Source organism: Blautia glucerasea, assembly GCF_020537505.1.
GTDB lineage: Bacteria > Bacillota > Clostridia > Lachnospirales > Lachnospiraceae > Blautia_A.
Genome location: NZ_JAJBMO010000017.1, coordinates 1 through 57,671, shown reverse-complemented (window position 1 = coordinate 57,671; position 57,671 = coordinate 1). Strand labels below are relative to the sequence as shown.

Sequence of the window (57,671 nt, the reverse complement as noted above, 5' to 3'; positions counted from 1 at the left end):
TGTCCCAGATTTCTTTCAGTGCCCACCACTCGGACTCAATGTAGTTATCCTCGTAGGTTACGTATGGATGCTCCATATCAGCCCAGAAACCAACTGTTGAGGAGAAATCCTCCCACATTCCTTTGTATTTCCAGACGCTCTCCTTACACTGCTGGATAAATGGCTCCATACCGTATTCCTCGATCTGCTCTTTTCCGTCCAGACCAAGCTTCTTCTCTACCTCAAGCTCTACCGGAAGACCATGGGTATCCCATCCGGCTTTACGAGGTACCATGTAGCCTTTCATTGCGCGGTATCTCGGAATCATATCCTTGATAACACGGGTAAGTACATGGCCGATGTGTGGCTTGCCGTTTGCAGTTGGCGGTCCGTCGTAGAATGTGTAAGTCGGACCTTCTTTACGATTTTCCATACTTTTTTCAAAAATATGGTTTTCTTTCCAGAATTCTTCTACTTTTTTCTCGCGATCTACGAAATTGAGATTCGTGTCTACTTTCTGGTACAAAGTTTTTTCCTCCTTAAATTAATTGTTGCTGTCTGCACTGGCGGACAACTTGTTAGATGAAAGCCGATGCTGTATTGGACTTCCAGAGTACGCAGTCAAAACGCCAGAGGAGTTTCCTTATATAAGAAAAGCCTCCATCCCTGCAAAAGGACGAAGGCTGTCAGCACTCGTTATACCACCTGTTACAATGTACAGGCCCGCTGCCGCGACCGATACATGCTCCCTATAACGGGGGAATTCCGTTATCTCTTACTTGAAAGCTCCGAATATATGCTATGTTCATTCCTGCATCGGTAAAACACAAATATATTTTTAGCGGAATTCAGAGATAAAACTCCGGAGTGATCTTCGGCTGAGTCTACTTGCGGCGGGCTTGCACCGTCCCCGTCTCGCTGAAAAGATCCCTGGCTCTCGCCCCTCGTGACCTTAAACGTTCAAAATCAGCTTACTGTCTCCATCGCAGTCTTTACCTATGATGTTTTCTTGTCTATTATAAGGGGCATAATTTCTATATGTCAAGTGTTTTTCCGCTGAAAAAATGGAGAGAACAGGGGAAAATATTGCTGGATTTGTCTATTTTACGGGGTGATGGGAACAATTCACACTCTTTTAATAGTTTTAGGGAGGGAAAAGTGGTATAATCAAGTAATATCTTAGGGCATAACACAAAATATTGCGTAGCAACACGCAGAGTTTATGGTCTATATGCACTCATATTGAAGTGTTGCGCTACGAAAACAATACTTTATGAGGAATTCACAGTTCCACATGCGATTTTAAACAGTTTTACTAGCATTTATTTAAGAAAGGATTTTATATGAGCAGAAAAAAACTTCATATGAAAATAAAGCGGATTTTCTGCGGAGTTCTGGCAGCGGGAATGCTTCTGGGGCAGACTGGTGCAGTCTGGGCAGAGGCCACCGATACTCCTGCAAATGATACAGCAGCCAGTTCCCCTACTCCTACTCCGGATCCGCATACCGAATATTACGCACAGGAAGCTGACACGGATTCCATCCAGGGCTGGCCGGTGGGTCCTAAGATCGAGGCACAGGCTGCAGTTCTTATGGATTTAAATACAGAAGCGGTCCTGTATTCCAAGAATGCCGACACCCAGCTTTACCCAGCCAGCATTACCAAACTTCTCACTTGTCTTCTCGGCTGTGAGAATCTGGATATAAACGCACAGCTCACCCTTTCCCAGCAGGCAGCTTACGGAATTGAAGCTGGAAGCTCCACCATTTACGGTGACGCCGGGGAGGTTTTCACTGTGGAGCAGTGTCTGATGGCACTAATGCTGGAATCTGCCAACGAAATGGCACTTGGCATTGGCGAAGAGGTTTCCGGTTCTGTAAAGAAATTTGTAGAGCTGATGAACACCAGAGCCGCACAGCTTGGATGTAAAAATACCCATTTTAATAATCCAAACGGTCTTCCTGATCCGACTCACGTTACCACGGCAAGCGATATGGCAAAGATTGCCAAGGCAGCATGGCAGAATCCTCTTTGCAGGAAATTTTTCACCACAGACCTGTATAATATTCCGCCGACTAATATTTTCAACGAAACCCGTTACCTCCTGAACCATCACAAGATGATGGCAGGCAGGGATTACGCCTACGATGGTGTCCTTGGTGGAAAAACAGGCTACACAGATGCCGCCGGTGCTACCTTGATCACCTACGCCAAACGTGGGAATATGACGCTGGTTGCCGTTGTCCTGAATTCCGTAAACGGTGCATGGGCAGATACCAAGAGCCTTCTAGATTACGGTTTTGACAATTTCGAAGTCCAGAAGGTCAAAGTCAGCAAGAATCCTGTTCCGAAGAAAAATCTTCCAAGCGAACAGTACCTGCTGAACAATTGCGGAAATACCTATCCATTCTACTATACCAAGAATGTATATGTAACTGTCCCCACTGGCACTGACCTTAGCACTCTTACTAAAAAACAGGCAATCCTTTCCAATGCGGTTGGACCATTAAGATTAAAGAGCAAATATTACTTTAACGGGCAGATGGTTGGATGGGGAATGCAGTATGAGCGGTCGATTCTGACGAATCTGCTGACAATACCAGCTTTATAAAAATATGTAACCAATTTTAAATCCATTTTCCTGCATCCGTGACAAACAGGGAGTGCAAAAGGACTATCGTTTGAAGCAGCTTTTGAAAATTTTTCTCTTAATTTTCAAAACTGATACAACGGTAGTCCTTTTAATTTAAGCACCAATATGTTTCCTCTATTTATCCTGAAGTTTCACCACCAGAATTCCGTCAATCATTTTAATCGAATTATCATCCGGATAACATGACATTTCTTTTATTTCTTTGCTTTTCTTTAATTTTTTCACCTGTTCAGCAGACGCTTCTGTGTAATTATAACTAAGTAAATGATTAAAAAATTCTTTTCTTGAATAGCGGTTAATAAAAGTAGCGGCATTTCCCCTTTCGGGTTGATAGTATGAGTATACCCTTTTTCTATTATGGCGCAACACATCTCTAAAAGTAAAAAGCCATAAAGCCTGTAAACCATAGCTCTATGACTCTTCCTTTTTCATCCTTTTCTTTGCCCTGTGGGCATCACGTTTCTGGCGGATCTCGTCGGCTTCTTCGTCGGTTACGTTAGTCAGTTTCTTGATTACATAGTACATGTTGTCTTCTGTCCGGCGGATCCGGATCTTGCCAAGGACAAAGCCATGTTCCTGGCAAAGGGACACGCTGTAGTAAACCTTGGAATTATTCATAAACCAGCGGATCTTGCGCTTAGCCGGGTTATGGCACAATGGGCATTTTGTGCTGGTTACTTCACGGTCCTTCATGGCTTTTTCCCGGGAATAAAATTCACGGGACACATATTTATCGTAAGCCGGGTAGGATACGTGGATCTCTTCCCGCTTACTCTTAGGGTTCTGGTATACATCCAGGGATGAGTTAGGAAAAATATACTCGTCTTCTATTTTCTGGAGAATACATGCGGTGTAATAAGCATCTCCCAGAGCACGGTGAAAGTCCATTTTCTTCTCTACGCCCATTTTATCTGTGGCAAATTCCAGGGAACGGCGCTCGTCGTTTTCCTCGTAGCGGATGGCAAATAATTTCTGCACATCATAATAGGTTACCGGACCTTCGATCCTGGAAAGCTCGCCATAGTATTTCATATTCCGTTGCAGTTCCATCACATCCTGATTTCCCCAGGTGAAGAAAATATATTCTTCTCCACACCAATCCAGAAACTCTGTAACTGCCTGTGGAAAAGGGGTTCCGTTCTGCAGATCTTTATAATTCATATGAATTACTTCATGGATACTGTCATGGATCCAGTTATACACCTGGGGCTTGACCAGACGCTGAAAGCTGTCCACAATTTCTTTCTTTTCATTCAGTTTTACGGCGCCGATTTCTATGATCTCAAAAGGCAGACGGCTGTTGGACCACCTTTTTCCCCCTGGGCTCTGGTTCCATTCCAAGTCAAATACAATGTAATTCATGGGTAAATTCCTTCTCTTAAAACATTGTTACTGTTCACAACGCTTGCAACAACATTTTGTTTTTTACAGTCAGCAATAATTCCAGACAAGTATAACAGACAGGTGAAATGATGTAAAGACATAAGAAAAAACCTGCCGGTGGGTAGCCGGCAGGAAATGAGGGGGTATGAAACAAAATCTATGTAAATTAGAAAATCGTCTTTAAATGAAACACAATCTATATGAAAGAAGCTGTTCACAGTATTCAGTAATTATTTACGCCAGCCGCCGCTTCTATTTCACGGCTGGCGCACATATTTTATGTCAGTCTATATCAGTCCAAAAATCTATTTTACCAAAATCAACCTTCAATAGAAATAAACTTCTTCTCTTCTGGCACTTTCTTTTTCGCTTCCTTCGGGAAGGTAACAACCAGAACACCGTTATCATATTTCGCATGAATGTCCTCATGCTCCAACTCTTTTCCTACATAGAAGCTTCTGGAGCACTGTCCGGTGTAACGTTCTCTGTGGACATATTTACCATGATTGTCCTTCTCATCTTTATTCTCAGTTCTGGAAGCCTGGATGTTCAGGTAACCATCCTTCAGCTGAATCTTCACATCTTCTTTATGAAATCCCGGAAGGTCCATGCTCAGCTCGTAGCTGCCATCCACATCCTTAATATCTGTCTTCATCAGTTCTGTGGTTCTGTAACCTCTGTTCGTCTCTCTTTCTACAGGTAATCTCATCCAATCATCAAATAAATCTTCTCCAAAAATACTAGGCATTAACATAATCCATTCCTCCTTATATTGTGAACACTTACGTGTTTAATTAACATTCTCAATGAAACTGGAAGATTTCTTTTTCTCTCTTCCTTTGTTCTGTATGTAATATAACACGTATTGTTAGCACTGTCAAGAGGTGAGTGCTAATTCTTTTGTGAAGAATTTGTGTCCTTAAATTATGCCTTTTTCAGATAATTCAATTTGGATATTCCCCAACTGTACATTATTTCTCAATGCGCCGGTTTCCAGCTTACCGCCTGCTGCCTTGCATCCACAAATCTCTTATAGATACCTTCCTGCTTCATTAGCTGCTCATGTGTTCCCTGCTGCACAATCCTTCCTTTGTCAACAACCACAATCTGATCCGCATGTCTGACTGTTTTTAATCTGTGGGCAATCATAATAATCGTTTTTTCCTTTGTAAGTACATCTACTGCATCCTTCATGGTTGCTCTGGCTATCGAAATACGCTGTTTCTCGCCACCGGAAAGTGTAGCTCTTCTCTCTCCGATCACTGTATTGTATCCATCATGAAGTTTGCTGATGAAATCGTGACAGCACGCTTTCTTTGCCACTTCCACCACTTCCTCATGGCTTGCATCCTGACGTCCGAATTTAATATTATTCTCAATAGTATCTGCAAACAAATACACAGACTGAAATACAAATGAAAAATCACGCATCAGACTGTTCATGCTGTAGTCTTTTACATTCACGCCTCCAAGCGTCACTTCCTCGGAATCCACATCCCAGAATCTGGCAATCAGATTGCAAAGTGTTGATTTTTCTCCACCAGATGGTCCAACGATTCCAAGTGATGAAATAATACAGATGACAAAATCAGAAACCGCAAGTGTTCCATTCGCCACATAATGCGCCCCAAACGGCAATACCGTAAGAAGTGTATAAGGTGTGACCACCATCATCAGTCTATGAAAGATCGAGCACCGTTTCATCCAGGAAATAAAGGAATCCGCATATGCCATAGCCGCCTTTGTAAATTTGGCATATTTCGTCATTCCCATTCTATTGTCTGATGTGTTTATTGTAACATCGGGTAATTAAAATTGGAGACAAAAAATACCAGGATAGTGCCCTTTCAGAGCTCACCTGGCATTTTATTTCCACAAAAGCTTTATATTCTCAACTCAGGAAGTTCTCAATGATCACATTTTCTGCCTCAGCCTCGGTCATGCCAAGAGTTCTCAGCTTCAAAAGCTGCTCATCGTTGATTCGACCGATTGCTGCCTCGTGAATGATCGCAGCATCCACATGTTTCGCCTGAATCTCTGGGATGGAGCCTACTTCGGCATGGTCCATAATAATGGAATCACACTGGATATGGGCATGGCATTTATTCTTTCCAACTGCCTTGGGATGGAAAACCTGGGAGGAATTTCCTTTTCCAACGGAACGGGAAATAATCTGTGCAGAAGAACCCGCTCCATTCATACAGACTTCAATATCAGACTCTGCTTTCTGCTCTCCGTCAGTCATCAGACGCTCCAGAACAAACAGCTTGGAATCTGCATCCATTGACACATTTGTAGTACGGATGGTGGAGTCAACCCCCTTGATCTGAACGGTATCCAAGGTGAACACAGAGTTCTCACCAAGTTCAATATTAGTCACCGGATTCAGCACTCTGCTGCCGGTTCCTTCGCCCTCACCATAATGCTTTTCCTCGTAATGTACATTGGCATTCTTGCCCACATGGAAGGTGTGGATGCCATCGTGACGGCTGTCATTGCAGCCGCTGTTGTGGATTCCGCAGCCTGCCACAATGTCTACATCTGCACCATCTGCCACATAAAAATCATTGTAAACCAGGTCTGTCATTCCGGACACACTGACTACCACCGGGATAAAAACCTTCTCCCCTTTCGTCTCGCCATCAATGAAAATATCGATTCCCGGCTTGTCCTCTTTTTTCTTTATTTTGATGTGCTCGCTATCACCGTGGCAAATGGAAATACCGTTTTGACGGAGATTAAAAGCACCCTTCTGCGCGAATCCTTCGCTGATCTTATCCAGCACGCCCTGGGTTGTTTCTTCTACTTTAACCATCAACATTTTCCTCCTTCATTCAGACATTTCTGACATTTTTCCTGCTGGAATAAGGTTGGGAAAACGTCTTCTTTGGTACCATATTTCTTCACTTCACCGTCTTCGATCACCATGATCTTGTCCGCCATATTGATGATTTTTTCCTGATGGGAAATCAGGATCAGGCATTCCTTTTTCTCACGATGAATCTCCTCAAAGCGTTTGATCAGCATGGAAAAGCTCCACAAATCGATTCCTGCTTCAGGTTCATCGAAAATGCTTACTTTATGAGACTTCGCCAAAACTGTAGCAATCTCAATTCGCTTCATCTCACCGCCGGAAAGGGTTCCATCCAGCTGACGGTTCAGATAATCTTCGGAACAAAGTCCTACAGCTGAGAGAAGGTCACAGCTCTCTTTTTCCGTTAAATCCTTTCCTGCTGCAAGAGATAACATTCTTGCTACGGTCATACCCTTAAAGCGGGGTGGCTGCTGGAATGCATAGCCAATTCCTGCATTTGCGCGATGGTCAATATCGTATTCTGTGATGTTCTCATCATCCAGATAAATTTCCCCGCTGTTTGCCTTCTCAATACCAGCCAGCACCTTGGCCAGGGTGGATTTTCCACCGCCGTTCGGTCCTGTGATCACCAGCATTTCCCCATCCTGAACATCAAAGCTGATGTGATTTACCAGACAGCGCTTTTTCCCTTCTTCATTCACTTCAAAAGTCAGGTTCTTTACTTTCAGCATATTCGTACCTCTTCTGTTAATTTTACATTACTGCTCCAATTATGCCCGAAATTCCAGAAAAAGATTGCTTTTGAGCAATAACGATTTTATCTCTTCTTGGACTGTACTCCAAATAAAAAAAATTGTCAACTAGAGCGTGTTTGAAAAAGGCTTTCTGCAAGATGTGCGTCACAATTTGCGGAAATGATCTTTCAGACATGCTCTAAAGCATTGTAACATATGTCTCACGTAAAATAAACGTCTGATTTTCCTTACTTCTGAAAATACTTATTTCCGATGTTACGGTTTACTCCGTAACCGGCAACACGCTTCGCGATGCGCAAAAATCATGTATTCGCATGATTTCGCGCCGAGGTTCTCTGCAAACATCTACTGAAAAAATTTCTCAAAAATGTATTTTCTATACCATCTGTATGAAATGCGTGTTATACTATGTTAGTCTTTGCTAACGTTATTTAAAGGAGGTCGTCACAATGCCTTTAAGTTTAACTGAGTTTAACCATTTTTATATCATTAATAAGGTGTGCGGACTGGAAAAACAGCGGCATTATCTGGAATCCCTAGGCTTTGTCCCAGGAACGCAGGTTACGATTTTATCAGAATTACACGGGTATTATGTGGTTATGGTAAAGGGCAGCAAAATCGGCCTGGATAAGGAGCTTGCCAAGAAAATTATTGTATACGCAGGCTAATTAAAAAACAGAGAGTAACTGTTCAGTATCTTCACAGTTACGCCCTCCGCAAAATGCTGTCTTCCAAATAGTTACAAGTGAAATATCAGGCACTATATACTGGAGAAATGTATGGAAAAAAACAAAACAATTATGAAACTCTGCTACCTGCAGACAACATTTTATATTGTATTTTTGACTGCATTAATTACTCGTCACAGACGCGGAATAAGTCAGAAAACCTTTGCATTTCTGATTATTTTATCCCTTGTGGGATGTGCAGTTTCCCTTACTTTAGGAGATTATCTCAGAAATATGATCCGAAGTTCCGGCTTTGACGTAGCAGGCGTCCACGATAAAAAATCATTGGAAAAGAAGCTGCAGCAGCTTCAGAATGCAGACGATACCTTGAATGTGGGTGTCATGATGTTCGATCTGAACAATCTGAAAAAGATCAACGATACATATGGTCACGAACAGGGGGATGTGTTTATTCAGACCTTTGCTTCTTACCTGACACGGATACTCACTGAGGATAGTTTTCTCGCCAGATTCGGAGGCGATGAGTTCGTGATCGTGCAAAATCACGCCACCTGGTCTCAGCTGGAGCAGATGAATATTCAGCTCCAATCCATGCTGGATGTGTATAATCAAACAGCTGACCATCCTATCAGCTATGCAGTCGGATACGATATCAGCTGCAAAAATCACTACTACCTGATCATGGATCTTCTACAGATTGCCGATCAGAAAATGTATCAGGACAAGCGTTATAAAAAGGAACAAATGGCAAAAAAGCCACAGGAGTTTTGCCGGAATCGACTGGCAGAAAGTATCTCTACAGAGTCTTTGAAAGAGAAACTTTTTACTATTTTAAATAATAGCAACGGTGAAAAAAAGTATGCTTTTCTAATGACAGATGTAAGCAATTTTCACCTTATTAATGACTATTGGGGGTATGAAACCGGGACTGGTATTCTGAATTTTATTCTGAAAAAGATGGAACTTTTTCCACAAACCTTGTTTGTAAACAGGTATCATTCAGATATCTTTGTAGCTGTTATTGACATTACCGGAGCGGAGCATACAGCTGTTAAAAAACAAATTATTGAGTCTAACAAGCAGACTACAAAAGAAGTTCTGTCTGCTTATCCTGTTAATTATCTTTCCCTGAACACTGGTATTTATTATCTGGAAAACACGAAAATTCCAGGCGAAGAAATTATTTCGCACTCCAATATCGTCCGCATAAAGGCGAAGGATAAGCTTTGCGGTGTGTGCGAATATACAAGAGAAATTGCTCTTGCTGAACAGAAACGTGCAGACACTATTCACTCTTTTAAGGAAGCACTTGGGAAGAAAGAATTTCAGATTTATTTCCAACCAAAAATCAGCGGAAGGGAGCAGAAAATTGCCAGTGCAGAAGTACTTGTCCGTTGGAAGAGAGCAAATGGAGACCTGTGGTTTCCAGACAGTTTTCTTCCTATTTTGGAAGAAACCGGGGAGATTGAAGCTCTGGATTATTATGTTTATGAAACAGCATTTCAGTGGCTGACAGACAGACGGGAAAAAGGGCTTAAGCTGTTGTCTCTGTCCCTGAATGTATCTCCGGTTCATTTTCGAAAAATCCACACATTCACAGAAAAGGTTTCGCATTTAATCCAGAAATATGAAATTCCCTCTCAATATTTAGTTTTTGAGATTACGGAATCTACTTATATTCATAATATTGAAGCGGTTAATCACATGATCCGCTTCTTCCATGAAAAAAACATTCGAATCTCTATGGATGATTTCGGCTCTGGATATTCTTCCTTAAATACATTAAAGGATATCCTGTTTGACGAGGTAAAAATCGACAAGAAATTCCTTTCAGATAGGCTCACAGAGAATGGAAAAATCGTGCTGCAGGAGATTTTTCATCTACTGAAAAGGACTAATAAGTTTATTGTATGTGAAGGGGTAGAAACCAAAGAAATGGTAGACTTCCTGGTAGTTGAGGGATGCGATGAACTACAGGGCTATTATTATTATAAGCCCATGGAAATGGCAAAATTTGAGCAATTAATCGGGTAAAATATCCCCAAAAGTGGAGCGTGCAGCTTACGGAAATGATTTTTTAAACACGCTCCAACCCGGACGACAGCTATAGATGAGCCATGAATTTGCTCATACAAACATGGCCCATTCATGGCTGCTATCCGGGACTTTCATTGTAAAACACCTTTATTCCTTCATAGCTCTAAGCTCTCTTCTTGCGAACAATATTGCCAGTGCAAATGCAGCTGCATCTGCGATCGGTCCTGCATACATAACTCCGTCAATTCCCATTATCAATGAGAAAACAATAATCAACGGCAAAAGAAACAGCACCTGCCTGGTCAGGGACATGACGATTCCAAGCTTTGCCTTTCCAATGGATGTAAAAAATCCTGAGGACATTGGCTGAATCCCATTTGCAAATGTCATAAACATAAAAATCTTCAGATAGCGTTCTGCAAACTGGAAATAAAGGTCACTTCCGGTTCCAAAAATGCTTACAATCTGGTGGGGAAACAACTGGAAACAAAGGAAAAATACAGTTGCAATCGCAGTACATGCAATCACAGAATGACGGTATGCCAGCCTTACCCTGTCGTATTTTTTTGCTCCATAATTAAAGCCCCAGATTGGCTGACAGCCCTGTGAAATTCCAATACAAATCGCCATAAACACCTGGTTTACTTTTGAAATAACTCCTACACAGGCGATTGGAATATCACTTCCATAAACAGATAAACCGCCGTAATAACGTAAAATATTGTTTAGTACAATCTGAACAATTGCCATAGCGATCTGATTAATACAGGACGCCATTCCGAGCGAAATAATGGCTTTCAGACACTCTGAAGAAGGCTTCAACATGCTCATCTCCAGATACATTTTACGAAATTTTCCAAAATAAATAACCACCAAAATTCCGGAAATAACCTGTCCGATCACCGTTGCCCAGGCAGCACCCTTGATTCCCCAACCAAACCCAAAGATGAAAAGGGGATCCAGAATTGTGTTAATGATGGCACCTGTAAGAACACAGGTCATAGAATATGTGGGGCTTCTGTCTGCGCGGACAATATGATTTCCTCCAATGGATAATGCATAAAAAGGAAGTCCCACAGCTGTGATCCCAAGATAATCCACCGCATAGGACATAACGTCTGTCGTTGCACCAAATAAGCTTAGAAGCGGACGCAAAAACAGAAGTACTGCCACTGCCAGAATCACACCTGTGATCACCAGTGTGGAAAGCGCCGTTCCGGCTATGGAGCTTGCCTTCTTCTCTCTTCCGGCGCCCATTTCCAGGTTATAGTTAGACGCACCTCCAATTCCCAGAAGCAGTGCTAACGCCGTTGCAATAGTTGTTACAGGAAATGCAACATTTGTAGCCGCATTTCCCAGCATTCCAACGCCCTGACCAATGAAAATCTGGTCCACAATATTGTACAAAGCACTGACCAGCATGCTGATAATTGCCGGAATTGCAAATTTCCCGATCAAACCACCTACCGGAGCCGTTCCCAATGGATTTTGCTCCTGACTGATGTTTGTTTCTTCCAAAAAAATCTCCTCCCCTGTTTAAAAATATTTCTGTTTATTTCTCATAAATTCTAATATGAATCATAACAAATTCAGAAAAACGATTCAAGAATTTTATGCTCAAAAAGCCCAGCTGCATACACAACTGAGCTTTTTGTATGAATATGGTTATTATTTCACTACCCGCAGGCGCACTGCCATATACTCTTTTCCCGGCAGCTTCACTCGGAACTTTCCTTTATGAATTCCACCATCTGTAATGGTCATTTCCCAGGTATCGATAATTTCCACCTGATACTCTGTAGTATCATCAAAGTAGAAATCCCGGAAGCCCGGTCGCATAAAAGAATAATAGTAAATAAAATAATCTTTCCTTGCCGGGAAACCGGCAGCACGGCAGGCAACCTCATCCCATTTGCAGGGCATAGGTTCCACGCCAAGTCCCGGTGTTTCTTCCATGATTTTTGCAAGAAATCTGATACGCTCCGGTGAGGTTCCATGAAGAACGCCGCCATGAGACCACCAGAGAATACGATCCGGACTGAGATAGGTTTCACCGTGTCCCGGGTATCCACCACGGCAGAATGCCTCCCAGAATCTTCTTGTCATTTCCTCACCGCTGATATTTCCCCAGCCAAACTGGATGTTGCCCTCATAGCAGATTTCGTCCAGAATTACAGGCTTATGATATTTCTCGCGCCACTCATTTACCAGTTCGGAAGAACGATAGGTCTCCGTTCTCTGGATACTGCAGTGAGTTACCCAGGGCAGGTTATAATCATAGTACGCCTTGCAGTTATGGATGGATCTGAGATGATGGTAAGGATCCTTTTTGCAGATAATGCTGGCATATCTTTCCCAGTCAGAAAGAGTCTTCTCATGCATCAGATCATACTCATTAGCCAGGGACCACCACACATTCCGATATGCGGAAAAACGTGCCAGCACATACTTCCAGTAGCGGTCATCATCCTCTGCTTTCATCATGGAAAAGCCCCATCTGTCATATGGGTGCATAACAATCAGATCTGCCTCGATTCCCAGATTCATAAGTGCCTGAATACACTTTTCAATATGCTGGAAATGGGCCGGATTGAATCTGGTAAAGTCCCAGTCATTGCCAGGTGCACAGCCATTGTATTCTGCGAAATTATTCTCATTTAACACAGAGCTGTCGCAGGGTGTTCCCTCATAAGGATAGGTAATTGGCTCATGAAGATTGTAGTCATAGTGCTTGGGGAAAATACAGAAACGGATCTTGTTAAAAGCATTTTCTTCCAGAGTTTTCAGCGTCTGTTTCTGTAATTCTTCGTTCTGCAGATTCCATACATAACAGGTAGTTCCAATGCAGTGATAGGGTGTTCCGTCCTCATAGGCAAGATAATAGGTACCTGCAACACGAACCGGACCATGGTTGTCCGCAGAAGGAGAAGTTACAGTGAAACTGCCGGTCAGTATATTTCTGACAGCACATTTTTCTGCTGTCCCCTCCTTAATATCAAAGGAAGCCTCGATTTCAAGGGTATACTCGTCCACAAAAGACGGCATAAATCTTACTTTATAAACACCATCTCCATCATAAAAACCATCTACAGTTTTCTTCTCATTTTTACAGCAAAAAGTACCTTTGATCCACTGGTCACAGAAAGGATTTCCCTCCTTTGGACCATTTACTGTTACTTCTAAAACATCCCATTTTTCTATTGTTTTTGCATAGTCTAAACCCATAATCCAATACTCCTTTTACTAAAAATTCTCCTTTTCCATAAGCAAAAAAGCCCATGTTTTCTGATACCATAATAAGCCAGGAAACATGGGTTTTGCAATGCAACTTTATTAAGAAAATGTAGGAATTTATTAGCCTTGTTACTGTTCACTCTATTCACAGTAACACGCTTCGCGATGCATATAGAAATCATGCAAAGCATGATTTCTCGCCGCAATTCTCGGGTTTTCTGTGAACTTTGTTCACAAAAAACACCTCGCGGAATGTTACCAATGAGCAGTAACTTAACCTTTAACATCCTTCTGTTTTTTCAATACGAGAATCAAAGATTCTGCACTTCAGCATTTTCATTTGAAATTCAAAGTTTATATTTCTAAAACGTTATTTACTGCATTTCATATACATCCTGAATGGATTGCATATATTCTTCGCCTGTCATTTCACCGTTCAGCAGAGGCTGTACATTTTCTTGTGCAGTCTTGGAGATTTCGCTGGGCATTTTTGCTTCCCACCATGCAAATCCCTCTGTAGCTTTATCAATCTCGTCAAGAACAAGTTTGGTATAACTGTCCATATCCTCTGCTGCAACATCGTATGTATAACCTTTAACCGATCCTTGCTCTTCCATTGCAAGGTTTCCAATGTTTTCCATAAAATATTTTAGAAACCAGCCCGTAGCCTCATCATATTTATCATTGTCAAGAGCAAGAATATTTCCACAGTTCATAGAATAGGAAGTAGAAGAACTGATTGACTCATCTACAATTGGAATATTGAAGAATCCGATTCCGTCCTCGCCAGCTAAGTTCTGAGAATCATCTGTCAGGTTCTGAGTAAACCAGGTACCGTTGTAAAAAATAGCAGCTTTTCCACTCATTAACATAGAACCAGCTGTGTTCATATCAACTGTTGTGATGCCTTCTCCAAAATATCCTTTTTTTGCCCAATCTGCAATCTTATTAGCTGCAGCAATCAATTTCGCATCTGTGTAAGCAACTTCGCCATCAGCTGCTTTTGTCATAATATCATTTCCGGCTGTCCTTACCGCATAAGCATTAATCAGCCGTGTTGCTCCCCATTTGTCAGCGCCCCCTGCTGTAAGAGGCTGAATGCCAACATCAGAAAGTTTCTGCAGAACCACCTCAAACTCATTCCATGTTGTAGGCACCTCACATCCTGCTTGCTCGAACAGAGCTTTGTTGTACCAGAACCCTTCCACATTCATTCCAAAAGGGAGATCATAAAGATCATCTGTTCCGGATAATCCTTTCAGTAAATCAACAGCACCACTGTTTAAGCAACCAACAGTTCCAAGTTCATCAATAGCCTTAGAAATATTTTTCACTTTGCCGGAATCAATCAGTACACTAAGCGGAGCACCAGACTCATAAGTAAATATATCTGGAAGGTCATTGGATGCTGCCAGTGTAGCAATCTTCTGTTGTAGGTTGTCCGGAGCAACCATCTCATACTCCCATGTAAAATTTGGGTTTACATTCTTCTGGTAATCTTCACAGATTTTGGTTAACAGGTCATCCTCCTCTGCCCAATTTGTAAGAATCTTAATATTTTTCTTAAGCTGCGGATCTTCTCCTGAGTAGTCTGCTGCGAATGTAGAAACTGCAAACATGGTGCTTGCCGTTAATGTTGCCATTAAAATAGTTAATACTGTTTTTTTCATTATTATAATCCACCTTTCTGCAAAAGGCACCAATGGGTCATGAAACATGTTGGCTGACTTTCGCTTTATATTATATTTTGGTAAAGAATAACGTTTAGGTCACTCTTTCTCCCCCCAATATTCTGCTACAAATTTCTTTGCAAGAACCTCAAACCTATCGCAAACCTCTTCTATATCCAGATATTCTGGAAGTTTTTTTAAATAAATATGCATTCTTCCATTAAATGGACGCGTCCAGTTTTCTGGAATATTATCAATTCCAATTACTGCTCCGGCAATACTTCCTGCAGTTGCGCCTGTACAGTCATTATCGCCACTCATAGCAATTGTTTCACCAATGATTTTAGTAAAATCTCTTCCTCCTATATCCAACCCCATTACAACATGAATAGCATTTGTTAATGCACTTCCGTTAAACATTCCAGCATATCTTTTCCATGTTTTGTCCGCTGCTTCCTGATAATTTTGGGATTTATTATCAAGCGCCCAGCGAATACCTTCTGCAAACAAGCAATTTTCCGGAATTTCTGTCAGACCAATTTTCACAGCTTCCATTGGATCATCTACTACAAATGCAGCAGAAATTGTAGCAGCCATAAACATTGCACCATATACACCATTTCTCCTATGATTGATGGAACAGTCTTTATACGCCAGATAAGCAGCTTTTTCTGGCCAGCCGGGACATACATACCCATAAGAATCCGCTCTTGTCCATCCTGCAATATTCTGGAGATTGGGGTTTCCATTAATACCCGCTTCAGAAACATTCATACCCTTCTTTAAATTCAGCATCATAATGCGTTCACCCCAATAGCATCCCCAGCTTCCATTCTCTCCTTTTATTGGAAGGTACTTCTGCCAGATTTGTGCCATATCTTCATGGGTAAAATCCATTCCATATTCTTCCATCAGTAGAAGTCCCAGAAGAGTATAAATAGTATCATCATCTGGAGGCACTGCATCCATATGGTTCTTCGTAAGATCTATATTTTTTCCTGTAATATAATGTGCATTCATAGGATCCTTGATCTTACTCCAATAATCGGTAAGAGGAAACGAATCTCCATTATATTCAGCCCACGCTTTCATGGTTTCAATTGGATTGAATTCCAGTGCTGCTCCTAATGTACAACCTGCCATTCTGCCATAAAATGCACCACGCAACCTTGTTTTATAATCTTTCGGAAGATTATCTGTCATTCTTCGTGGTCCATCTGGCCTTAATTTTCTTATTTCTTCAATATCATCAGGTTCATCAGGATCTTTTTGCTGCAAAACAAGTTCCTGAAATTGGCTAATAAGCTTTGTAAGTTCATTTTCAAATTCATTAAAAATCTTTTTTCCACTGTCAGCACAGCCAAATTCAGCTGTCAGTCTCAGGTATCTTGCAATCTCGTCTACTTTTTCCCATAGCTCATCCTGAGAACATGGAACGTATTTCACATTTTCAATTTTCATTCTTATCCTCCTATAAAATTTTATTTTATATTTCCGTGTGCGCACACGTAATTATCTATAATTTAAACAGATATAAAAATATCTGTTTAAACTACACATATACTAAAGGCTTTCGCCATCTACAATTTCATACTCTAACAAACATTCCTGATTATCTATTTTCTGTTCCATATTCTGGAACAGCATATCTATCGCTATTTTCCCCATACGCAAAACTGAATATTTTATGGTCGTGATTCTTGGATGTATATATTTCAACTGATCCACATCATCATATCCCATAATTCCAACCTGTTCAGGGACATGAATTCCTTTATTTTGCAGATACGCCATAGCATCAATTGCATAAGAATCGCACAGACAAAGCAGCGCAGTCTTACTAGAAAAATCATTTTGTTTAATAAATTTTTCCAATTTTTCTTCCAAGCTACCTTTCGTTAAAATAGAAACCTCATCCAGCAGGTCTGCACCCTTCATTCCATCCAGATAGCCCTCTGTTCTTTGTCTTAATGTATAGGTATTCAATCCTTGTTTTTCCTGCGCTCCCATATCAGGTGTAAGATATGTAATTCTTTTATATCCCTTACTGACAATATGCATTACTGCATCTGTCATAGCTTTCCTATCATTTACACCAACAAATGGAAATCTGTTATCCAACTTGTTGTAAATTGTAACTATCGGTATTTTCAAATCATACAAGGCCTGAATGTATTCCTTGCTTAATCCAATCGGGAATAATATAATTCCATCAACCTGTCTCTCACTTAAGTATTGCAATCCTTCTTTTTCTAATTTAAACTCTCTATGAGTTAATATCAAATATATAAAATATCCCTTTTCTTTGGCATGTCGCTCTATCGTATCGATCAATTCCGGAAAAAAATTATTATACAGATCAAAACATACCATACCAATTGTCATTGTCCTGCCTGTAGCTAAACTCTGTCCCATATAATTAGGATGATAATTCAGCTCTTCAGCAGCTTTCAAAATACGATTTTTCGTTTTTTCACTAATCCCAGACCGATTGTTCAAAGCTCTGTCCACGGTCCCTACAGAAACCCTACAATGTTCTGCAATATCTTTAATTGTAACTCCCATCCCATCACCGTGTGCGTTAACGTTTTTTTGTTATTCATAGTATATAGTATTTTTTCAAAAAAATCTATTGTTATTATTTCTAAAATTACTTTCTAAAATTTGTACAAAATATAATTATTATATTGACAATCAATCAAAAATATAATTTTAGTCTATATACATTTCAAAATACAATCAATACAAATATTTATATTTCACCTTTTACCCAAAAGGCATCTATCATATTAAACATGAAAATCTTTCCTAAAAAGAAACCACCTTTTTACTTCTTTATAATCTCAAAATAATCAAAATCCGCATACCGTTTCAGCCCGGTCATATCGTGACAGTACATTCCGAAGTGAGCACCGGTGAATCCATCGCTTTGCTCGTCGGTGAGAATGTTAGTGGGGACTTCAGCCAGTTCCTGATAGTCTTTTCCATCCAGGGAGCAGAAGAATTTTGCGTAAAGTCCTTCCTGGGTGGTGATTACGCGCAGGTATACGGGGCCTTCTTCCGGGATGGAGATTGCCGGAATCACATCTTCTACATCAAAGTGATCGCTCTTTACCAGGCGCAGCTTTGCAGGCTTTTTCAAATCAAGTGTCTGGGAGCCAAACTCTTCCTCTCTGCTCTTTACCAGAAGGTAGAAATTGCCAGTGTCATACATATAGGCAAGTCCTGCCATTTGTTCTCTGCAGGTCGGAGTAAACTCCACACAGGTTTCCACCTGAACATAGCGGTCCTGCTGCCGCCGCGCCACCAGACTTACGTTATAGCAGGAATTCAGGGATTCCTGACCGTAGAGGCGGAGATAGCCAGGACGTTCTGTCAGGCTGGTGTAGCTGTCATAGGGCTGGCGCAGGGAAGTATAGCGCACATCTAAAAGCGCAGAGGTCTTCTTCACTGGCATACTTAACTTTTTATCACATTCTTCGTCCACAGCATTCTTCTCATTCAGATACTCTTTTGTTTTCGAAAGAATTTCAGCAATGTCCGCATTCTTTGCAGTTTCATTATTTCCAGCACTGTCTGCAATTTCTAAATCAAAGTCTTCTTTTCCATAATCCTTCCCCTCTTCCTCCTGGAAAAGACACTCCGGGATTCCAGTTGGCTCCTCTGTCTCCCACTGTCCAAATCTTCCACCGCAGGCCAGTCTTAACCAACCCTCTTCGTTCCATACCATCTTCTGAATTGCGGTTTCACGGCCAAGCACGCACTGTCTGCTGCCCTTCGGCGGTCTGCCACAAAGATAAACCATATACCACTCCCCATTCTGAGTGCATACAATGTCTGCATGACCACAGCGCTGCAGGGCATCCCTATTCTCCTTATCGGAAGTCAGCACCGGATTCCCCGGATCCTCCTCATAAGGTCCCCAGATAGATTTTGCTCTTGCCATAGTTACCATATGCTCATATCCGGTTCCCCCTTCTGCCATCAGCAGATAATAATATTCTCCAATATGGTAAATATGTGGACCTTCTGTATAGCCTCGTCCGGTTCCCGGAAAGACATTTTTCGCCTCTCCCACCAGGCATTCCTTCTCAGGGTCATACTCCTGTACCAGAATTCCCTTAAAATTGTTGATCATATTTACAATATACATTTTTCCATCTGTATCGTGAAATACAGATGGGTCAAAGCCTGAGCTGTTCAGATAAACCGGTTCCAGCCAGCCGCCACGGATGTCCTTTGATTTTACAAGATAATTATGGGTATTAAAAAGTCCTCCTGTACGGGTTTTCACGTCCGTATAAACCAGCCAGAAGTATTCCCCATCCCAGGAAATATCCGGTGCCCATACACCACAGGAATCACCCTCGCCAACCATATTAAGCTGGCTCATTCGGTTCAGGGGCGATGGCAGCTGTTCATAATGCATCAGATCTTTAGAATGATAGATTTTCACACCCGGCCACCATTCAAAGCTTGAATTTGCAATATAATAATCTTCTCCAACTCGTATAATACTTGGATCCGGGCAAAATCCCGGAAGAATCGGGTTCTGAATCACACTATAGTCCTCCCGTCAGTATAAATATTTTCTTTTATCTGCCCCATTTCCTCAGCACCTCCCTGCAAGAGCTTATAGTTTAAGTATAACCGCTCTGCATTTTTTTGTACAGTATCTGGCAAACAAAAAGGACTGCAAAATCCCACGTATTCTGCAATCCTTTTCCTATATTTACTTACCTCACAGCAGAAAAACCTTATTCTAATGATTACTTTTCTGCCTGTTTTTCCAGCAGCTCCGGCAGGCACATTGGCTTCTTGCCTTCCAGTTCGTCTGCCATATTCAGTGCCAGTACATTCCAGTTGATGAAGCCGCCGTTCATAACCGGCTCTCCATTAAATGGGTTGTAGTATTCATGAAGGCTGCCTGTTTTCTCCAGGTCTTCTCCGAGAAGGCGCATGGTGCGCTTATACATAATTTCCGCCTCCATGCGGTATCCGTAGTTCAAAAGTCCGCGGAATACCACATAGTTTGCAACCAGCCAGATCGGGCCAAGCCAGTTGGACGGGTTATTGGTAACAGACAGGTCAAACATTTTTTCATCCTTTGAAAGCGTGGTCAGACCGAAGTCAGAACCAAAGGTATCGGGATCAAAAATATGCTTTACCATGTCTGCTGCCTGCTCCTTCGTGGCAATTCCTGCATACATAGGAATAAATCCGGACCATACACGAATTTTAATGGGCAGTGTTTTCCAGAAAACCCCAAGCCCCTGATGGAACCAGTCATATTTTCTGGTCTTAATATCCACATCAACAGAATAGAAGAAACGGTCACGTTTGTCCCAGCATTCCTGCTGGATTGCCTCAATCAATGCCTGACGTTTCTCAAGAAGCTTCTTCGCCTCTTCCTCTTTGCCGAACTTTCTATATAATTTGGCACCAGCTTCCAGCTCTACGCACATGAAGCTGTTAAGGTAAATGTTCGCAGTGGAAAATGGTGGACGGCCAAAGGTAGCCGGATCATTGTCCATACCGATCATAATATCATCCTGCCATACATACAGTCCGCTGTTTTCATGAAAATAATAGTGATTATAACAGTCAAAATACTTCGCCACGCCAGGAAGAAATTCTTTTGTCCAGGCATAATCACCGGTATAATCACTGATCAGGCACATCTGGCTGCAAAGGAAGGGCTTATGCATATTCATAATTTTGCCTTCCTTATGCCTCATATTCAGATAAGGCTCCGGCCAGTCTGCAACCTCGATCATCATGGGAATATATCCATCTTCCAACTGATGGTCAAAGAAATTGCGGATATTTCCCTGTGCGTGCTCTATAATTCTTGGCTTCACAGACGGATCCTGGTAGGAATCCGCCAGATTTAGAAAGCCATATACGGACCAGTAGGTATCCCAGTCCCATACATTTCCATCGTAAACGGAACCTGGATCAATAAACGGATAACGGATAAAGCTTCGCGGATTCTTAAGCACATCCTCCGTGTGAGACATTACAAATTCTTTTAATTCCTGTCTATACTGCTCTGTCCTTTTATCTTCCATAAAATCAACCCTTTACAGCTCCGGCTGTCATACCTTCCATCAGTTTCTTATTCAGTGCCATGTACAGAATCAGAAGTGGGAATACACTCATGGATACAGAGGCGAAGATTGCACCCCAGTTCTTGGATCCAAACTCATCAGAGAAGTACAGAAGTCCTGTCTGAACAGTCTTCAGTGCAGAATCACTGATGAATGTCATGGAAAACAGAAGGTCGTTCCATTTGAAGAAGAACTGAAGAACCAGTACGGTTACAATAGAGTTCTTCATAAGTGGTGTTACAATATGCCACATCAGTCTGTAAATACCGCAGCCATCAATAACAGCTGCCTCCATAATATCATCCGGGAAGGAACGAAGATATCCCTGAACCAGATAAATGGACAACGACAAACCGAATGCTATGTACGTAATGATCAGACATATTCTGGTATTTAACAGGTTTGATCTGCTGTAAATCTGGAACAGCGGGATCAAAGCAATTGCTACCGGAATCATGATACCGAAACGGAAATACTGTGCAACTGCATTTCTGAATTTCCATTTCATCTTTGTTACAGCAAATCCTACAGTTACTGAGAAAAATACAATAAATACAAGTGCTACTAATGTAGTGATCAAACTGTTCTTAAAGAAGGTGGACATATGTCCTCTCGTCCATGCATCAGAGTAGTTTTGAAAATAAAAGCCATCATTTAACGCATAAGCTGGCTTCTCACTCCACTCAGCCTGTTTCTTGAAGGATGCAGTAAGCATCCAGAATAACGGATAGATCTCAATTACGCAAAGAAGGAAAATTACAATTCCTCGAAAAGCTGCTTTTACTTTTTTCATAATATTTCCTCCTTTCAGTCTTTCACATCAAATCTGTTGATAACAAGAGATCCAACTACACAGATCAGGAAGATCACGATTGCGATAACGCTGGCGTAACCAACCTTATTATAAGTAAATGCAACGTCATACATATACATGGACAGTGATTTTGTTGCACTTCCAGGTCCGCCCTTTGTAAGAGCCATAGCAGACTCGAACATTTTTACAGTTCCGGAGAAGCTGAATACAAGGCTGGTAATTACCATCGGACGAAGAAGCGGAAGAAGAATGTTTTTAAATAACTGCCATCCACCGCAGCCGTCGATTCTGGCTGCTTCCAGGACATCATCAGAGATATCAAGGAGTGCTCCATAGAAAATTACGGAATAGAATCCCATGGCTACCCAGATATCCATTACGCACAATGCCCAGAGAGCTGTGCTGGACTGACCGATCCATGGCTGAACAAGGTTCGTAAAACCAAGAGAGTCAAGCAATGAGTTTAACAGACCATAGTTTGGCTGAATCTCATAGATCTTTGCAAACAGCTGACCTACTGCAACAGTAGGAAGTACTACCGGGAAGAAAACCAGAGTTCTTACGATAGTTTTGCATCTTCTCAGCCAGAATTTAAACATCAGGGAAAGTAAAAGTCCCATTCCAACCTGACCAACGGTTACTACCAATACATATTTACAGTTTACTGTCAATGCATTCAAAAAGTTCTTGTCTCTGAAAAGTCTTGCATAATTGTCAAATCCGGCAAATTCCCACTGAAGTCCCGGGCTGCCGCTGAAGAATGAATAATACAACGACCAGATAACCGGTACCATTACAATAATGGTGTAAATAATCAGTGCCGGAACTACGAAAAGGGATATCGCTTTCTTATTACCTAATACCTTGTTCATAAAATTCCTTCCTTTCTGTGTCAAAAACCATTAAAATTTCGAATTTTTTCAACAAAAACGGGAGTGTCTGCTGGCAAACACTCCCATTTGAAGTTCAAAGCTTATATTGCCAAAGCTGTTACTTACTGCATGTCATATACATCCTGGATGGACTGCATATATTCTTCGCCAGTCATTTCGCCGTTTAACAGAGGCTGTACATTTTCCTGAGCTGTCTTGGAGATTTCGCTAGGCATTTTTGCTTCCCACCATGCAAATCCTTCTGTGGATTTGTCAATCTCGTCAAGAACAAGCTTGGTGTAGTTATCCATATCATCTGCTGCAACATCATATGTGTAGCCTTTAACAGTTCCCTGATCTTCCATAGCTACGTTTCCGATGTTCTCCATGAAGTATTTCAGGAACCATCCTGTAGCTTCATCATATTTATCGTTGTCAAGTGCAAGGATGTTACCACAGTTCATAGAGTAAGAAGTAGAGGAGCTGATAGACTCATCTGCAACCGGAATGTTGAAGAATCCGATTCCGTCCTCGCCTGCCGGGTTCTGGGAAGCATCAGTCAGGTTCTGTGTAAACCAGGAACCATTGTAGAAGATAGCTGCTTTTCCACTCATCAGCATGGAACCAGCTGTGTTCATATCAACTGTTGTGATACCTTCTCCGAAATATCCTTTCTCTGCCCACTCTGCAATCTTATCAGCTGCTGCAACAAGTTTCTCATCTGTATAAGGAACTTCGCCGTCAGCTGCTTTTGTCATAATGTCGTTTCCTGCGGTTCTTACTGCGTATGCATTGATCAGACGGGTTGCACCCCATTTGTCAGATCCGCCGGTTGTAAGAGGCTGGATACCCGCATCGGAAAGTTTCTGAAGAACCTCTTCAAACTCATCCCATGTAGTAGGAACCTCGCATCCTGCCTGCTCGAACAGGGCTTTGTTGTACCAGAAGCCTTCTACATTCAGTCCAAGAGGAAGATCATAAAGATCATCTGTTCCGGATAATCCTTTCAGAAGCTCAACAGCACCGCTGTTTAAATAATCTGCTGTTCCGATCTCGTCAACAGCTTCTGTAATATTTTTAACCTTTCCGGAATCGATGAGAACGCTAAGCGGAGCACCTGCTTCGTAAGCGAACAGATCCGGAAGATCATTGGATGCTGCAAGTGTAGCAATTTTCTGCTGAAGGTTGTCAGAAGCAACCATCTCATATTCCCATGTGAAATTCGGGTTTACATTTTTCTGATAGTCTTCGCAGATTTTGTTTAACAGCATACCATTGTCATTATCTTCTGCCCAGATGGTAAGGATTTTGATGTTTTTCTCAAGCTGCGGATCCTCTCCTGAGTAATCTGCTGCAAATGTAGGAACTGCAAACATTGTGCTTGCTGTTAATGCTGCCATTAAAATAGCTAATGCTCTCTTTTTCATTATAAATTCCTCCAGAATTTTCAAAATTATTGAACTTTGTTATAATTTACTCTTGATAGCCATTTACTTTTCGGTCACGTTTAATTTGTTTCTTTGTATCCCCGGGAAATATCTTATGGTTATATAATACCATTGTTCTGTTTTTTTACCAGTGCCTAATTTTTTGGGTAATGTACAGTTTTTTTAGACTGTTTTTTATAAAAAATTCTACTTACCCAGGCATTCAATTGTGCTAAATATATAGAATGCACATATTCAGAAATCCGAATATGTGCATTTTGCAAATCCCGTTTTTATCCTTCTGCTTTCCACACATTTCCCTTGTACTCATTGGGAGTCATGCCCTCGTGTTTTTTAAAAATATCGCAGAAATATCTGTAATTATTATAGCCCACCATTTCACTGACTTCATTAACCTTATATCCATCCTGCAGCAGCTTCTTCGCCTTTTTTATGCGAAGATCCGTCAGATATTTCACATAAGATGTACCAACCTCTGTTTTAAAAAGAACACTTAAGTACGCCGTGCTCATTCCGGCTCTGTCTGCAAGCTCACTCAGACCGATATCCTGATCATAATGCTCGTCCAGATAAGTAAGAAGCTCCAGGATAACTCTGTGTTTGCTTCCGGTCTGGTCTGCTGTCAGATGCTTGCTGATATCAGACAGAACGCTTTCCCCATAGGCCTGTACTTCTTCTATGCTCTGACATTTTGCCATCTCCTGAAAAGAAACAAGTAACCCTCGTTCCACCTGCTTCTGGCTTTCGATCAGTACATCGCTGAGCACACAGAGATGCTTGTAAAATTCCCTGCGAAAATCCTGCAGCTCCGGGTAAAGTTCCTGCAGACATCTGATTGCCTGCCGGCATTCTTCCCGAAATGCTGCAGCATCACAGTCTGTAATACATTTTACACTGCTCTCAAAAATTTTTTCCAATTCCTGAAATTTCTCACGATTAGCCTGTGCCTTACGATTATCTTCATGACGAGTCTTCGCCCATTCATCTTCAATTCTGGTAAGGGCATTTTTCAGTTTATCTGCTGTAACCGGCTTATCAATATAGTCTTTTACTCCAAGAGTAAGCGCCCTCTGCGCATACACAAATTCAGAATAGCCGCTGATCACAATAAAATATGTATCCGGACATTCTTCCTTCGCTGCCTCGATCACAGACAGACCATCCAGCCCCGGAATTCGGATATCCGTAATTACTACATCCGGTTTCTCACTTCGGATCACTTCCAGTCCCTGGATTCCGTCATAAGCTGCACCCACTACCTCATAATCCAGTTTCAGACGGGAAATTAAAGCCTTAATTCCCTGCACAACTATATATTCATCATCAATTACCACTAAGCGATACATGAAAATCCTCCTTGTATCTGCATTTCTCTATCCCTTATCTTACCGGAACCACAATCGTTACCTTCGTTCCATTGCCCGGGCTGCTTTCGAATGTTACACCGTATTTTTCCCCATAATTCAACTTTATACGCTCTATTACATTGCGCACTCCATAACCATTCTCCAGTCTGGACATATCATCAATTCCCACGCCATCATCTTCAATAGTGAAAATCATATTATTCTGCTCCTGCCAGCCGCGAAGGGAAATCTTTCCCTTTCCAATCTTCGGCTCCAGGCCGTGATACATGGCGTTTTCAATAAATGGCTGAAAAATAAAGGTAATCGTTTCACGCTGAAGAATTTCCCTGCTGATATCCACGAACAGTTCAAAACGATTATTATAGCGCATATTCTGAAGCTTCATATAGCCCTGCATCCATTTCACAGAATCCGCAACTTTAATATATTTGCTTCCATTATTCAGCGCCAGCTTAAAGTTATCAGAAAGTGCTTCTACCATTTCTGCCATCTGGTCATCCCCATGCATAATCGCAACAAAGTACAGAGAATCCAGTGTATTATAAAGAAAATGGGGATTGATCTGGGACTGAAGCAAAAGCAGCTCTGCTTCCCGTTCATTCAGCTTCACCGCCATAAGGTGCTCGGAAAGCTCCAGGTTCGTATTGACCATTTCCTTGAATTTCCGTCCGATCCGGCCAACTTCACTGTAGTCAAACTCTTCTGTAATGTGACGCTCTCCCTCGCCAACCTGTGCAATGGTATTTTCCAGCTGCTTCAGGGGATGGCTAATGGTTCTGGAAATGATTCGTGCCATGAGAAAACCCACTATAAGAACACAGCCGGCTACCAGAAACGAGGTCAGACGGATATTTTTGCTCTCTTCACTGATCTCATTTTTCTCCACTACGTTTACAATATGCCAGCCTGTAGTAGAATTGGTGACAGAAGAAAACAGATACAGATGATTCTCTCCCGGATTCGAATAGGATTGCATAATTGCATTCTCCTTTTCCTCATTTCCCGCAAAATAAACCAGCTGATCATCCTCATCTACAACCATAAAGTTACTGGAATCAAAGCTTTCATTGCCCATGACAAAGGATTTTCCCAGCAGCTTCTGGCTCAGTCCGACCACCATATAGCCCATTCCCTGTCCATCAGAGGGATTGATCATATATTTCGCATAAGAAAATCCTTTCTTTGTTCCTGCTTTTAAAATACTGTCACGGAAAAAAATTTCCTTTCCCTGCGCAGCCTTTGCCTGTTTCACCCAGCTTTCTTCCAGAATATCCTTATCACTATAATAATTATAGAAATCATAAGTACCCTGGTTCACATTGTTCAGCTGATACACATGGCCATAAAGATCCGTAAATACTATATAATTCACCCACACCTGCTGACTTGCCATTTCATTTGCAATCACACGAAGTTTCTCACGGTCTGTGGATGCAAACTTGCTTCCTCCGTATTCGTTGCCTTTTTCCAGAATCTGCTGAAGAGCTTCATCATTCAGAAAATTTCGGCCTACGTCTACAATGTTCTTCAGATTCATATCCATAACGCGGCTGGAATTCTTCAGCGTAGACTGATAAGATGCCCTGTAATTCTGTTCAATAGCATCAATAGAGGTTTTGTATACAATATTCATCAAAACGCCCACACCCAAAAGGGTGATAAGAAACATGGATAAAAAAATCTGATTCTGAATACTCAGCCGTCTCCACGCTTTCTGTATTCCTGAAGGTTCCTTTTTCTTTTCCATATTCTCATCACCCTTTCGCATTCTGCATTATGATTACTGTTCAAATACGATCTGGTATGTACCGCTTCCTGCTTCAGCAGCCATATAGTCTGCTTCCCTGATAAATGTCAGTCCATCGCTTTCCAGAACCGCTTTCGCCTGATCCAGACGGATCTCTGCTGTTGTATTTACCGGAATCTGAACAGTTAAAGTAATCTGTTTTCCCTGGACTTCCCATTTTACACCAACATCACCATAAATGCTATGATATTTTCCTGCAGTGTACTTCAGATTTCCACCAATGCGCGGATAGAGTATCGCATGTTTAAAGCCCGGATGTTCTGGATCAGCTTCAATTCCGGCCATTGCACGGTACATCCACTCACCAATAGCCCCATAAGCATAATGATTAAAGGAGTTCATATCTGCACTCCACATACTTCCGTCATCCTTCATTCCATCCCAGTGCTCCCAGATCGTGGTGGCACCTTTTTTCACCTGATACAGCCAGGACGGGAAATCCTCTTTCAGAAGCAGGTCGTAAGCTTCCTTCAGGCTGTGATTCTGGCTGAGGGCATGGCAGAAATACGGAGTTCCCACAAATCCGGTAACCAGATGACCGTTTTCTTTGTCCAGAAGGCGTTTCAGACCTTCTACCGTTTTTGTGATATATTTCTCAGGAGTCAGCTGGAAATACAGTGCCACAATATGTGCGGTCTGTGTCTGTGCTGTCATATTTCCTTCTGCGTCGAAGAAGGTCTCCTGGAATTTCTTTACAATCTTATGATAAAGCTCCTCATACTCTGCTGCCACATTCTCTTTTCCAAGGGCTTTCGCCATCTGGACAAAAAGTCCGGTAGAGTATGCATAATAGGCAGTACAGGTCAGGTCATTTGGTGTTGCACCGAAATAGCTGCCCTCCTTTGCGTCAAGAGCTACCCAGTCGCCAAACTGCAGCTTGTAATTCCAAATGTAATCTACCGCATGGGCACGCATGAAATCAATCCAGCCCTTCATGCTGTTGTACTGTTTTTTCAGAATATCTTTGTCGCCGTACATCAGGTACATGGTCCATGGATTGATGATGGCAGCATCAGCCCAGGCTGCTGCGGAATGGGGGCCCTGGCGGAGAAGCCAGTTTCCATCAGTGCGTCCCTCCTCAATGTTCGGGATAACGTGTGGAACACCGCCCTCTGGTGTCTGGTCAACTTCCAAGTCGCGGAGCCATTTTTTATAGAATGTGTAAGTATTCATCAGATAAGTGGCTGTGCGGCAGAAGATCTCTGCATCGCCAGTCCATCCAAGGCGCTCGTCACGCTGCGGGCAGTCTGTAGGCACATCCAGGAAGTTGCTCTTTAAGCCCCACAGGAAGTTGTGATGAAGCTGGTTCAGCAGCGGATTGGAACACTCCAGACTTCCGTTTGAAGCCATGTTGGAGTGAAGGGTGCAGGCTGTGAAATTCTCAGTTTTCGGCTCGCCTGGATAGGAAACAATCAGCGCATACTGAAATCCCATGTACGTAAAAGTCGGATGCCAGGTAACTGTCTCTTCCCTTGCAAAAGTATATTTCATCGTTGCTTTGGCTGCACGAAGGTTGTCCAGATATACATTTCCATCCTTATCCAGAACCTCGAAGCAGTGGAGCTCGATCACGTCTCCCGGCTTACCAGTGGCAGTTACTTCAATGCGGCCTGCCATATTCTGGGCAAAATCAACTACCCGGTCTCCTGCCGGTGTTTTGAAAATACGTTTTGCAGGAATACGATCCATTACACGAACCTTTGCAGCGTACTGCGCGCGCATAACCTGTGTATCAAAGAATACAAGCTGAACCGGCTTCCAATCGCCTTTTGTAGTTTCTGCCTTTGACCAGTCCGGAATCTCAAGGGCTGCATCATAAGTCTCACCATCATAGATTTCTGCAAATACTACCGGTGAATCGCAGCCTTTCCAGGATGGATCCGTATAAACAGATTCTGTTGTTCCATCGGTGTAGCGAATCAGAAGTTCCATGGTGAAAGCAGTCTGGTCGCCATAGTTGTTGCGGGCTTTTGTCAGGCCCATAACGCCTTTGTACCAGCCTGGAGCCAGCATTGCCCCGGCGCCGTTAATGCCCTTCTGCAGATATTCCGTTACATCATAGGTCTGATAGAGGAGATGTCTTCTATAGGATGTCCATCCCGGTGTCATCTCGTCCTCACCAACTTTTTTGCCATTCAGGTAAAACTGATACAGGCCAAGGGCTGTGGTAAAGGCATAGGCTTCTTTTATATCTTTTTTGATTTCAAAGGTTCCTCTTACATAGGTTCCTTTGGAAACGCTCTTATAGGAATCGTCAGTTTCGGCGGATACAAAAGGTGCTTTCCATGCAGGTGCGCCTTCCTCCCACTCTCCATTTTCCCCTGCAAGGGCAGTTACGAAGGAAGCAGTATCGCTCCAGACAGTTTCTTCCTCGCCGTCACTGGTTTTTGCGCGGACAAAATAACGTTTGCCGCTCTCCAGTGAAGCACCTTCTGCATAAACATGTGCAGATTCCTCAGACTCTATTTTTCCGCTGTTATAGATCAGATCTGTAAAATCAGCGTCTTTTGCAATCTGAAGTTCGTAGGATTTCTGTTTTACATTTTTCTTATCGCTTACAAGCTCCCAGGCAAACTGGGGCATATGGGAAACACCAACCGGGGCTGTTTCGTAATCCATGTATACTTTTTTGATTGTCAACATTTTTTCTAATCCTTTCTGACATATATTCTCAGATTGTAATCTTCTTGTGACAAACACAAGAAGTAGCGTTTGCTGCGCATAATAGATGAACCTTCTTGTGACAAGCACAAGAAGTAGCGTTTGCTGCGCAAACTTTATTTTGATTTTAGCGTTTTCTCAGATTCAGCATCTGTCTTGCTTCATCTGGTGTAGCCGGTTCCAGTCCCATGGCGCGGATCAGGTTTACCAGCTTCTCAACTACCTGCCAGTTATACTCAGCATCTACGCCCTCGTCCAGGTAATGGCTGTCCTCAAATCCAACACGGACTACAGTTGCTCCCATAGCGATAGCGGCTGCCAGGAATGTCCAATTGTCACGTCCAAAATGCGTCACACCCCAGAGCGCATCAGACGGAACGAAGGAACGGAAGGCTGCCAGCATCTCCGGTGTAGGCTGCATGCCGCCTTTGTGTCCAAATACCAGGTTAAACAGCATTGGATCCGCAAATGGCTGCTCAGATCTTACCACTGCCATGTTATGTAACATTCCAATATCAAAAACTTCTGTTTCCGGAAGAATTCCTCTCTTATAAACAGCGTCTGCGCAGTAGCGGATATCATCAAAAGAATTAATATAGACTGCCTCACCAAGGTTTGTACTTCCGCCATTGAGAGATGCGCTCTCTACCTTGGGGTAATCAAGAGGATTGCAGCGGTCCTGAATGTTCATGTCGGAAACACCGCCTGTAGACGCCTGAACTACCACATCTGTCCGTTTCAGAATTTCGTCAAAGCACTCAGACATATAAGAAATATCCGGTGTAAGGCTTCCATCTGGTTTACGGCAGTGAAGGTGACACATAGCAGCACCAAGTTTTACGCTTTTTTCTACATCCTCTGCAAGCTTTACTGCATCCACACTGGTGCCTGCCTGTACAGGTGCCAGGGATATAATTACTTTTCTCATTATGTAAACCTCCTATTTAAGCGAATCTCTTCCAAATAGACATCTTTCTAACCTACAGTGTCTCCGTAAGCTGTTCAAAACAGACTAAAAATTTACTTGTTAGGTCATTAAAACTCTTACGTAATTGAAATTTGCTACTCGTGTAAACGAAGACCTGCAATCATGCTATTTTTCAGATCAATTCCTCTACAATTTCCTTCAACGTACTTACTTCACCCACATTTCCCGGGAAAATAATGTACGGCATTCCAGGGAATTTGCTTTCTTCGCCGGTCATCCATACCGGGATTCCCTTCTTCACCTGGCCCATAACACGGGCTTTCTTTACCCGAAGTGCTTTGGTTCCCACGTCAGATGAAGTGATTCCGCCTTTTGCAATGATGAATTTCGGCTTCACGGAAAGCTTGCCGATAATACTGGTCACTGCATTGGAAATCTTTACGGAAATCTGCAGTTTCTCCTCCGGAGTCATATTCTCCGGTGCAAGAAGCTGTCTGCTTGTATAAATTACAACGGTTCTTCCAGACAGGATTTTCTCCTCTGCTGCCTTCACCGTTCTCTCTACCTCTTTCTCCAGACCATTTTCTTCGAATACGGTATTTACCTGAAATTCCATAAAGTCAGCCTGTCCGTCCAGTTCTTTCAGACAGTTCAGCTGATCTGTGGTCTTCTTTACATGGGAACCGATCAGAACGATTCCTCCGTTCTTTGTATCGCCCTCCAGCTGTGCTCTTCCCAGAAGGGGCTGATCTGAAATACGTCCCATCACCTTGGTAAAAGCAGCGGCAGTTCTTGCCATATAATGCTTTCCAGCTTTCATTGCAAGTACAAGTGCGGCGCAAAAAACTTTCAGGTCTGCATAGGATACTGCGTTCACAATGATCTTCGCCATATTCTGTGCAGACATAAGCTTGTCTTTAATTCCCTGCACATCCAGAGCATTCAGCTCGTCCAGGGAAATGGTGATACAGTCCTCTTTATGGTACTTTCCTTCTGTTTTTTCCTCCACATATTCTGTAAGGTCGGAGGATTTGTAGCCGAAGGTTTTGTCCCTGGCAAATTCCGTCATACCGGCTGGAACCAGGTTGTCCTGCTCTTTTACATAATGGATATTGTCCATTGTGTAGCGGCCGCCTTCTGGAAAAAACGGGCAGATGATCTCGCCGTCAACAGCTGTGCTCCCTGCAGAAGCTCCATTGTCAGCTGCCATTTTCTCTGATTCTCCTGCATTCCCGTCCGCCAGTCCATCCGCCAGAAGCTGCGTTTCCAACGGATAATGACCTCTTAAAGTGGAATCTCCACGGGAAATGATCATGAAATCCTGCCCCAGCTCCCCTGCCACCTTTGCCACACGTGCGGCAATATCCTGGTGTACCTTTGTAGTCTCCTCCACAGAAAAGCTGCGGGAATTGGTGAGGATAAAAAACATGGATTCTTTCTCCTCAAAGCCCTTGCGGATGGATTCTTCTTCCCAGTCTGTGTAAACAGACACATCATGAACGGTCTGTACACCTGTGGGATCGTCATCCAACACTACCAGTTTTTTATGAAAACCTTCCATTGCCTGGGAAAGAAGGGCTTCTGCTTTGGCGGCGTCTGTTTTGCTTCTCTCCTCGACGGTATGAAAAGGAATTACTTTACATTCCATAATTTCTATAACTCTCCATTCTATTCGTTCAAAGTATAATTAGAAATTGAGCGGCATTTACCATTCCGCCGCTTCCGGATTCTGCTCGGCACTGCCTTTTTTCGTTCATAGCGCAGGTTATGATAACTCAATTTATTATACAGTATATGCGATTGGGAACCAGATCCTCATTTCGCCGTAGTCACGGTTATCCCATGCATAATACGGGATCAGACGTACATGCTTTCTGCTCATACCGTGATATTTCAGCGGCTGATACAGGACACTTCTGTCAAATTCAGAGCGGTCGATGGTGTACTCTTCCGTCTCCAGGGCAGTCATCTTTCTTCCCTGAATCTCGAAATCTACAGGAGTAAATTCCGCATTCAGATCCAGATAAATATCATCCAGATCAGCGGCCTGTGTATCCACGCTCTCGCAGCAGTATACCAGCGGTCCGCGCTCAATCGCAGCCTGGCCTACCGTCTCTTCTACCATGTTGTTGGCAACTGTATACCGGATCTCCATATCCAGAACCAGCTGTACATCCATGTTCTGCGGATCCTCAACCAGAATATTCAGATAGGTTCCTGCATCCTCTTTCGTCAGTTCACGGTCTGCACCAGCGCCCTTAATGGAACCGCCAGCTGCCCATCCCGGAATACGAAGTCTTAAATGAACCGGAGCATTTACTTTCACATCCTTTGTTGTGAAACGGATTGTTCCGTCAAAAGGATAATCCGTGGACTGAACCAATGTAAACTCTCCGCCATTTTCCAGCTTCACCTGCGCTTCACTTGCACCATACATACCAGTCCATACACTGTTATCAGAGGTAAGATATGCGTACTCGCTGGACTGTGCAATGGTTCTTGCCAGGTTTGGCGGACAGCAGTAGCTGAGAATATATTCGCTTCTGGTAAGCGGCCAGATCAGCTTATAATCAAGCTTTTTGGCACGTCTTAACATATTTTCATAGAAAAACCTTTTACCATCCAGGCTAAGCGCTGCCAGATTGGTATTCAGCATCATACGCTCAAGAATATCAAAATACTCTGCCTTCGGCTCAAGCTGGAACATACGGTATGCCCAGAAAACACCGCCCAAAGACGCGCAGGTCTCATTGTAAGCTGTGATATTCGGGAGCTGATATTCATAACCATAAGCCTGATGTACAAGCTGATGGTCAAAGAAATATCCATAAGGGGACGCACCATTATACAATGCTCCACATCCGCCGGTAATATAAAGCTTTTTATCCACAAGGCTTCTCCATACTTTGTGGAGAACCTCCATATAATCCGGATCCTGCTCTTCCAGGCAAAGATCCGCAACACCTGCATAGAGATAATTTGCCCGCACTGCATGTCCCAGGATCTTCTCATGCTTTTTCAGCGGGATCTTGTCCTGGTTATCGTCCATGCCGTCTTTTACACTGTCACGAAGGACAACGGCCTGCTTCGCCAGCCTCAGATAGCGCTCTTCCCCAGTGGTACGGTACATTTCCACCAATCCCATGTAATGAGAGGGGCAAACAGCAGTCTGGACTTCTCCGGTGCGCTCTGCCTCTTCGTAAAGATGCTCCAGATAATCTGCTGTTCTGGCTGCAATTGCCAGGAAATTGTCCTTTCCGGTAATTCTCTTGTGCACACATGCTGCGGTAAACATGTGACCAAAGTTATAAACCTCAAAATCGTTGATATCGCCCATTCTGAAAACGCCGTTCTGGCTTCTCTCTCCAATGATCTGTTTGGTGGAAAGGTAACCATCCGGCTGCTGTGCTCTTCCGATCAGGGCTATGTAATCCTCGATTTCATCTTTCAACTGCTGGTTACCGGTCTGATAAGCCGTATAAATGGCAGACTCCATCCATTTATAAAAATCTCCGTCCCCAAAAACGGTTCCATCAAAATCTCCATCTGCATCGCCAGCACAAATCTTAAAATTCTCTACCACATGGCTGATGTCTTTGCTGTCAAACATGTGCTTCAGCTGAGGCACGGTGCTATTCGCACAGGTATCAAAACGTTCCTTCCAAAGACCGCCGGTCCATTTTACGTTCATTCCGTCCAGGGCATGAACCTTCGCGTATGGGGATCTGGTTGTATCTGTAAGCATTGTTATTCTCCTTTATTATTATAATCCCTTAGCCTTCAATGCAGCTGCCAGTGCCTGTGCTCCAAAACGTGGGCTGGAAAGAACTGGTTTGCCGGTTTTCTCGTGGATTGCGTCCTCTGCATAAGCCATTGAGCCCTGTGCCAGAAGAATCACATCTACCTGATCTGCAATCTCAGCCGCTTTTCCGCAAAGAAGTGCCTTAAATTTATCCTGGTCTGCGCCAAAGGCATCTACCAGACCATCCACCAGCTCTACATGGCTGTTCATCTCTCTTGCCACACGGGAAACGGTATTCTTGGTAGGCTCCAGTGTAGTCGGCAGTGTGGCCAGAACACCCACTCTCTTGCCAAGACGGGCAGCCTCACGGCACATTTCCTCATCAATACGGACAATCGGAATACCGGTATAACGGCCAATATCCTGAGCAGCATCTGCAACCTCGCCAACAGACGAGCAGCAGTTCAAAACCGCATCTGCGCCGTCAGAAACAGCCTGCATATACATTCCTACAAGACGGGCTGCTGCGCCTGCCGTTACATATCCATGTTCTCTTACTTCTGCCAGAATGGACGGATCCTGATAATTCAGGATCTCTGGTGCATCTCCTAAATTCTTTCTGATCTCCTCATTCACGCACTCGATCAGCTCCGGTGTGGTACTTGTGTAAACAATTCCTAATTTCATTTCCCTGTTCTCCTTCTCTTAACTAATCTAAACTATTGCAAAGTCCCTGGCTTCTGCCAGCCCACAGCCTTTACTGCCCTCAAACAAAAACCTGGCAGTCAGCCTCCAGCTCTGCATTTTCACTTGTGAATTCTGCCCTACTAAAATGCCAAAACCCACTCCGTCTTTTTATAATCTATACAAAAATTTTACGATTACAAAGCATCCACCGTCAAGTCCAATTTCTTTATTTAGTGTCACATTTATTTAGCGCTACCATCCTTCCACTTTTTTTCTCCCTCTAAATAAATATTTCAACATTCACATAGTTTCATCCAGCACACAGACTGGGAGCAGCGTTGTGTTTCGGACAGTTAGTCAAAAAACGGGATTTTGCTCACAAAATCCCGTTTTTTGACGTTGTCCGAAACACCCCGTACCTTCCGGTCGTCCGCCTTGATCATTTTCTTTTATTTATTTGTGATCACGGAAGCTACCGCCTTCTTCCATCCTGTATACTTCTTCTCCCGTACTTCTCTATCCATGTTCGGTTTATAGGACACACGATTTAATTTTCCAAAAATGTGTTTGTCCCAAACGCCTAGTCTCAGTCCAGCTGCATAAGCCGGTCCAATAGCGGAAAGCTCCTCAGAATCCGGAACCAGAACTCCTGCATCTGCAATATTGCTCTGGAACTGCATCAGATAGTCGTTTCGGGTCGGACCGCCATCTACGCGAAGCTCCTTCACCGGAACACCAGCATCCTCAGACATGGCCTGCACAACATCTGTAATCTGATAAGCGATACACTCAAGTGCAGCACGAACAAACTCAGCCTTGCGGGTAGTACGGCTCATGCCTACAACAGAAGCTCTCGCCTCGCTGTCCCAGTAAGGAGCGCCAAGACCGCTGAATGCAGGAACCAGATACAGGCTGTCCTCCTGAATGGCTTCTTTCGCCAGTTTACCGGTCTCTCCAGGAGAAGAAATGATCTGAAGATCGTCCTTCAGCCAGGTAATCACAGCGCCTGTATAGTTCAGATTGCCTTCAAGCACATAGTTAACCTTGCCGCCGATTTTCCACGCAAGAGAAGTAACAACCCCATGAGTACTGAGAATCGGCTTCTCCCCAATATTCATCATAATAGAAGAACCGGTTCCATAAGTGGATTTGATCATACCAGGCTGCAAACATCCCTGTCCAAAAAGAGAGCCGTGGGAATCGCCCATTACGCCATGGATTGGGATCTTATGAGGAAGAAGTCCCTCGAAATCCGTTTCTCCAAAGCAGGCATCGGAATCTGTAACCTCAGCCATATTCGCCGGGTCAATGCCAAATAAGCCGCAGATCTCCTCATCCCATTTCAGGTCAAAAATATTGAAAAGCTGTGTTCTGGAAGCATTGGAATAATCGGTTCTGTACTCCTTGCCCCCTGTCAGCCTGTAAACCAGCCAGCTGTCAATAGTGCCATGGCAGATTTCATGACGGTCAGCTGCCGCTTTTGCACCCTCTTCATTTTCCAGAAGCCATGCGATCTTGGAAGCCGGGAAATATGGGGATAGATTCATTCCGGTTTTCTGGCGGATCATCTCTGCTGCGCCAGCCTTTTCCACACGGGCACAGATATCAACTGCACGCGCACACTGCCATACAACTGCATTTCCATAAGGCTTGCCAGTCACCCTGTTCCATGCAAGGGAAGTTTCCCGCTGATTGCTGATACCAAGACCAACTACACACTCTTTCTCAACCCCCTCCAGAAGCTCTTTCACAACCTCCAGAACATTGCTGTAAATTTCCTCCGGATCATGGGAAACCCAGCCCTTTTCGTTAATGATCTGCTTGTGAGGGCGGTCTGTACGGCGCATAATGCTTCCTGTCTCATCAAAAAGAAGCGCCTTAGTACCCTGGGTACTCTGATCAATACTAATAATATATTTTGCCATTTTTACTATCCTCTTAAATTCACTTTCTAAAAAAAATAAGCGAGCCTGACCAGATACTGCCCAGAAGCACGCTCGATCGGACAGCACTTCTAAGCAGCATCCTGGTTCTGCATTTTTGCAGTCTGTCAGTCACGCTTAAATTTGTTTCTTATTTAATTTTTATTTCAGAGCTTCAACAGCCTTCTTTGCAATACCCTCAGCATTTAATCCATAGTAATCAAATACTTCCTGGGAGGTACCTGTGATAACCGGAGCATCCGGAAGAGCCATGTTCAGCACTTTTCTCGGGCACTGGGCGCCAACAACCTGCGCTACCATAGAGCCAAGTCCTCCAAATGGAGCGTGCTCTTCAACCGTGATAACAGCCTTTGCATTCTGGGCAGCCTTTACAACGCCCTCAGCATCAAGAGGTTTCACGCAGTACATATCCAGTACAGTTGCGGAAATGCCCTGTGTCTCCAGTAATTTGGCAGCCTCGTAAGCCGGGCGTACCATCTCACCGCAGGCGATGATTGCTACATCTGTTCCCTCTTTCAGAACAGTTGCTTTGTCCATTTCAAATGGGCAGTTATCTTCTGTATAAATATCCTCAACCGGGTTTCTTCCTACACGGATGTAAGCCGGTTTCTCATCTTTTAGCAGTGCCTCGATCAGATGCTTTGTCTGGTGACGGTCGCTTGGAAGGTAAACTCTCATGTTCGGGATAGCAGACATAGCTGCGATATCCTGTGCAGAATGATGGCTCATTCCAAGTGCGCCGTAGCTTACACCACCGCTGATACCGATCAGGGTAACATTTGTATTGGAGTATGCAACGTCGATCTTAGCCTGCTCGTAGCTTCTTGTGGATAAGAAGCAGGCCGGTGAGCATGCGAACGGCTTCTTGCCGCATTTTGCAAGACCTGCGGAAATACTTACCAGGTTCTGCTCTGCGATACCGGTCTCAACGAACTGCTCTGGGAAATTATCTGCAAATGGTGTCATGGAAGCAGATCCTCTGGAGTCACTGCAAAGCACCATAATATCTTTATCTTCTTTTGCCTTATCCATCAATACTTCACAGATGGCCTGTCTGTTTGGAATCTTATTCATGAAGAGCGGCCTCCTTTCTTGCTGCAAAATCCGCGATGATCTGATCATATTCTTCCTGTGTCGGAACTTTGTGATGCCAGTTTGCCTTATTCTCCATTACGGAAGATCCGCAGCCTTTTACAGTGTTGGCGATTACAGCGGTTGGTTTGCCTTTTACAGTTTTTGCTTCTTCAAAAGCAGCATTTAACTGGTCAATGTCGTTTCCATCTTTTACATCAATTACATGCCATCCGAAGGAACGGATACGCTCACTCAGGTCGTCATGTCCCATAACGTCCTCTGTGTTTCCGGAAATCTGAAGGCGGTTACGGTCAACAACTGCGCAAAGGTTGTCCAGCTTGTACTGATGTCCAGCCATAAAGCCTTCCCATACGGAGCCCTCTGCCAGCTCGCCATCACCCATTACAGTGTAAACGCGGTAGTCTCTGTTGTCCTTTTTACCAGCAAGAGCCATACCTACGCAAACCGGAAGCCCATGTCCAAGGGAACCGGAGTTCATCTCGATTCCAGGAAGCTTGTTGTTCGGATGTCCGATATATTTGGAACCGAATTTGGAAAAATGAGCCTTAATATCATCCAGATCCAGGAAGCCTTTTGCTGCAAGTACAGCGTAATAAGCCTCTACAGAATGACCTTTGCTGAGTACGAAACGGTCACGGTCCGGGTCGTCCAGATTCTCCGGAGAAATGTTCATCTGGCAGAAGTACAGGCTGATCAGAGTATCGATCACGCTCATATCACCGCCGATATGTCCGCCCTTTCCGGCAACGATAATGTCTACAGTATCTTTTCTTAAGTCAAAAGATTTTGCCTTTAAATTTTCCATTCTCATTCACCTCTTAAATATGCTTTCACATCTTCTTCAATAGGATCATATAAATCAGGAGTGATTCCCATGTATTTGCATGCCTCGTAAAGTACCGGAACTACGTCTTTGTGGATACCTACGCAGTGATGGATGTATGGTCCCTCTACGATCTTAGCTTCCAGACGTTTGATGTTCTCCACCTCAACCCAGAGGTAGGTTCCCATACCCTTCGGGCCATCAACACCTTTTGCCTTTCCAAGAAGCATGGAGTATTCTCCGTTGTCGCCGTCGAAACGTGCCAGAGTTACTTCGCCGTGTTTTGCCTCAGCTGTAATGCTTCCCGGATGGCTGAATGCCAGCGGATAAGTAAGCTTCGGAGTCTCTCTTGCAACAGAGATCGGCCATGGTCCACAGTGCTGAAGAAGCTCGCCGTTCTCAATGTCAGGATGGCGGATAGTCCAGTCTGCGAAGAAGCTTCTTGTGTCATCAAGTGCTGCTGCCTCAACAAGAAGAGCGGTAATTGCACCGTGAATATCGGTCTCACATACAACCGGAATTCCCTCTTCATTGAGAAGTGCGTTTGCTGCACATGGCATAATTCCAATCTCGCTCTGCAGCTGGTTCCAGCACTGGATTGCAGCTGCCTGGCAGCCGTATTTCTCAATCAGGTTCTTCATGGCAACTTTCAGGGCTGCTACATTCTCAAGTTCATTATCTTTAATGCAGATTTCCATGTTCTGGCGGCAGTATTCTACAACCTTTGCAACCTCTGTTCCTTCTGCTTTTGCTTTCTTCATCTCATCTGTCAGCTCTGGCATTGGGATTGGGGTCAGCTGGATGTTGAATTTCTCAAGAAGTTCACCCTCGTTGCACATGGTGGACCAGAACTCGTATGGTCTTGTGGAAATCTGAAGAATTCTCATGTTGCGGAAGGTTTTTACTACATTACAGACAGCCATGAAATCACGAAGACCACGCTCGAATACCGGATCATTCAGTCTGCAGTTTGTCATGTATGTAAATGGAACGCGAAATCTTCTGAGGACTTTACCTGTTGCAAAAAGTCCACACTGTGTATCACGAAGACGGACACCGTTCTCGTCTGGTCTCTCATCAAGAGGTCCCCACAGAAGAACCGGTACATTTAACTCTTTTGCAAGTCTTGCACATTCAAACTCTGTTCCGAAGTTGCAGTGCGGAAGGAAAAGTCCGTCGATTTTCTCTTTTTTGAATTTCTCTGCAATCTTGATGCGGCCTGCCTCGTCATAAAGAAGACCCTCGTCATTTACGTCTGTGATGTCTACAAAATCGATTCCTAATTCTTTTAATCTGTCTGCAGTAAGTCCACGATACTTAACTGCATCCGGTGCACTGAAAATACTTCGTCTGGTTGGCGCGTAGCCGATTTTGATCTTTGCCATTCTGGTATTCCTCCTTGTTTATATTTATTATTTTCTTTTGGTTTTTCTTAGCTGTAAAATATTTTTCTTTATTACTTACCCAGATATTCTGTTTGCTTTTCTTTATAGCTCTAGTATAGGTCTCCTTTAGCTTTATTCCAATAAAAAATAAAGTATTTTTGACTTTATTTTCACTTTATTCTTCACAAATATATTGTTTATTTTTCAATTAAGAAGTACAATATATACAACAGAAAAAACTTCTGCTAAAGAAATATGAACAGTTTCCACAGGAAATCCTTTTACGTCTAAAAACAGGTGAAACTTTATCTTTTTGCTTTACAATTATTACTCTGGGAGGTGCCGCAAATGTCCATTACCGCAAAAGAACTGGCTGAAAAACTGAAGCTTTCACAGACCGCCGTCTCCATGGCGCTGAACAATAAGCCCGGAGTCAGTACGGAAACCCGCCGGATGGTGATAGAAGCCGCTGAAAAATACGGCTATGACTTTACCAGACTTTCTCTAAAAAAAAATAAAGCTGGAAGCATTTACGCGGTAAGCTATCGTTCCCATAATGCCATCATGTCCTATTCTCCTATTTTTGATGCTATGGTGGAGGGTATGGAATCCGTAGTGCAAAAGGATAATTATAAGCTGAAAGTAATCACATTTTATGAAAAGCGGGATAATCTGGAGCATTATCTGGGGGATTTAAGAACTACTGACTGTGTGGGAATCATTTTGTTTGGGACTGAAATGCGGGAGGAAATGGTCCGGCCTTTCCTGAAGCTTCCTTTTCCGGTGGTGATCCTGGACGCCTATTTTGAAAACCTTAACTGTAATTATGTAGTTCCCAATAACCGTCAGGGAGCTTATCTGGCTACTGATTATCTAATCAGCCGGAGAATGAAACAGCCTGGATACCTGCAGTCTGCTTACCCTCTCCGCAACTTTTCAGAGCGTCTGGAGGGATTTTATCACGCTGTCCATGATAATGGAATGTCCCGTTCCCGCTGTATCATTCACCAGCTTTCTCCAACCATTGATGGTGCAATGGCAGATATGCTTGCAATTATTGACAGAGGGGATACTCTGGCAGACTGTTATTTTGCGGACAATGACCTGATTGCAATCGGAACCATCAAGGCCTTGCGGCTCAGAGGCTACAAGGTGCCGGAGCAGGTGGCGATTGTAGGCTTCGACAATATCTCTGAAGGACGTATTATCGACCCCTCACTTACCAGTATCAGCATCCCCCGTCATTATATGGGACAGGTTGCCGCCAGAGAGCTTCTCTCTCAAATAAACGAACCCCGGCAGCATACCTGTAAAATTGAAGTTTCGGCAAATCTGGTAAAACGATTTTCAGTTTGACGCAAAAAAAGGTATCGCAACCTTTCACTTCCGGTTGTGATACCTTTTTAATTACTTATTGCAGAAGTATTTGATGCCAAAATGTTACTGTTCACTCCGTGACCAGTAGCGCCAATATCCCTGTCTTTTTACCCAAAACAAATCACACTGGTAAAATCTTTACGTTTATAGTATACTTATTCCATTATCTGCTGATAACACTGTCGAAAATATAGTAACCTGACATCTTCTACCCTATACTAAAAACCGGAGGGATATTTATATGGATGAAAAGATCATGAAATTTTTAAGGAAAAACAATATCCATATCAGTAATATCAAATATCTGCTCAGACAGGCGAATAAGACCTGCATTTATATGACCGATGGACGAGTTGTGAAAACTTTTATCACAGTCAAAGATTTATATGAAATTCTTATACCTTATGGTTATATTTCCATAAATAAGGGCACCGTGGTTTCCAGAGGACAGATTGATCATATTGAGAACTGCACCTATCATATGAAGGATGGCATACGTCTGGAAGGACGTAAGCGTGGCGCGGCCACTCACAAATTTCTGAACAAATCTTTGCATCAGGATCATACCAGGACTTTATTACCAAATATTCGTATGCGTTTTTCTGTATTAGATGATATGCCCCTCGCTTTTTGTGTAATCGAACTGATTTTTAATAAAAACGGAACTGGAATTGACTTCGTTTTCCGCTATTGCAATAAAGAAATGCTTCTGCTGGAAGGCATGGATGTCCAGGAAATACTTGACCAGTCTTTTTATCAGGCATTTCCCAACGGAGATAAGAAGCTCCTTGCCGCATATACAGATGTTGCCGTGAATGGCGGAAGCTGTCGTCTCAAAACTTACAGTGCCAGGATTCATCGTGAACTTATTATCAAATGTTTCCAGCCATTGGAAAACTTCTGCGCATGTGTATTGCTTCCTGCCTATGAAATAGAGAAATAAACATTTTCCAGAATTGCCATATCAACCGGTGAAAAATATGTGCTTTCACAGTTACACGCTTTGCAATACACAGCTTCTAAAACAGAAGCTGAAGCCCCATTGCGATGATCCACATATTAGCTTGTAATTGTTTTATGCTTATCCCAGAAATACATTTCACCCTCCTTTATCGTTCTTTTTAGAACGATCATAATGGAATGCTTCTGTTTTATCAACCTTATACTCGCTATTTTTTCTTGTTCTTATACGATTGGATTTGTGTTATACTTTATTATATGATATGAGTGTCAAAAGGTCTTTTGCCACTCATTTGATACCCCGGATTGCTCCGCAGCTACGCTGCTCCCGCACCCCTCCAAATATTCGAAATTCGCTGATTTACTGCGTAAATCGCTACTTTCTCATATTTGGCATGTCCCAAGTTCAAACGACTTATCGTGCAAGCACGAACGGCTTTTTGACCTTTTGACACTGGTATCATTATATTTATAAATATGGGAGGGAATCGACTATGCAAAATCCAGTTCCTGACAAAAGATATTCTGTAGCGGATGAAGCCATCCTGGGTGCTTTTTTTAAACTTCTAAAGAAAAAAACTCCTGATCAGATTACAGTATCCGATATCACTAAGACAGCCGGTATCGCGAGAAGCACTTTTTATAATCATTATCAAGACATTCCCTCTCTTGTATCCGCTGTTGAGGAAAAGACGATCCAGGATGTTTTTTCTATAATGGAAAAATTTCATCCTGAAAATGACCGCGATATCTGTCAGTCCTATTTTCTGACAATTTGCCGCTATACAATGGAAAATCCTTTCCTTTCCAGTCTTCTGAGCACCCCCCATGGGAATGATCTCTTTGAAAAAATGCTGACTATGCTTCATCACTATGTCACCGCTACTACCTCCAGTGCCAGACCCGTCAGACACACAAAAGAGGAAATATCTTATGTGATCACCTGTGCGATCGGCAGCACGATCGGTGTTCTCCACAAATGGACCCGGGATCATTTTAATCTTGAACCAGAAGTCATTGCAGAGATTCTGACTCAGGTTTTCCTGACTGGCATGCTGCCGCTTTTATCCTGACGTGTTTGTAAAAGCACTCCCGCAAAGTGGGGCGTGCAGATTGCGGGAATGCTCTTTCAAACAGGCATAAGAAAAACCCGTCTAAGCAATTCACTCAGACGGGTTTTTCTTATGCCTGTGGCTCATCAATCAGGACATCCTGTCTCCTGATTTTCTTTGTTGTACTGCGTATAAACGGATTTTTCCGGATCACCAGACCTGTAATGCGACGGTAGGTCGGCTGATTTTTATTGTATTCATCCAGAAATGCCTGAAGCTGTAAACGAATCATCTCAGTATCCAGTGCCTTTGCCTCCACAACTGCCTGTTCCGGATAGATGCGTGCTGTCAGACCATTCTCTTCACCTGTCACAATCACTTCCGCAACAAGCGGGTTCAGCGCAAGCTTGTTCTCAAGTTCTTCCGGTGATACATTTTCCCCATTGGAGAGAATGATCAGATTTTTCACACGACCGTTAATAAAAAGGTATCCATCTTCATCCATATAGCCCTTGTCGCCTGTATGCAGCCAGCCATCCTTCAGTGTTTCCGCTGTCTCCTCCGGCATCTGATAGTACCCTTTCATAACACTTGTACCCTTTACCAGAATCTCCCCGTTTTCAAACTTTATCTCCACATTCTCAAGTGGTCTTCCGATAGAACCCGGTTTATGATTTTCCGGTGTGTTATTACTGATAACAGGAGAACATTCCGACATGCCATATCCTTCCAGTATCTGAACGCCATATTCTGCAAAACGGTCAATATAGTACGGATCCAGATGTGCCCCGCCGGTAAAAATCGTTTTCAGTTTTCCGCCGAATACTTTTTCTGCAAGAACTGCCTTCGGGATTTCCGGACCAGCTGCCGCCAGTCTCTTATAAATTGTCTCAATCATCATCGGAACCATGAGCGTGATATCTGGTTTAAAAATACTCATATTTCTGACCATATGAAGCAGGGAGTCATTGATACAGATCGTTGCCCCCTGAGAAAATCCTTTCAGCCAGTCCATGACAAGGCAGAATGCATGATGGATTGGAAGTACACTGAGCATGGCAGTTCCAGGCTCTGCTGAAATCTTAACTGCCTCAACGTTGGATGCCAGATTATTCTGTGTCAGCATAACCCCTTTGCTCTTTCCTGTGGTTCCGGAAGTAAAGATAATAGTCGCAATATCTTCTGCATTCGGACAGGAAGCATCTTCTGCTGCGCTCTTTCCCATATCTCTCAGCTCATTGATACTGTATACGCCTGAAGGCAGATCCTCCACATTTTCCTGGAGCATCCATACTTTCTGAAGCCTGGGACAGTTTGCAAGAAATGCTTCCAGATATGGTCTGTGTTTCGGACTTAAGAAGAGTGCTTCGGAATCGGAGCGATTTATCAGGTCGATCAGTTCTTCACATGGCAGTGCAGCATCCAGCGGCACCGCTGTAGCGCATCCTGTAATAATTCCCAGATAGCTTTCGATCCATTCTACAGAACTGGTTCCGATTAATGCAATATGCTTTCCTGCAAACCCTTCTGCAAGAAGTCCTTTTCTGGTAGAAATCACATTTTTCATCATTTCGCTGTAGCTTTTCTCCAGAACCTCTTTTCGGTTAAGCCATTTTACCGCTTTGACTTCGCCAAATTTCTGTACACTTTCTTCTAATATATTCCTGATCAGCATATTTTTCCTCCTGTTCTGCGAACTGACACTCTGTTAATTCTTACTGAAGCTCCTCAAGAAGCTTAAGCGCCTCCTCAAGAGTTGTAATTTTTGTCACTTCGTTTTCATCCAGTTCAATATCAAAGGTATCCTCAAGCTCACCCAGAAAAGACATAAAATCCAGGGAAGTAAATCCCAGATCTTCACGGAATCTCATTTCACCTGTCATCTCTTCCGTTTTCACTTTACTGTACTGTGCTACAATATTTTTAAATTCCATTTCCTGACTCATTCCATTTCCTCCTGATTTTTGATTTCCATAAAAACAATGCTGGCAAGTTCTCTTTAACCGTTCTTACTCCTTCAAGCTTTGTGGAACCTGTTACTCTTTATACCTGCTCCATAATCTCTCCAATGCTCATATCCGGCTCTGCAATCCCTTTAAAAAGAATACGCATCATATAATAATACAACAGTTCCATGTCATGCTCCTCCAGATGCGCAGTCTGATAATGATAGGAGAAATTCATTCCCCCATCCTCGGTATGAGATACAGTCAGATACATTTTCTTGGTTGCAGCACCGTTTGCAAACCATTTGGCATGCTGGCGGATAGTTCCAAGCATTTCATTCTCCACCTTCACCGGCATTGGCTGATAAGTCAGATAGCAGCTTTCATAGCTGGTATGCTCCGGTGTATGATATCTTTTTCTCATCTCATCCACAATAAGTGCCGGATCATAATTGCTGTGCATATAAATTCGGTTCTGCATATTCTGGATTTCATAAGCTGCCGAAAGAAAATCTGTCTCTGGTGAGATCACTGTTCTGCATGGAAACATAATGGTTCGGCTTCCTCCGGAAGTCCATTCGTCATGGGTAGAACGTCTGGATATAAAATTCTGGATTGTAATATCCTCCTGTCCATTATTTACTTTTGACAGATAAGTACGGATACCAAGCAGAAGCAGATTTGTCATAGAGAGCTGATGATTCATACAGAAATCCATCAGGTTCTGTGTCGCATACGGTTCCAGATGATAATCCTTTACTGCAACAAACAGCTCGTTCATCTCAATGTCCGAAGCACGAAGCTTCGGATTTCCATGGCGTTTTCTTGCTTCCTCCAATACAGACGGTCCCTGAATATCAGAATATAACGGCTCACCCAGTGCATCCAGCTGGTCATCCCAGAATTTTTTATCTTTTGCAAAACGCTTTTCATTACCCGCCTTTGCCAGGTCTTTTTTCAGAACCGTTTCAAAATCTACCAGTTCCTGAGGACAGGCTGTTCCATATCTGTAATGCGTATATAATTGGAAAAGATCTTCGATCATAACTACAAGTCCACAGGAATCGATCAGTCTGTGATCCATATGTAAAAAGAAACCATTGTATCCTTCCGGAAGCTTCAGCATAGTAAATTCACACATTGGAATATTATTTCCATCAAATGTTTCATATGCCCACTGCTGCATCAGCTCATCTGCCTTTGCCAGACTTTCCATTCCTGACAGATCCTTCAGTTCAATATCACGTGGGTCCTGTTTTTCAATATACTGTTTTACATTTCCCTCTTTATCCGGCTTTGTAAAACGGACTCTGGTACAACTGGAACGCTCTGTTTCCATCTGGATACATTTTTTTAATAATCCAAAATCCAGTTCTGCCTGTACAGAAGCTACAACGCTTACGCCAGATACCTGCTGTGTACCATAATCCAGGATCCAGTTATGATGCATTTTCTGAGCTGCCGTCAAAGGATAATAATTTCTCATATAATAGATAACCTCCATTGTCCCGGGTTTCCTCTTTATCCGGGACAGAAAACATTGTATGTATGCTTCAGGTGAAAAAATATCATACCTTCTCAGGAAATTCCAGTACCCAGAAGACTTAATGAACACTTTATAAAAAATTGACCGAGACTTATCATACATTTAACATAACAGTTCAAAGGTGTATTTCCTGCTATGTACTATGTCTGATAAATCCCGGTCAGGATTTTTTCCGTTTAATCGTATTTTTCAAAAAATTCCATCATCTTATGCTGATACAGTTCCGGATCTGCATAGGCACTGCACAGATGCCGGGCTCCCGGTATGATCACCAGTTCCTTTTCTGCCCTGCAGAGCATATAATTCTGAAAAGAGTTATTGGGATACACATAGGTGTCCTTCTCTCCATGGAAAAAGAGAACCGGTCTTTTATTTTTTTTCATGGCTTCTGTAGTGTCTGCATCTTTCATATGAAATCCAGCCAGAAGAGAACAGAACCAGTCCAGTTCCATCAGAAGCAACGGAATATGATGCAGGTGAAACCAGTTAGCTGCCATATCACGCATCTGCCTTTCCATAGACTGGAAACCACAGTCCGCAATCAGGCCCTTTACCTCAGGTGGAAGAGTATGTCCTGATGCCATCAGCACAGATGCTGCACCCATGGACTGTCCGTACAGGTAAATGGGAAGCTTCTCTTTGTTTCGTTCAGCCATATATACAGCCCATTGCTGCACATCCCATTGTTCCTTTGCTCCAAAAGTAATATATTTTCCCTCGCTGTCACCGCAGCAGCGATGCTCGATAAACAGGACATCGCACTGATGCTCATGCAGATATTTCGCCATAAACGACAACGTGCCAAACCGGCTGCCACGATATCCATGACTTAATATGACGATCCGTTTTGCAGCTACTGCAGGCAGATATAATGCATGCAGTTTTAATCCATCAATACTTTTGATATAACAGTCCTGCATGTTCTGTCCAAAGCACCATGCCTTACTCTCATTATATTCTCTGGCATAACCGTTCTGGGGATGATTTTCCCTGATATGAGACAGTTCAAACCATTTTTTTCTTTCCTTTTTCTGCTCTCCCCTTTTGCAGCAGACCACCATGTTAAAAAAGCGCCATCCCACCTCCAGGGATCCCAGAAAAACAGCCGCCAGTATTGCGAACAGCTTAATAATTTTTTTCTTCATCATGATTTCCTCCGCAGTTCACATTTTGAATAAGAATCCTGCCCGTAAAGCTTCAGTTGTATTGGACAGCTTTAAGGTCTTTTGTCATAGACTCATTATAAGCATATTGTCGCTAAATAGGCAATGAGATTTTTCCATACTGGACAGTTACCTTTATATTTTGGGGAAATATCTCCGCATTTTTTCCACCGATCACGAGTTCGTTGGTATTGCATACCAAAGTATAATTTGTCAGGTAGCCTAACACGCTCGTTGTATACTGATCCTTATCATGGTTCAGAAGATCATAAATAGCTTTTACAGCAACAAGTGTTACAAACTCAATGTCTATCGCAGCTCCCGGTTCAAAATTCAACTTTTTCCCGTCCTCATCAGCTGCAAAGTAATGCGGATACAATCTTTTAATTCACTCTCAAGCTTCTCTTCTGAAGATACAAACCTGCGTTTCTTATGTTTAATTCTTTTTTTCAACTGTTCCCACCAGAGCTCTCCTCCCTTCCAAGGAGTGATTGCTCTCTTATATTTTCCAATATCCTGTCCGACTCACCTGCCGTCCTCGCTAATGAATACAATACGATAAGTACAATAATTATAAATGCTATGCTTAATGCTAAGCATGTAGGTACACGCCAGTCTTCTAGACTCCTATATCGCCCGTGTACAAAGAGGTGTTCTCACCTCCAGGAGTTACTAGCTGTGACTTGCCAGCTCCTGAAACTTTGTCAGTCCAATGCTATAAAGCTCTGCTCCTTCTTGATAGCGTACAAATTTCTTTGCTATTTTCTTTGTTTTCTCTACATCTTTACGTGCCTATCCCATACACGGCACCTCCTTTTTTACATGAAAAAAGCAGCTAACCTATTTTTCATAGACTAACTGCTCGTGTTTTAGTTCCATATTCTGTTTTAATTTACTGAAACGTCTTCTGTTTGATTTAACTGTTTATGAACATCACGTCCACCATACATAATTCGCACTACATATACCGCTTCAGCTTCATCATCTATTTTGTAAAATACCAGATAATTATCCACCGGAAAGAATCGAAGTCCTCTGCTGTGCCAAGGTTCTTCCTCATAGAGCCGATTTCTGTTCGGCATAGTATCCAAGTATCCAGCTTCCGAATTGCCGTCATAATCCGCTCTGCTGTCCTGCAGCATTCTCTGGAGCTAACAGTTTCTCTGAAATATATCTGAAAATATTTCGCAGATCTTTCTTTGCTCCTGCTGTATACATCACTTTATATTTCATATACCAAATTCCCGTTTCATTTCTGCTTCAACTTCATCTGCTGAATACACTCTGCCAGCCTTAATATCTTCCATGCCTTTTTCTATTTCTGCATTGAACTGTTCCTTTGTCAGAGAACCATATGCCACAGGCTCCTCATAAGCTGGAAGTTTCATTTCAAAAGGAATTCCTCTCTGGAGCACAATCTGTCTCAGAAACATTCCTACTGCATTGGACATTGGAATTCCAAGTCGATCAAGCACCTGCTCTGCCTGTTCTTTTACTTCAGGTTCGACACGTGCAAATACATTTGCTGTTCTTGCCATAGATATCGCCTCCTCTTTTTTCTTCATTATATTTCGTTTGATTGCAAATTGCATGCAGTTCGCAATCTTTTTTTATCATTAATACGCTGGCAGGCGGCAGACGGCAGACCTTTGGATTACCATTATTATGCAATTTTATTCTAAAATTTCAATCGAATCTGTCTGTCAATCCAGCTTTCCTGCTTTGCCTCACGAACAATATCACCCAGCATATGTCCACCAATTAGAAAAGGAGATGCAGGATTATGCTTTTTCATATTTTCTTTGACCAAAACCGGATTTGCATTCGCATAACAGTATTTACACAAATGTCCGCAAGTATCATAGGCACCTATATCTGTCCCCAAAAGGCATGTGCATTCCCCATTTCTCTGATTTTTCTTTCTCTTTGGAACTTCCAGTCTGCTATGGAGAGCTGTCTCAAATGTATGAACAGTCATACACCCGGAGCAATCTGCACCATATTGAGCAAGCTCTTCTCCTTCTGCACAAGGCCTCAGAACCATTCCATACTTTGACGCTATTTTTACAAATGCTTTTCCTATCATAGCCCGGTCTTCTGCTCGTACTGATTTTGCTTCTGGAAAATTGCGTTCCACCTTTTTATAAATATCTATAAAGCTGATTACACATGTCTTTGTGTATCCGGCAAGAATTTCAGCCATTTTTTCAAATTCAGATATATGCCACTCCACAGAATGTTTTTTATCTATAAAAATCGGATCATATCTCCATCCAATACTGTCTACGCCCACGACATCCGACAATTTTTTAAATCCTTCCATCACAGTTTCTTTATCCGGAACGTTTGGCTCAATATCCCTTCCGTAAGGTGTAATTGTTACAAACCAGTATTGACCATATGGTTTTAACTCGTCAAGAAACGGCAGCATTGGAAGAGGGTTCTTCGTGCAGAATGCGATTAGATCCACAACTTCTGGTGAAAGGCTGTATTTCGTCACCTGTTTTGGATCATAGGGATTCCTCACGCATACATATCCTTCTTTTATCCGATTCAAAAACCATTTTGAATAAAATGCAGGTATATCTGTTCTCATTCCTGTTTGTATTATCATTTTATCACACCCTCTCTTATCACTATTCACCCCGTTCACAGCCGCTCTTTATCACAAGTCTACAGTTCTTTCAGGATTTCTCCAATATCTTCATTCATATAAACAGACTTTCTCGTTATTTCTGCAGATGCATATGCTTCACCCTGATTCAGACACACATAAAATGCATGTTGAAATGTGTTTGTCATCTGCCAGAACGGATATTTTATAATACCAGGGGTATTATATCCTACTCCAAGTTCAAGGAACACTATTTTCTGTTTTTTATGATCCTGTATAAATTTCTCGTACCGTTCTGCTGCCTGGTGCCATCCCTCATCTTCAACAAATGTCTGATCCGATCTGAGGTTCATACTCATCGGCTTGCCGCAGCGCGGACAATATGGAATCAGCCCCGTCGGAACCGTAAGCTTTATTTCTCCGTCTTCCGTTTTTTGCAGTTCCCCGTCTTTTATCCGAAATCCCTGACTCAGTACCATTTTTTTTATAGTTTCTTCATTGTCATAGGTTTTCTTATGGCAAGGCTCACTACATTGAAACAGACCATAATCTCCCTGTGTATAAAAGATTCTGTTTTTAGCGAATCCTGCCTTCTGAAAGCAATGATCCACATTTGTTGTCAGAACAAAATAATCCTTCTCTTTCACCAGATCATACAGGTTCTGATATACCGGTTTTGGAGCATCCATATATCGATTAATATAGATATATCTGCACCAGTATCCCCAGTGTTTTTCCAATGTTTTATATGGGTAGAAGCCTCCCGAATACATATCAGAAAATCCATATTTCTTTCTAAAGTCCGAAAAATATTTGTCAAATCTTTCACCGTTATACACAAAACCGGCTGATGTGGAAAATCCCGCACCAGCCCCTATTACAACAGCATCTGCTTCCTCAATTTTTTCTTTTATCTGGTTTTCAGCCGTCTCGTACCGGATTCTTCCACAACCGTCTGTTCTTTTAAAACACGTACCAGTAACTGGTAGGCAGAACTTTCATCACAGGCCCCTTCACATTCGGCAAGAAGTTTGTCTGCGTCAACAAGGATCTGTTTGATCCTGTCTGATGCATCTTCACTTTTGCTATGATAAATAACCTGGTTATAATCATTAGGGTCATAATAGTGTTCCACACCTCCCAGAAGGTCGTCCATCCCGGTACGGTGGAGAAAAGATACAAGGTCAGCAACACAGGTATAAAGGAGCTCCATCCTCCCAAGCTTCCGGATATTAGAAGCAACCAGGAGGGCATACTGGAAACGGATATCAAAAAGAAGGGAATCCACGAATTCCTCATCCGTCAGTCTCATAAGCTCTTCAAGCACTATACCCCAACGATCATATTTACAGGAGTATTGGGGCGGGAAGCTTTATCACTATAAAGGACGGAAAAATTTTCTTCGTTGATCAGGGGGAATATTTTTTCTGCAAACGGTTTTGCCCAGGATTTTTCGAGCATACGACGTTCACGGGCAGTAAGGGAAAACATACTATCCTCCAAAGTTAACTGCTGACATTCATTTTTTGCAAAAGACATGGAATCACCTCTCAAATAAACTGAAATTATTATACCATCTATAGATGATGATTTATTGGTTTATATGAAATTTTCAAGGTTCATGGAGCGTACCTTTTGACACCCTAATCATACTGTTAATAATCAAAAGAGTCAATAAAAGGGAAGAAAGCTGCCGATTAGTTATAGGAAAGCCTTTTTCAAACACGCTCCTGGAGTGGAAGTTTGAATTGCAATTAACACGAAAAGTTATTGTTCACTGTAACATTCCGCGAGGTGTTTTTTTGCGAACAAAGTTCACAGAAAACCCGAGAATTGCGGCGCGAAATCATGCAAAGTATGATTTCTGTGCATCGCGAAGCGTGTTACTGTGAACGGTAACCACGAAAAAGATTTTCGTGAATTATGATCTTGGAAAATATTGACTGCTTATAATAAGATCAGTATAATGATGTAAAAATATAACGGCTCAAAGGGAAAGTCTGACGATATAGCTGAAGCAGAACTTTTGGGTACGTTATAATGGGAACGGAGCGGAAGGAAAAAGAGAAATTAACAGCAGCACAAAATGAAAAAAATAATCAGGAGGGAAAACAAAGTGAAAAAGACAAGAAACATTTTAGTAAGCTTATTGGCATGCCTTTTCGTAATCCTGGCAGTGCCTACAGCAGTAAGCGCAGCAGCAAAGGCACCTCAGTGCCCGAAGAAACAGACTCTGGAGTTTTATCGTGCTTATATTAATGGAAGTGAACTGCCCACAGAAGGAGATGGATATATTTATATAAAAAATTTATCCAGGTCCGCTGTAATCACAAATGTACAATCATCAAACAAATATTATACCGCATCAAAAGCAGCTGGTCTTAACGCTATTTTTGTACAAACAGCACCAGGTCCCATACATTGTGTAAAAGATGGCGAAAAAACAAAACTCCGTTTTACAGTAAAACAGAATGGAAAGAGCTATAACCTGTCTTGTGCCGTAACATTCAAAAAGCACTCTCGAGTATTTACAAGTATAAAGATCGGCTCCAAAAATTATGCTGCTCTTGCAAAAGGCCATTGGATGGTAGAGGATAAAGGAACTGCTCCAAAATCAAAAGTAAAGATTACTGCTAAAACTGTCAAGAATTATAAGGTGGACAGTATTGAAATCTGTTATAAAAATAATAAACCCCAAAAGATAAAAAATGGTGGAAAGGTTTCTTTAAAAAATGCCGCATCAATTTGTATAAACTATCATATAACAGCGAAACCCAAATATTATAAAAGGCCAACTGCAGGTTACAGAGGTTACTTCTTTGGCGGAACTGTTAAGAGTCCATTGTATGAATCTTTATATATAGATTACAGAAGTTAAAACGCTTCTTTTTTTGCGTTATGGCTTCCGGCTGTTGCTTCCGGTTGTGTTGGTCTGCTATGGCTTCCGCTTCTGTTTGCTGTAGTTCGGTTCTGGTCTGTTATGCTTGCGCTGTGTCGGATCAAAAGAAAATAATTGTGGTATCTGCTGTGAATGTGGTGTAGTGCTATGGTATATACTGTTGATATAATGCAGACCATAACAAGAGATATACAATACAATGACATGGTGTTATCTGTGATGATCCATGAGTTATACAGTCCATAGGCTTATATTGTCCTATGGACTTTTTATTGTGTCGGGCTGTGTCTGGTGTGTGGTGTTCTGTGTACCTGGTGTGAGCTGTGTCAGGTAATGTGAGCTGATAGAACGAATTGTTATATCAGGTCTGAAGATATTACTCACTGGGAAAATCCTAGTAAATGAAAAATGGGCTGTGGTGCGATATGATGATTAGATATGTGGTATTCTGCTAAGAGTGGGATCTTGTTTGATTGTAGGGCTTATTACTGAGTAGTGCAGAATGTTATACCAGATTGACACAGATTCCTAAAATGGGAATGTGGTTGGGCTGTATGGTATGTTGAGCTGTGGTTGTATGATTGTGGGGCTTATGCTGTAATTTGTCTGGCTGTGGCTTTACTGGCATGTACTGTGATAATGTAAGCATATACTTTTATCTGCTGTGATCTGTTATACAGTTTTAATGTGGTATTGTCTGCCGTGATATGTGGGAACTGTTGTTGTATATGGTACTATTGGGACTGTTACAATGATTTTTCGATGTCTGCCAGTCCTGAAGCTATGCAGAACACTTTTTTTCTGATATATGTTGTTGGTTGTGTATGATCCTTTGATTGTGTGGTCTATTGGGCTTGTGTGCGTTGCTGCTGATATATCCTAGTATTTTAGTATAGTATAGGTGGGTGGGGGTACTTTTCAACTTTGCGCCGTTTCGGTTTTGTCTGAAGGGGTGAATGTGGTTTAATTGCACACTGACTGGAAAAATAGCCCGATACGATAAATAAATATGTACAATTATATTTTCAGCTTGCGTATATTTTTTGACAGTTTGCGCATATTATGCAGCATTTCAATAAATATTTGGTATAATTTTGCTAAAATTAAAGTGTATAAGCAAAGATACCACTTATACGAAAAAGGGAGGAATTAGATATGAAAAAAAAATGGACTATTTTTATTTTTGCATGTATTTTTAGTATTTTTTTCTTGCAAAAACCAGTCCAAGCAGAAGAGCTATCCCCAGAGTATCAAGAAGGATATGTTCAGAAAGGAGATGGATGTTACTATGTTGTCTCCTGGTGCAAAGGCTACGAAGAAAATGATAACCGTAGTATTTATGGTGAATTTTGTTTTCCTGACTCTTATCAGGAAGGAGAAACTTACCCTGTTGTAATTTTTTGTCACCAAAACATGGGATCTCATAAGAGTTTTAAGAATCCAGGATGGCTCCAAGATTTAGCAGCTCAAGGTTACATTGGATATTGCTTTGATTTTAGTGGTGGAACAGAAGCTCCAAATTGCTTAAGCACGGATTTAGATTATGAAGAATCTACAGATGAGACACAAGTAGCTGATTTGAATGCTCTAATATCTTTTGTAAAAGATCAACCATTCTGTGATTCAGAAAATATATATCTTCTGGGTGGAAGCCGTGGTGGTAGGGATGTAGCTTTAGCCGCTCCCTCTCACAATGAAGATATTGCAGGTATTATCTTGTTATATGCTGCACTTGCGGATGAAACTCTCATGGAAAAATCTACTGGTTATACCGGAGATGCGTTATTAATCCACGGCTTAAACGATCAGGCAGTTCCTTATACAGCTTCTATAGAGGCTTTAGAAACTCTGTACAATGAATCCAATTCAGAGCTTCTGCTTCTCTCAGGAAAAAAAGCAGTTCACAGTTTTGATGGTGTTCAACCTGATCTTAAGGCAATTGCAGTAGACAAGGTTTTAGAATTCCTAGACAGACATATTGAACTTTCAAAAAATACCAAATAAATAAAGAAAGAAGGAACAATTAATTATGAAACACACACATATTTTAACAATGACAGCTGCTATATTATCATTAACTATTACAAGTCCAGTATATGCAGAAAATACCGATACAACAATCCAGAATTTACTGGATTCATACACAGATATCATATCTGATATTCCATACATTGACGATGGAAATGAGAATCATATGTTGGATCTTTATGGTACTTCTAACATATCTGAGAATACACCAGTTGTCGTTGAAGTACATGGTGGTGGATTTATTGGCGGAAACAAAACTACAAATAAAGAACATTCTATTATTCTTGCCAACAATGGATTTGAGGTTGTTACTCCTGATTATGTGAAACTTCCAGATAATAGCTTTGTCGATGCAGTACAAGATCTTTTTGCTGCTTACCAATGGGTTGCAGATCAGGCAGACACGTATCATTTTGACCTCAATAATATATTTCTGGATGGTGACAGTGCAGGAGGATATTATGTTTTACTTACGCAGGCAATCTGGAACTCACCAGAGCTACAGGAGTATTTTGGTGTAACTGTTCCTAATTATAATTTTTCTGCAATTATTACCTCTGCGCCGGAATATAACTTATACGATACACAGAAATTAATTGATAAGGATGGTAATGCAGTGGTTAAAGGACCTGCCGGTTATACCGCCTCCTCAATCGGAGCAAAGTATTTATATGATGATGATTTAATGAAGCATCTGTATTTTGCAAATTATGTAGATCCTTCTATATTCGAAGGATGTTATGTTTGCAGTACACCATCAGATACTATGACACGCGAATCCACACTAGAATTTACTAATTGGTTAGATGAAGCTGATGTATCATTTACTTTTGCTGACTATGAAAATCAAGGAAGTGGATTAATGCACGTATTTAATATTGGACATCCAACCTTCCCAGAAAGTGTACAAGCCAATAATGATATGATAGCTTATATGCAGAGTTTGATAAAATAAGTTTTCCATCCCAAAATAACGGAATCGACTGCTGATTTTGCATATTGTAATCAAGAAAAACATATGCTATAATTGCCAATAGGCAAAACGATATAATAATTCCATTAGGAACAACAAAAAGAAAACCCAGAGATTCGACCTCTGGGTTTCAGACTGTAGACAAACTTGGTGTTGGGGATTATGCCCAGCACCATTTTTCTTTTAAAACTTCTTTTCTTTTTATTTTCTTCAAA

48 protein-coding genes and 4 pseudogenes (1 of these 52 running past the window's edge) are annotated in these 57,671 nt (G+C 42.3%); 11 read left to right on the top strand and 41 right to left on the bottom strand.

Translation table 11 applies throughout. The features are described 5' to 3' along the window. Window positions 1-505, bottom strand: the 5' end (the start) of a protein-coding gene (gene ileS / locus LIQ05_RS13245; protein ID WP_226821342.1) for an isoleucine--tRNA ligase. 2,648 nt of this gene lie to the left of the window's left edge; only the first 505 of its 3,153 coding nucleotides appear in the window; the start codon lies at window positions 503-505; the stop codon falls past the left edge of the window. A gap of 817 nt (window positions 506-1,322) precedes the next feature. On the opposite strand from ileS, the gene LIQ05_RS13240 reads away from it, so the two are divergent. Beyond that, window positions 1,323-2,591, top strand: a complete 1,269-nt coding sequence (locus LIQ05_RS13240; protein ID WP_226821340.1) for a D-alanyl-D-alanine carboxypeptidase family protein — start codon at window positions 1,323-1,325, stop codon at window positions 2,589-2,591. 453 nt (window positions 2,592-3,044) lie between these two features. Here the strand turns inward: LIQ05_RS13240 and LIQ05_RS13235 are convergent, their stop codons facing one another. From LIQ05_RS13235 to LIQ05_RS20695, 6 genes and pseudogenes are all read right to left on the bottom strand, one after another. After that, complete coding sequence (locus LIQ05_RS13235; protein WP_226821338.1) at window positions 3,045-3,995, bottom strand: 3'-5' exonuclease; 951 nt, start codon at window positions 3,993-3,995, stop codon at window positions 3,045-3,047. A gap of 340 nt (window positions 3,996-4,335) precedes the next feature. Next, a complete protein-coding gene (locus LIQ05_RS13230; RefSeq protein WP_226821336.1) occupies window positions 4,336-4,770 on the bottom strand; it encodes an Hsp20/alpha crystallin family protein in 435 nt (144 codons plus the stop codon). A 224-nt stretch (window positions 4,771-4,994) separates the two neighbouring features. Beyond that, window positions 4,995-5,585, bottom strand: a pseudogene (locus tag LIQ05_RS13225) (ABC transporter ATP-binding protein); the annotation flags it as partial. Window positions 5,586-5,907: 322 nt separating this feature from the next. Next, entirely contained in the window at window positions 5,908-6,831 is a 924-nt protein-coding gene (locus LIQ05_RS13220) for a SufB/SufD family protein (RefSeq protein WP_148461485.1), read from the bottom strand. After that, window positions 6,831-7,562 (bottom strand): ABC transporter ATP-binding protein, encoded by a 732-nt coding sequence (locus LIQ05_RS13215; RefSeq protein WP_226821334.1) that lies wholly within the window; start codon window positions 7,560-7,562, stop codon window positions 6,831-6,833. Before LIQ05_RS13215 ends, LIQ05_RS13220 begins: the two co-directional genes overlap by 1 nt. Before the next feature lie 125 nt (window positions 7,563-7,687). Further along, window positions 7,688-7,747 carry a DUF6783 domain-containing protein gene (locus tag LIQ05_RS20695; RefSeq protein WP_416386000.1) on the bottom strand — a complete coding sequence of 20 codons (60 nt, stop codon included), beginning with the start codon at window positions 7,745-7,747 and terminating at the stop codon, window positions 7,688-7,690. Between the two features lie 288 nt (window positions 7,748-8,035). Here LIQ05_RS20695 and LIQ05_RS13210 point away from each other — a divergent pair, with 288 nt between their 5' ends. The 3 genes from LIQ05_RS13210 to LIQ05_RS20690 all read left to right on the top strand — a co-directional run bounded on the left by LIQ05_RS13210 (window position 8,036) and on the right by LIQ05_RS20690 (window position 10,356). Further along, window positions 8,036-8,254 carry a FeoA family protein gene (locus tag LIQ05_RS13210; protein ID WP_118577646.1) on the top strand — a complete coding sequence of 73 codons (219 nt, stop codon included), beginning with the start codon at window positions 8,036-8,038 and terminating at the stop codon, window positions 8,252-8,254. A gap of 111 nt (window positions 8,255-8,365) precedes the next feature. After that, on the top strand, window positions 8,366-10,309 hold the full coding sequence (locus tag LIQ05_RS13205; protein ID WP_226821332.1) for an EAL domain-containing protein: 1,944 nt from the start codon (window positions 8,366-8,368) through the stop codon (window positions 10,307-10,309). Beyond that, window positions 10,297-10,356: a DUF6783 domain-containing protein gene (locus LIQ05_RS20690; protein ID WP_373131110.1), complete on the top strand. Its 60-nt coding sequence runs from the start codon at window positions 10,297-10,299 to the stop codon at window positions 10,354-10,356. Before LIQ05_RS13205 ends, LIQ05_RS20690 begins: the two co-directional genes overlap by 13 nt. Window positions 10,357-10,459: 103 nt before the next feature. Here the strand turns inward: LIQ05_RS20690 and LIQ05_RS13200 are convergent, their stop codons facing one another. From LIQ05_RS13200 to LIQ05_RS13100, 21 genes are all read right to left on the bottom strand, one after another. Next, entirely contained in the window at window positions 10,460-11,830 is a 1,371-nt protein-coding gene (locus tag LIQ05_RS13200) for an MATE family efflux transporter (protein ID WP_226821330.1), read from the bottom strand. A 150-nt stretch (window positions 11,831-11,980) separates the two neighbouring features. Beyond that, window positions 11,981-13,537 (bottom strand): DUF5605 domain-containing protein, encoded by a 1,557-nt coding sequence (locus tag LIQ05_RS13195; protein ID WP_226821328.1) that lies wholly within the window; start codon window positions 13,535-13,537, stop codon window positions 11,981-11,983. A 383-nt stretch (window positions 13,538-13,920) separates the two neighbouring features. Further along, window positions 13,921-15,216, bottom strand: coding sequence for an ABC transporter substrate-binding protein (locus LIQ05_RS13190; RefSeq protein WP_226821326.1), 1,296 nt, complete (start codon window positions 15,214-15,216; stop codon window positions 13,921-13,923). A gap of 99 nt (window positions 15,217-15,315) precedes the next feature. Then, entirely contained in the window at window positions 15,316-16,677 is a 1,362-nt protein-coding gene (locus LIQ05_RS13185) for an ADP-ribosylglycohydrolase family protein (protein ID WP_226821324.1), read from the bottom strand. 102 nt (window positions 16,678-16,779) lie between these two features. Continuing rightward, window positions 16,780-17,781 carry a LacI family DNA-binding transcriptional regulator gene (locus LIQ05_RS13180; RefSeq protein WP_226821320.1) on the bottom strand — a complete coding sequence of 334 codons (1,002 nt, stop codon included), beginning with the start codon at window positions 17,779-17,781 and terminating at the stop codon, window positions 16,780-16,782. Window positions 17,782-18,043: 262 nt separating this feature from the next. Further along, entirely contained in the window at window positions 18,044-19,777 is a 1,734-nt protein-coding gene (locus tag LIQ05_RS19915) for a glycoside hydrolase family 43 protein (protein ID WP_226821318.1), read from the bottom strand. A 208-nt stretch (window positions 19,778-19,985) separates the two neighbouring features. After that, entirely contained in the window at window positions 19,986-21,287 is a 1,302-nt protein-coding gene (locus LIQ05_RS13170) for an MGH1-like glycoside hydrolase domain-containing protein (protein ID WP_226821316.1), read from the bottom strand. A 4-nt stretch (window positions 21,288-21,291) separates the two neighbouring features. Continuing rightward, window positions 21,292-22,119 (bottom strand): carbohydrate ABC transporter permease, encoded by an 828-nt coding sequence (locus tag LIQ05_RS13165; RefSeq protein WP_195392112.1) that lies wholly within the window; start codon window positions 22,117-22,119, stop codon window positions 21,292-21,294. 14 nt (window positions 22,120-22,133) lie between these two features. Next, window positions 22,134-23,012, bottom strand: a complete 879-nt coding sequence (locus LIQ05_RS13160) for a carbohydrate ABC transporter permease (protein WP_226821314.1) — start codon at window positions 23,010-23,012, stop codon at window positions 22,134-22,136. A gap of 122 nt (window positions 23,013-23,134) precedes the next feature. Next, window positions 23,135-24,439 (bottom strand): ABC transporter substrate-binding protein, encoded by a 1,305-nt coding sequence (locus tag LIQ05_RS13155; protein ID WP_226821312.1) that lies wholly within the window; start codon window positions 24,437-24,439, stop codon window positions 23,135-23,137. A gap of 293 nt (window positions 24,440-24,732) precedes the next feature. Continuing rightward, window positions 24,733-25,806 carry a response regulator gene (locus LIQ05_RS13150; protein ID WP_226821310.1) on the bottom strand — a complete coding sequence of 358 codons (1,074 nt, stop codon included), beginning with the start codon at window positions 25,804-25,806 and terminating at the stop codon, window positions 24,733-24,735. 34 nt (window positions 25,807-25,840) lie between these two features. After that, on the bottom strand, window positions 25,841-27,574 hold the full coding sequence (locus LIQ05_RS13145; RefSeq protein ID WP_226821308.1) for a sensor histidine kinase: 1,734 nt from the start codon (window positions 27,572-27,574) through the stop codon (window positions 25,841-25,843). A gap of 33 nt (window positions 27,575-27,607) precedes the next feature. After that, window positions 27,608-30,277 carry an alpha-L-rhamnosidase gene (locus LIQ05_RS13140; protein ID WP_226821306.1) on the bottom strand — a complete coding sequence of 890 codons (2,670 nt, stop codon included), beginning with the start codon at window positions 30,275-30,277 and terminating at the stop codon, window positions 27,608-27,610. A gap of 145 nt (window positions 30,278-30,422) precedes the next feature. Further along, entirely contained in the window at window positions 30,423-31,223 is an 801-nt protein-coding gene (locus LIQ05_RS13135) for a 3-keto-5-aminohexanoate cleavage protein (protein WP_226821304.1), read from the bottom strand. Between the two features lie 172 nt (window positions 31,224-31,395). After that, window positions 31,396-32,871 (bottom strand): four-carbon acid sugar kinase family protein, encoded by a 1,476-nt coding sequence (locus LIQ05_RS13130; protein ID WP_226821300.1) that lies wholly within the window; start codon window positions 32,869-32,871, stop codon window positions 31,396-31,398. A 135-nt stretch (window positions 32,872-33,006) separates the two neighbouring features. Further along, window positions 33,007-34,968 (bottom strand): glycoside hydrolase family 127 protein, encoded by a 1,962-nt coding sequence (locus LIQ05_RS13125; protein WP_226821299.1) that lies wholly within the window; start codon window positions 34,966-34,968, stop codon window positions 33,007-33,009. A gap of 18 nt (window positions 34,969-34,986) precedes the next feature. Beyond that, the gene (locus LIQ05_RS13120; protein WP_226821297.1) at window positions 34,987-35,652 is read right to left on the bottom strand and encodes an aspartate/glutamate racemase family protein; all 666 of its coding nucleotides are present in this window, start codon (window positions 35,650-35,652) and stop codon (window positions 34,987-34,989) included. Between the two features lie 449 nt (window positions 35,653-36,101). After that, window positions 36,102-37,577 carry an FGGY-family carbohydrate kinase gene (locus LIQ05_RS13115; RefSeq protein ID WP_226821295.1) on the bottom strand — a complete coding sequence of 492 codons (1,476 nt, stop codon included), beginning with the start codon at window positions 37,575-37,577 and terminating at the stop codon, window positions 36,102-36,104. A 159-nt stretch (window positions 37,578-37,736) separates the two neighbouring features. Then, a complete protein-coding gene (locus tag LIQ05_RS13110; protein ID WP_226821293.1) occupies window positions 37,737-38,669 on the bottom strand; it encodes a transketolase family protein in 933 nt (310 codons plus the stop codon). After that, on the bottom strand, window positions 38,662-39,495 hold the full coding sequence (locus tag LIQ05_RS13105; protein ID WP_226821291.1) for a transketolase: 834 nt from the start codon (window positions 39,493-39,495) through the stop codon (window positions 38,662-38,664). The genes LIQ05_RS13110 and LIQ05_RS13105 overlap by 8 nt, the downstream gene beginning before the upstream one ends. A 2-nt stretch (window positions 39,496-39,497) precedes the next feature. Continuing rightward, complete coding sequence (locus LIQ05_RS13100) at window positions 39,498-40,898, bottom strand: L-fucose/L-arabinose isomerase family protein (protein ID WP_173715703.1); 1,401 nt, start codon at window positions 40,896-40,898, stop codon at window positions 39,498-39,500. A gap of 348 nt (window positions 40,899-41,246) precedes the next feature. Between LIQ05_RS13100 and LIQ05_RS13095 the strand changes: the two genes are divergently transcribed. From LIQ05_RS13095 to LIQ05_RS20685, 4 genes and pseudogenes are all read left to right on the top strand, one after another. Then, the gene (locus LIQ05_RS13095) at window positions 41,247-42,254 is read left to right on the top strand and encodes a LacI family DNA-binding transcriptional regulator (RefSeq protein ID WP_226821289.1); all 1,008 of its coding nucleotides are present in this window, start codon (window positions 41,247-41,249) and stop codon (window positions 42,252-42,254) included. A gap of 262 nt (window positions 42,255-42,516) precedes the next feature. Continuing rightward, window positions 42,517-43,218, top strand: coding sequence for a hypothetical protein (locus LIQ05_RS13090; RefSeq protein ID WP_226821287.1), 702 nt, complete (start codon window positions 42,517-42,519; stop codon window positions 43,216-43,218). Between the two features lie 511 nt (window positions 43,219-43,729). Beyond that, window positions 43,730-44,308 carry a TetR/AcrR family transcriptional regulator gene (locus LIQ05_RS13085; RefSeq protein ID WP_226821284.1) on the top strand — a complete coding sequence of 193 codons (579 nt, stop codon included), beginning with the start codon at window positions 43,730-43,732 and terminating at the stop codon, window positions 44,306-44,308. Between the two features lie 21 nt (window positions 44,309-44,329). After that, a pseudogene (locus tag LIQ05_RS20685) lies at window positions 44,330-44,458 on the top strand (DUF6783 domain-containing protein); the annotation flags it as partial. Here LIQ05_RS20685 and LIQ05_RS13080 read toward each other — a convergent pair. From LIQ05_RS13080 to LIQ05_RS13025, 12 genes and pseudogenes are all read right to left on the bottom strand, one after another. Next, the gene (locus tag LIQ05_RS13080; RefSeq protein ID WP_226821282.1) at window positions 44,418-45,962 is read right to left on the bottom strand and encodes an AMP-binding protein; all 1,545 of its coding nucleotides are present in this window, start codon (window positions 45,960-45,962) and stop codon (window positions 44,418-44,420) included. The pseudogene LIQ05_RS20685 and the gene LIQ05_RS13080 sit on opposite strands and share 41 nt — an antisense overlap. A gap of 40 nt (window positions 45,963-46,002) precedes the next feature. Continuing rightward, window positions 46,003-46,233 carry an acyl carrier protein gene (locus LIQ05_RS13075; protein WP_226821280.1) on the bottom strand — a complete coding sequence of 77 codons (231 nt, stop codon included), beginning with the start codon at window positions 46,231-46,233 and terminating at the stop codon, window positions 46,003-46,005. A 97-nt stretch (window positions 46,234-46,330) separates the two neighbouring features. Beyond that, the gene (locus tag LIQ05_RS13070; protein WP_226821278.1) at window positions 46,331-47,719 is read right to left on the bottom strand and encodes a condensation domain-containing protein; all 1,389 of its coding nucleotides are present in this window, start codon (window positions 47,717-47,719) and stop codon (window positions 46,331-46,333) included. A 236-nt stretch (window positions 47,720-47,955) separates the two neighbouring features. Continuing rightward, a complete protein-coding gene (locus LIQ05_RS13065) occupies window positions 47,956-48,927 on the bottom strand; it encodes an alpha/beta hydrolase (protein WP_226821276.1) in 972 nt (323 codons plus the stop codon). Window positions 48,928-49,036: 109 nt separating this feature from the next. Then, a complete protein-coding gene (locus LIQ05_RS13060; RefSeq protein ID WP_226821274.1) occupies window positions 49,037-49,279 on the bottom strand; it encodes a hypothetical protein in 243 nt (80 codons plus the stop codon). Between the two features lie 338 nt (window positions 49,280-49,617). Then, window positions 49,618-49,704 (bottom strand): annotated as a pseudogene (locus LIQ05_RS13055) (DUF6462 family protein); the annotation flags it as partial. Between the two features lie 125 nt (window positions 49,705-49,829). Next, window positions 49,830-50,175: pseudogene (locus LIQ05_RS20680) on the bottom strand (type II toxin-antitoxin system RelE/ParE family toxin). Then, on the bottom strand, window positions 50,172-50,480 hold the full coding sequence (locus LIQ05_RS13045; protein ID WP_026649468.1) for a type II toxin-antitoxin system RelB/DinJ family antitoxin: 309 nt from the start codon (window positions 50,478-50,480) through the stop codon (window positions 50,172-50,174). Before LIQ05_RS13045 ends, LIQ05_RS20680 begins: the two are co-directional and overlap by 4 nt. A 140-nt stretch (window positions 50,481-50,620) precedes the next feature. Beyond that, window positions 50,621-51,556, bottom strand: a complete 936-nt coding sequence (locus tag LIQ05_RS13040; RefSeq protein WP_226821271.1) for a DUF1848 domain-containing protein — start codon at window positions 51,554-51,556, stop codon at window positions 50,621-50,623. Between the two features lie 59 nt (window positions 51,557-51,615). Then, window positions 51,616-52,497: an SIR2 family NAD-dependent protein deacylase gene (locus tag LIQ05_RS13035; protein WP_226821394.1), complete on the bottom strand. Its 882-nt coding sequence runs from the start codon at window positions 52,495-52,497 to the stop codon at window positions 51,616-51,618. Continuing rightward, entirely contained in the window at window positions 52,467-52,868 is a 402-nt protein-coding gene (locus LIQ05_RS13030) for a hypothetical protein (protein ID WP_226821269.1), read from the bottom strand. The genes LIQ05_RS13035 and LIQ05_RS13030 overlap by 31 nt, the downstream gene beginning before the upstream one ends. A gap of 14 nt (window positions 52,869-52,882) precedes the next feature. After that, window positions 52,883-53,095, bottom strand: coding sequence for a hypothetical protein (locus tag LIQ05_RS13025; RefSeq protein ID WP_226821267.1), 213 nt, complete (start codon window positions 53,093-53,095; stop codon window positions 52,883-52,885). A 577-nt stretch (window positions 53,096-53,672) separates the two neighbouring features. On the opposite strand from LIQ05_RS13025, the gene LIQ05_RS13020 reads away from it, so the two are divergent. Beyond that, the gene (locus LIQ05_RS13020; RefSeq protein ID WP_226821264.1) at window positions 53,673-54,434 is read left to right on the top strand and encodes a hypothetical protein; all 762 of its coding nucleotides are present in this window, start codon (window positions 53,673-53,675) and stop codon (window positions 54,432-54,434) included. 526 nt (window positions 54,435-54,960) lie between these two features. Here LIQ05_RS13020 and LIQ05_RS13015 read toward each other — a convergent pair. Further along, window positions 54,961-55,104, bottom strand: a complete 144-nt coding sequence (locus LIQ05_RS13015) for a hypothetical protein (protein ID WP_226821262.1) — start codon at window positions 55,102-55,104, stop codon at window positions 54,961-54,963. Between the two features lie 506 nt (window positions 55,105-55,610). Between LIQ05_RS13015 and LIQ05_RS13010 the strand changes: the two genes are divergently transcribed. Further along, on the top strand, window positions 55,611-56,459 hold the full coding sequence (locus LIQ05_RS13010) for an alpha/beta hydrolase family protein (protein ID WP_226821260.1): 849 nt from the start codon (window positions 55,611-55,613) through the stop codon (window positions 56,457-56,459). A gap of 25 nt (window positions 56,460-56,484) precedes the next feature. Continuing rightward, window positions 56,485-57,438: an alpha/beta hydrolase gene (locus LIQ05_RS13005; protein WP_226821258.1), complete on the top strand. Its 954-nt coding sequence runs from the start codon at window positions 56,485-56,487 to the stop codon at window positions 57,436-57,438. Window positions 57,439-57,671: the final 233 nt, after the last annotated feature.

Coding starts and splice junctions, on each gene's coding strand:
- LIQ05_RS13015 (WP_226821262.1), bottom strand. CDS start 55,104: ATGCTTACATTATCACAGTACATGCCAGTAAAGCCACAGCCAGACAAA.
- LIQ05_RS13180 (WP_226821320.1), bottom strand. CDS start 17,781: ATGGGAGTTACAATTAAAGATATTGCAGAACATTGTAGGGTTTCTGTA.
- LIQ05_RS13110 (WP_226821293.1), bottom strand. CDS start 38,669: ATGAATAAGATTCCAAACAGACAGGCCATCTGTGAAGTATTGATGGAT.
- LIQ05_RS13195 (WP_226821328.1), bottom strand. CDS start 13,537: ATGGGTTTAGACTATGCAAAAACAATAGAAAAATGGGATGTTTTAGAA.
- LIQ05_RS13240 (WP_226821340.1), top strand. CDS start 1,323: ATGAGCAGAAAAAAACTTCATATGAAAATAAAGCGGATTTTCTGCGGA.
- LIQ05_RS13215 (WP_226821334.1), bottom strand. CDS start 7,562: ATGCTGAAAGTAAAGAACCTGACTTTTGAAGTGAATGAAGAAGGGAAA.
- LIQ05_RS13125 (WP_226821299.1), bottom strand. CDS start 34,968: ATGCTTACAGATACAACCAGATCCCCATACGCGAAGGTTCATGCCCTG.
- LIQ05_RS13185 (WP_226821324.1), bottom strand. CDS start 16,677: ATGAAAATTGAAAATGTGAAATACGTTCCATGTTCTCAGGATGAGCTA.
- LIQ05_RS13045 (WP_026649468.1), bottom strand. CDS start 50,480: ATGGCAAGAACAGCAAATGTATTTGCACGTGTCGAACCTGAAGTAAAA.
- LIQ05_RS13100 (WP_173715703.1), bottom strand. CDS start 40,898: ATGGCAAAGATCAAAATCGGCTACGCGCCAACCAGACGAAGTATTTTC.
- LIQ05_RS13140 (WP_226821306.1), bottom strand. CDS start 30,277: ATGTTGACAATCAAAAAAGTATACATGGATTACGAAACAGCCCCGGTT.
- LIQ05_RS13080 (WP_226821282.1), bottom strand. CDS start 45,962: ATGCTGATCAGGAATATATTAGAAGAAAGTGTACAGAAATTTGGCGAA.
- LIQ05_RS13145 (WP_226821308.1), bottom strand. CDS start 27,574: ATGGAAAAGAAAAAGGAACCTTCAGGAATACAGAAAGCGTGGAGACGG.
- LIQ05_RS13150 (WP_226821310.1), bottom strand. CDS start 25,806: ATGTATCGCTTAGTGGTAATTGATGATGAATATATAGTTGTGCAGGGA.
- LIQ05_RS13070 (WP_226821278.1), bottom strand. CDS start 47,719: ATGAGAAATTATTATCCTTTGACGGCAGCTCAGAAAATGCATCATAAC.
- LIQ05_RS13075 (WP_226821280.1), bottom strand. CDS start 46,233: ATGAGTCAGGAAATGGAATTTAAAAATATTGTAGCACAGTACAGTAAA.
- LIQ05_RS13095 (WP_226821289.1), top strand. CDS start 41,247: ATGTCCATTACCGCAAAAGAACTGGCTGAAAAACTGAAGCTTTCACAG.
- LIQ05_RS13105 (WP_226821291.1), bottom strand. CDS start 39,495: ATGGAAAATTTAAAGGCAAAATCTTTTGACTTAAGAAAAGATACTGTA.
- LIQ05_RS13005 (WP_226821258.1), top strand. CDS start 56,485: ATGAAACACACACATATTTTAACAATGACAGCTGCTATATTATCATTA.
- LIQ05_RS13165 (WP_195392112.1), bottom strand. CDS start 22,119: ATGAAAAAAGTAAAAGCAGCTTTTCGAGGAATTGTAATTTTCCTTCTT.
- LIQ05_RS13130 (WP_226821300.1), bottom strand. CDS start 32,871: ATGGAATGTAAAGTAATTCCTTTTCATACCGTCGAGGAGAGAAGCAAA.
- LIQ05_RS13065 (WP_226821276.1), bottom strand. CDS start 48,927: ATGATGAAGAAAAAAATTATTAAGCTGTTCGCAATACTGGCGGCTGTT.
- LIQ05_RS13190 (WP_226821326.1), bottom strand. CDS start 15,216: ATGAAAAAAACAGTATTAACTATTTTAATGGCAACATTAACGGCAAGC.
- LIQ05_RS13230 (WP_226821336.1), bottom strand. CDS start 4,770: ATGTTAATGCCTAGTATTTTTGGAGAAGATTTATTTGATGATTGGATG.
- LIQ05_RS13135 (WP_226821304.1), bottom strand. CDS start 31,223: ATGAGAAAAGTAATTATATCCCTGGCACCTGTACAGGCAGGCACCAGT.
- LIQ05_RS13235 (WP_226821338.1), bottom strand. CDS start 3,995: ATGAATTACATTGTATTTGACTTGGAATGGAACCAGAGCCCAGGGGGA.
- LIQ05_RS13115 (WP_226821295.1), bottom strand. CDS start 37,577: ATGGCAAAATATATTATTAGTATTGATCAGAGTACCCAGGGTACTAAG.
- LIQ05_RS13210 (WP_118577646.1), top strand. CDS start 8,036: ATGCCTTTAAGTTTAACTGAGTTTAACCATTTTTATATCATTAATAAG.
- LIQ05_RS13170 (WP_226821316.1), bottom strand. CDS start 21,287: ATGGAAGATAAAAGGACAGAGCAGTATAGACAGGAATTAAAAGAATTT.
- LIQ05_RS13085 (WP_226821284.1), top strand. CDS start 43,730: ATGCAAAATCCAGTTCCTGACAAAAGATATTCTGTAGCGGATGAAGCC.
- LIQ05_RS13040 (WP_226821271.1), bottom strand. CDS start 51,556: ATGATAATACAAACAGGAATGAGAACAGATATACCTGCATTTTATTCA.
- LIQ05_RS13090 (WP_226821287.1), top strand. CDS start 42,517: ATGGATGAAAAGATCATGAAATTTTTAAGGAAAAACAATATCCATATC.
- LIQ05_RS13010 (WP_226821260.1), top strand. CDS start 55,611: ATGAAAAAAAAATGGACTATTTTTATTTTTGCATGTATTTTTAGTATT.
- LIQ05_RS13025 (WP_226821267.1), bottom strand. CDS start 53,095: ATGTCTTTTGCAAAAAATGAATGTCAGCAGTTAACTTTGGAGGATAGT.
- LIQ05_RS13205 (WP_226821332.1), top strand. CDS start 8,366: ATGGAAAAAAACAAAACAATTATGAAACTCTGCTACCTGCAGACAACA.
- LIQ05_RS13030 (WP_226821269.1), bottom strand. CDS start 52,868: ATGAGACTGACGGATGAGGAATTCGTGGATTCCCTTCTTTTTGATATC.
- LIQ05_RS13160 (WP_226821314.1), bottom strand. CDS start 23,012: ATGAACAAGGTATTAGGTAATAAGAAAGCGATATCCCTTTTCGTAGTT.
- LIQ05_RS13120 (WP_226821297.1), bottom strand. CDS start 35,652: ATGAAATTAGGAATTGTTTACACAAGTACCACACCGGAGCTGATCGAG.
- LIQ05_RS13220 (WP_148461485.1), bottom strand. CDS start 6,831: ATGGTTAAAGTAGAAGAAACAACCCAGGGCGTGCTGGATAAGATCAGC.
- LIQ05_RS13155 (WP_226821312.1), bottom strand. CDS start 24,439: ATGAAAAAGAGAGCATTAGCTATTTTAATGGCAGCATTAACAGCAAGC.